This is a genomic window from Sphingomonas sp. PP-CC-1A-547 (assembly GCF_003610375.1).
GTDB lineage: Bacteria > Pseudomonadota > Alphaproteobacteria > Sphingomonadales > Sphingomonadaceae > Sphingomonas.
On record NZ_RAPZ01000012.1, the window covers coordinates 1 to 57671 of the forward strand.

The 57671-nt window shown below is 65.7% G+C and carries 47 protein-coding genes, 1 tRNA gene and 1 pseudogene (1 of these 49 running past the window's edge); 25 read left to right on the forward strand and 24 right to left on the reverse strand.

The features are described from left to right. Nucleotides 1-333: 333 nt before the first annotated feature. The 3 genes from era to lepB form a co-directional block, all read right to left on the reverse strand. Nucleotides 334-1257 carry a GTPase Era gene (gene era, locus C8J39_RS10985; protein ID WP_243650066.1) on the reverse strand — a complete coding sequence of 308 codons (924 nt, stop codon included), beginning with the start codon at nucleotides 1255-1257 and terminating at the stop codon, nucleotides 334-336. A gap of 280 nt (nucleotides 1258-1537) precedes the next feature. Continuing rightward, complete coding sequence (gene rnc / locus C8J39_RS10990; protein WP_107954640.1) at nucleotides 1538-2200, reverse strand: ribonuclease III; 663 nt, start codon at nucleotides 2198-2200, stop codon at nucleotides 1538-1540. Beyond that, nucleotides 2197-3006, reverse strand: coding sequence for a signal peptidase I (gene lepB, locus C8J39_RS10995; protein WP_120300559.1), 810 nt, complete (start codon nucleotides 3004-3006; stop codon nucleotides 2197-2199). The genes rnc and lepB overlap by 4 nt, the downstream gene beginning before the upstream one ends. A 125-nt stretch (nucleotides 3007-3131) precedes the next feature. Here lepB and pgi point away from each other — a divergent pair, with 125 nt between their 5' ends. The 3 genes from pgi to gorA all read left to right on the forward strand — a co-directional run bounded on the left by pgi (nucleotide 3132) and on the right by gorA (nucleotide 6625). After that, nucleotides 3132-4622: a glucose-6-phosphate isomerase gene (gene pgi, locus C8J39_RS11000; protein WP_120300560.1), complete on the forward strand. Its 1491-nt coding sequence runs from the start codon at nucleotides 3132-3134 to the stop codon at nucleotides 4620-4622. 143 nt (nucleotides 4623-4765) lie between these two features. After that, the gene (locus tag C8J39_RS11005) at nucleotides 4766-5143 is read left to right on the forward strand and encodes a DUF4174 domain-containing protein (RefSeq protein WP_183037985.1); all 378 of its coding nucleotides are present in this window, start codon (nucleotides 4766-4768) and stop codon (nucleotides 5141-5143) included. A gap of 108 nt (nucleotides 5144-5251) precedes the next feature. Continuing rightward, nucleotides 5252-6625 (forward strand): glutathione-disulfide reductase, encoded by a 1374-nt coding sequence (gene gorA / locus C8J39_RS11010; protein ID WP_120300561.1) that lies wholly within the window; start codon nucleotides 5252-5254, stop codon nucleotides 6623-6625. Nucleotides 6626-6707: 82 nt separating this feature from the next. On the opposite strand, the gene C8J39_RS11015 is transcribed toward gorA, so the two are convergent. After that, nucleotides 6708-7499, reverse strand: a complete 792-nt coding sequence (locus tag C8J39_RS11015) for an enoyl-CoA hydratase/isomerase family protein (protein WP_120300912.1) — start codon at nucleotides 7497-7499, stop codon at nucleotides 6708-6710. Nucleotides 7500-7823: 324 nt separating this feature from the next. Between C8J39_RS11015 and C8J39_RS11020 the strand changes: the two genes are divergently transcribed. The 4 genes from C8J39_RS11020 to C8J39_RS11035 all read left to right on the forward strand — a co-directional run bounded on the left by C8J39_RS11020 (nucleotide 7824) and on the right by C8J39_RS11035 (nucleotide 14477). After that, on the forward strand, nucleotides 7824-10769 hold the full coding sequence (locus C8J39_RS11020; RefSeq protein ID WP_243650063.1) for a carboxypeptidase regulatory-like domain-containing protein: 2946 nt from the start codon (nucleotides 7824-7826) through the stop codon (nucleotides 10767-10769). A gap of 75 nt (nucleotides 10770-10844) precedes the next feature. Next, a complete protein-coding gene (locus C8J39_RS11025; RefSeq protein WP_120300562.1) occupies nucleotides 10845-12293 on the forward strand; it encodes a glucoamylase family protein in 1449 nt (482 codons plus the stop codon). Nucleotides 12294-12358: 65 nt separating this feature from the next. Further along, on the forward strand, nucleotides 12359-13555 hold the full coding sequence (locus tag C8J39_RS11030) for an acetyl-CoA C-acyltransferase (protein WP_120300563.1): 1197 nt from the start codon (nucleotides 12359-12361) through the stop codon (nucleotides 13553-13555). A gap of 145 nt (nucleotides 13556-13700) precedes the next feature. Next, entirely contained in the window at nucleotides 13701-14477 is a 777-nt protein-coding gene (locus tag C8J39_RS11035; RefSeq protein WP_120300564.1) for an SDR family oxidoreductase, read from the forward strand. 119 nt (nucleotides 14478-14596) lie between these two features. Here the strand turns inward: C8J39_RS11035 and C8J39_RS11040 are convergent, their stop codons facing one another. From C8J39_RS11040 to C8J39_RS11060, 5 genes are all read right to left on the reverse strand, one after another. Further along, nucleotides 14597-14821: a hypothetical protein gene (locus tag C8J39_RS11040; RefSeq protein ID WP_120300565.1), complete on the reverse strand. Its 225-nt coding sequence runs from the start codon at nucleotides 14819-14821 to the stop codon at nucleotides 14597-14599. Nucleotides 14822-14827: 6 nt separating this feature from the next. Beyond that, nucleotides 14828-16228, reverse strand: coding sequence for a dihydrolipoamide acetyltransferase family protein (locus C8J39_RS11045; protein ID WP_120300566.1), 1401 nt, complete (start codon nucleotides 16226-16228; stop codon nucleotides 14828-14830). 103 nt (nucleotides 16229-16331) lie between these two features. Then, on the reverse strand, nucleotides 16332-17339 hold the full coding sequence (locus C8J39_RS11050) for an alpha-ketoacid dehydrogenase subunit beta (RefSeq protein ID WP_120300914.1): 1008 nt from the start codon (nucleotides 17337-17339) through the stop codon (nucleotides 16332-16334). A 56-nt stretch (nucleotides 17340-17395) separates the two neighbouring features. Then, nucleotides 17396-18685: a thiamine pyrophosphate-dependent enzyme gene (locus C8J39_RS11055; protein WP_056490339.1), complete on the reverse strand. Its 1290-nt coding sequence runs from the start codon at nucleotides 18683-18685 to the stop codon at nucleotides 17396-17398. A 138-nt stretch (nucleotides 18686-18823) separates the two neighbouring features. Beyond that, nucleotides 18824-19843: a fumarylacetoacetate hydrolase family protein gene (locus tag C8J39_RS11060; RefSeq protein WP_120300567.1), complete on the reverse strand. Its 1020-nt coding sequence runs from the start codon at nucleotides 19841-19843 to the stop codon at nucleotides 18824-18826. Between the two features lie 151 nt (nucleotides 19844-19994). On the opposite strand from C8J39_RS11060, the gene C8J39_RS11065 reads away from it, so the two are divergent. From C8J39_RS11065 to C8J39_RS11080, 4 genes are all read left to right on the forward strand, one after another. Further along, nucleotides 19995-20225, forward strand: coding sequence for a DUF6894 family protein (locus C8J39_RS11065; protein ID WP_120300568.1), 231 nt, complete (start codon nucleotides 19995-19997; stop codon nucleotides 20223-20225). 177 nt (nucleotides 20226-20402) lie between these two features. Continuing rightward, nucleotides 20403-21137 (forward strand): Crp/Fnr family transcriptional regulator, encoded by a 735-nt coding sequence (locus C8J39_RS11070; protein ID WP_243650061.1) that lies wholly within the window; start codon nucleotides 20403-20405, stop codon nucleotides 21135-21137. A gap of 226 nt (nucleotides 21138-21363) precedes the next feature. After that, nucleotides 21364-22797, forward strand: a complete 1434-nt coding sequence (locus tag C8J39_RS11075; RefSeq protein WP_120300570.1) for a DEAD/DEAH box helicase — start codon at nucleotides 21364-21366, stop codon at nucleotides 22795-22797. 57 nt (nucleotides 22798-22854) lie between these two features. Beyond that, on the forward strand, nucleotides 22855-23121 hold the full coding sequence (locus tag C8J39_RS11080) for a hypothetical protein (protein WP_120300571.1): 267 nt from the start codon (nucleotides 22855-22857) through the stop codon (nucleotides 23119-23121). Between the two features lie 220 nt (nucleotides 23122-23341). Here the strand turns inward: C8J39_RS11080 and C8J39_RS11085 are convergent, their stop codons facing one another. The 5 genes and pseudogenes from C8J39_RS11085 to C8J39_RS11105 all read right to left on the reverse strand — a co-directional run bounded on the left by C8J39_RS11085 (nucleotide 23342) and on the right by C8J39_RS11105 (nucleotide 27145). Next, nucleotides 23342-24007 (reverse strand): nitroreductase, encoded by a 666-nt coding sequence (locus tag C8J39_RS11085; protein WP_120300572.1) that lies wholly within the window; start codon nucleotides 24005-24007, stop codon nucleotides 23342-23344. Between the two features lie 117 nt (nucleotides 24008-24124). Next, nucleotides 24125-25420 (reverse strand): ATP-dependent protease ATPase subunit HslU, encoded by a 1296-nt coding sequence (gene hslU / locus C8J39_RS11090; protein ID WP_060526425.1) that lies wholly within the window; start codon nucleotides 25418-25420, stop codon nucleotides 24125-24127. 119 nt (nucleotides 25421-25539) lie between these two features. Next, nucleotides 25540-26082 carry an ATP-dependent protease subunit HslV gene (hslV, locus tag C8J39_RS11095; RefSeq protein ID WP_120300573.1) on the reverse strand — a complete coding sequence of 181 codons (543 nt, stop codon included), beginning with the start codon at nucleotides 26080-26082 and terminating at the stop codon, nucleotides 25540-25542. A 204-nt stretch (nucleotides 26083-26286) separates the two neighbouring features. Then, nucleotides 26287-26520 (reverse strand): annotated as a pseudogene (locus C8J39_RS11100) (3TM-type holin); the annotation flags it as partial. Between the two features lie 88 nt (nucleotides 26521-26608). Next, the gene (locus C8J39_RS11105) at nucleotides 26609-27145 is read right to left on the reverse strand and encodes a glycoside hydrolase family 108 protein (protein ID WP_120300574.1); all 537 of its coding nucleotides are present in this window, start codon (nucleotides 27143-27145) and stop codon (nucleotides 26609-26611) included. 524 nt (nucleotides 27146-27669) lie between these two features. Here C8J39_RS11105 and C8J39_RS11110 point away from each other — a divergent pair. Continuing rightward, a complete protein-coding gene (locus tag C8J39_RS11110) occupies nucleotides 27670-29952 on the forward strand; it encodes an NADP-dependent malic enzyme (RefSeq protein ID WP_120300575.1) in 2283 nt (760 codons plus the stop codon). 215 nt (nucleotides 29953-30167) lie between these two features. On the opposite strand, the gene C8J39_RS11115 is transcribed toward C8J39_RS11110, so the two are convergent. Together C8J39_RS11115 and C8J39_RS11120 are read right to left on the reverse strand one after the other, a co-directional pair. Further along, nucleotides 30168-30244, reverse strand: a tRNA-Pro gene (locus tag C8J39_RS11115). Between the two features lie 93 nt (nucleotides 30245-30337). Beyond that, a complete protein-coding gene (locus C8J39_RS11120; protein WP_120300576.1) occupies nucleotides 30338-30646 on the reverse strand; it encodes a putative quinol monooxygenase in 309 nt (102 codons plus the stop codon). Between the two features lie 170 nt (nucleotides 30647-30816). Between C8J39_RS11120 and yajC the strand changes: the two genes are divergently transcribed. Genes yajC through C8J39_RS11140 form a run of 4 tightly spaced genes read left to right on the forward strand, consistent with a single transcriptional unit; the run spans nucleotide 30817 to nucleotide 34127 of the window. Continuing rightward, nucleotides 30817-31161: a preprotein translocase subunit YajC gene (yajC, locus tag C8J39_RS11125; protein WP_056066746.1), complete on the forward strand. Its 345-nt coding sequence runs from the start codon at nucleotides 30817-30819 to the stop codon at nucleotides 31159-31161. Next, nucleotides 31161-32765 carry a protein translocase subunit SecD gene (secD, locus tag C8J39_RS11130; protein WP_056489897.1) on the forward strand — a complete coding sequence of 535 codons (1605 nt, stop codon included), beginning with the start codon at nucleotides 31161-31163 and terminating at the stop codon, nucleotides 32763-32765. The genes yajC and secD overlap by 1 nt, the downstream gene beginning before the upstream one ends. A gap of 14 nt (nucleotides 32766-32779) precedes the next feature. Beyond that, nucleotides 32780-33745: a protein translocase subunit SecF gene (gene secF / locus C8J39_RS11135; RefSeq protein ID WP_056489900.1), complete on the forward strand. Its 966-nt coding sequence runs from the start codon at nucleotides 32780-32782 to the stop codon at nucleotides 33743-33745. Nucleotides 33746-33752: 7 nt separating this feature from the next. Next, entirely contained in the window at nucleotides 33753-34127 is a 375-nt protein-coding gene (locus C8J39_RS11140; protein WP_060526420.1) for an Mth938-like domain-containing protein, read from the forward strand. Between the two features lie 139 nt (nucleotides 34128-34266). Here C8J39_RS11140 and C8J39_RS11145 read toward each other — a convergent pair whose 3' ends face one another. Beyond that, nucleotides 34267-35442: a glycosyltransferase gene (locus C8J39_RS11145; RefSeq protein ID WP_120300577.1), complete on the reverse strand. Its 1176-nt coding sequence runs from the start codon at nucleotides 35440-35442 to the stop codon at nucleotides 34267-34269. Between the two features lie 292 nt (nucleotides 35443-35734). Continuing rightward, a complete protein-coding gene (locus C8J39_RS11150) occupies nucleotides 35735-36559 on the reverse strand; it encodes a class I mannose-6-phosphate isomerase (RefSeq protein ID WP_120300578.1) in 825 nt (274 codons plus the stop codon). 169 nt (nucleotides 36560-36728) lie between these two features. On the opposite strand from C8J39_RS11150, the gene C8J39_RS11155 reads away from it, so the two are divergent. Together C8J39_RS11155 and recN are read left to right on the forward strand one after the other, a co-directional pair. Next, the gene (locus C8J39_RS11155; protein ID WP_107954618.1) at nucleotides 36729-37691 is read left to right on the forward strand and encodes an outer membrane protein assembly factor BamD; all 963 of its coding nucleotides are present in this window, start codon (nucleotides 36729-36731) and stop codon (nucleotides 37689-37691) included. A gap of 80 nt (nucleotides 37692-37771) precedes the next feature. Continuing rightward, complete coding sequence (recN, locus tag C8J39_RS11160) at nucleotides 37772-39436, forward strand: DNA repair protein RecN (RefSeq protein WP_120300579.1); 1665 nt, start codon at nucleotides 37772-37774, stop codon at nucleotides 39434-39436. Between the two features lie 122 nt (nucleotides 39437-39558). Here the strand turns inward: recN and C8J39_RS11165 are convergent, their stop codons facing one another. Then, nucleotides 39559-39903, reverse strand: a complete 345-nt coding sequence (locus tag C8J39_RS11165; protein WP_132833596.1) for a hypothetical protein — start codon at nucleotides 39901-39903, stop codon at nucleotides 39559-39561. 127 nt (nucleotides 39904-40030) lie between these two features. Beyond that, a complete protein-coding gene (locus C8J39_RS11170) occupies nucleotides 40031-41002 on the reverse strand; it encodes an SDR family oxidoreductase (protein WP_120300915.1) in 972 nt (323 codons plus the stop codon). A 113-nt stretch (nucleotides 41003-41115) separates the two neighbouring features. On the opposite strand from C8J39_RS11170, the gene ligA reads away from it, so the two are divergent. The 6 genes from ligA (at nucleotide 41116) to C8J39_RS11200 (ending at nucleotide 52531) form a co-directional block, all read left to right on the forward strand. After that, the gene (ligA, locus tag C8J39_RS11175) at nucleotides 41116-43296 is read left to right on the forward strand and encodes an NAD-dependent DNA ligase LigA (protein WP_120300581.1); all 2181 of its coding nucleotides are present in this window, start codon (nucleotides 41116-41118) and stop codon (nucleotides 43294-43296) included. A 205-nt stretch (nucleotides 43297-43501) separates the two neighbouring features. After that, complete coding sequence (locus C8J39_RS11180; protein WP_120300582.1) at nucleotides 43502-46972, forward strand: TonB-dependent receptor; 3471 nt, start codon at nucleotides 43502-43504, stop codon at nucleotides 46970-46972. A gap of 138 nt (nucleotides 46973-47110) precedes the next feature. Next, nucleotides 47111-48256 carry a sensor histidine kinase gene (locus tag C8J39_RS11185; RefSeq protein WP_120300583.1) on the forward strand — a complete coding sequence of 382 codons (1146 nt, stop codon included), beginning with the start codon at nucleotides 47111-47113 and terminating at the stop codon, nucleotides 48254-48256. Beyond that, complete coding sequence (locus tag C8J39_RS11190; protein ID WP_031393111.1) at nucleotides 48253-49050, forward strand: LytTR family DNA-binding domain-containing protein; 798 nt, start codon at nucleotides 48253-48255, stop codon at nucleotides 49048-49050. Before C8J39_RS11185 ends, C8J39_RS11190 begins: the two co-directional genes overlap by 4 nt. Before the next feature lie 287 nt (nucleotides 49051-49337). Then, nucleotides 49338-50351: a cell wall hydrolase gene (locus C8J39_RS11195; protein WP_120300584.1), complete on the forward strand. Its 1014-nt coding sequence runs from the start codon at nucleotides 49338-49340 to the stop codon at nucleotides 50349-50351. Between the two features lie 311 nt (nucleotides 50352-50662). Continuing rightward, entirely contained in the window at nucleotides 50663-52531 is a 1869-nt protein-coding gene (locus tag C8J39_RS11200; protein ID WP_056051982.1) for an ABC-F family ATP-binding cassette domain-containing protein, read from the forward strand. Nucleotides 52532-52660: 129 nt separating this feature from the next. Here C8J39_RS11200 and C8J39_RS11205 read toward each other — a convergent pair whose 3' ends face one another. After that, nucleotides 52661-53002 carry a DUF3297 family protein gene (locus C8J39_RS11205; protein WP_120300585.1) on the reverse strand — a complete coding sequence of 114 codons (342 nt, stop codon included), beginning with the start codon at nucleotides 53000-53002 and terminating at the stop codon, nucleotides 52661-52663. 108 nt (nucleotides 53003-53110) lie between these two features. Continuing rightward, nucleotides 53111-53515 carry a hypothetical protein gene (locus tag C8J39_RS11210; RefSeq protein ID WP_120300586.1) on the reverse strand — a complete coding sequence of 135 codons (405 nt, stop codon included), beginning with the start codon at nucleotides 53513-53515 and terminating at the stop codon, nucleotides 53111-53113. A 221-nt stretch (nucleotides 53516-53736) separates the two neighbouring features. Here C8J39_RS11210 and C8J39_RS11215 point away from each other — a divergent pair, with 221 nt between their 5' ends. Further along, nucleotides 53737-54396 carry a L,D-transpeptidase family protein gene (locus C8J39_RS11215; protein ID WP_310793820.1) on the forward strand — a complete coding sequence of 220 codons (660 nt, stop codon included), beginning with the start codon at nucleotides 53737-53739 and terminating at the stop codon, nucleotides 54394-54396. 430 nt (nucleotides 54397-54826) lie between these two features. Here the strand turns inward: C8J39_RS11215 and typA are convergent, their stop codons facing one another. Beyond that, a complete protein-coding gene (gene typA, locus C8J39_RS11220) occupies nucleotides 54827-56671 on the reverse strand; it encodes a translational GTPase TypA (protein ID WP_056051990.1) in 1845 nt (614 codons plus the stop codon). Between the two features lie 91 nt (nucleotides 56672-56762). Next, nucleotides 56763-57671 carry the 3' portion of a hypothetical protein gene (locus C8J39_RS11225; RefSeq protein WP_120300588.1) on the reverse strand. 69 nt of this gene lie beyond the right edge of the window, so 909 of the gene's 978 nt are visible here — the last part of the coding sequence; its start codon lies off the right edge, out of view; it ends in the stop codon at nucleotides 56763-56765.

The following is a 57671-nucleotide window of genomic DNA, read 5'->3' on the forward strand; positions in this document are numbered from 1 at the left end:
TTTGTATTTTCGTCGCCTACCAATTCCTCAAACCGGCGCACTCGCGGCGGCGGAGAGTGGTCTGCGCCTGTTGACTCAGGCCGCGATAGAGAAGCGGTCGCTACGCCACATCGCCCCCCCCGGCGAAGGCCGGGGTCCAATTGGAGAGGTCGCAGTAACTACGCACTGCCCGCCGTTATGGGCGTCCCCCAATTGGGCCCCGGCCTTCGCCGGGGTGGTGGTGGGTTGGCGACTTCTGCGCGCCTCGTGAGCGACGGAAGATTTGTTCTCCCGCGAAGGCGGGAGTCCAGTCTGGGCCCCCGCCTTTGCGGGGGAACAGTCTCTTCGGTGAGGTCAGTCGACCCAGTCGAGGCCCATGTCGCGGTAGACTTCGCGGTCTTCGTCCCAGCCGGGTTTTACCTTTACGTGCAGGTACAGGTGGACGGGCTTGCCGGTGATCGAGGAGAGTTCGATGCGCGAGCGGGCGCCGATTTCCTTGATGCGGACGCCGCCCTTGCCGAGCACGATCGCGCGCTGGGTGGGGCGTTCGACGAGGATCTGCTGGTGGATTTCCAACGAGCCGTCCTGGCGCTCGATATACTGTTCGGTCTCGATCGTGCTCGCATAGGGGAGCTCGGCGTGGAGCTGGAGATAGAGCTGCTCGCGCGTGACTTCGGACGCCAGTGCGCGCTCGGTCGAGTCGGATACCTGGTCTTCGGGATAGTGCCACGGACCTTCTGGCATCGCCTTGGCGAGCTCCGTCTTGAAGTGGGCGAGGCCGTCGCCAGTGCCGGCGCTGATGAAGAACGTCTCGGCGAACGGCAGCAGCGCGTTCAGTTTCTCGGCGTGGATCAGCAACTTGGTCTTGTCGGCGAGATCGACCTTGTTGAGGATCAGCCAGATCGGCTCGGTGCGGCCTACCAGCGACTCGACGATGGTCGTGACCTTGCCGCCGATCCCGCCCTTTGCGTCGACCACCAGCGCGATGATGTCGGAGCCTTCCGCACCGCCCCAGGCGGCGGCGACCATCGCGCGGTCGAAGCGGCGCTTGGGCTCGAAGATGCCGGGGGTGTCGACGAGCAGGATCTGCGTGTCGCCTTCGATCGAGACGCCCATGAGCTTCGCGCGCGTCGTCTGCGCCTTCGGGCTGACGATGGCGACCTTCTGGCCGACGAGCGCGTTGACGAGCGTCGACTTACCCGCATTCGGCGCGCCGACGATGGCGACTAGGCCGCAATGCTTGGGGGTGGAGATTTCAGGCGTGGTAGGTTCGGTCACTTAGGCTCTTTTCGGCATCGGGATATTCGGGGACGGTCATACAGACAAAACGCCCTCGCGTCATTCCCGCCAAACTGCGGCCTCACTCGCCAGCGCGTCGGGCGCAGTCCGAGAAGGAGAAATGGTTCACGCGGAGGCGCGGAGCCGCGGAGATGGTGTGCATGGGGCTTGCGTCATCTGCAATTATGCACCGCCGATTATCTCGGAGGCGTTCGGGGCAAGTCCGGAGTTCCAATCGCACCGCCTCCGCGGCTCCGCGTCTCCGCGTGAACCAACCTTCTTAGCCGAGCTTCTCGAGCAGCGCCTTGGCCGCGGCCGTTTCGGCTTCCTGTTTGCTGGAGCCGGTCGCGGTCGCTTCGGCTAGCTTGCCGACTGACACCAGCATCGTGAATTTCGGGGCGTGGCCGGGGCCGGTGCGTTCGACGATGGTGTATTCGGGGGGCTTGCGGTTGTGGGCGGCGGCCCATTCCTGGAGGGCGGACTTGGGGTGTTGCGGGGCTTTTGCGCCGGCTTGGACGCGATCACCCCAGGCGCCGCGGACGAAGGCGCGGGCGGCATCGAGGCCGGCTTCCTGGTACCAGGCGCCGATCAGCGCCTCCATCACGTCGCCGAGCACGTTGTCGCTGTCGCTCGCGCCGTCGTCGCGGGCCTGTTTGCCGAGCTTGAGGTGCGCGCGGACGCCGAGTTCGCGCGCGACGTCGGCGCAGACGGGGCCGGTGACGAGTGCGTTGAGGCGTTTCGACAGCGAGCCCTCGGGGTCGGTCGCGAACAGTTCATAAAGCCATTCGGCGATGATCAGGCCGAGCACGCGGTCGCCGAGGAACTCGAGACGCTCGTAGTTCGCCGCGGCCTGGCTGCCGTGCGTCAGCGCGCGCTCATAGGGGGCGAGGTTGGTCGGTGCGCGGCCGAAGAGCGTCTTCAGCCAGCCGGCGAGGTCGCTCAAAAGCCTTCCCCGATACGGCTCCAGCGCGCGGCACTGACCCACGTCCAGGGCTTCAGCCATTCGGCGTCGCCGTCGGTCGAGAAGAAGTTGACGACCGCCTTGCCCTCGACGTTCTCGAGCGGGACGTAGCCCATGCCTTGCGGTGCGGGGAACCGGCTGTCGCCGCTGTCGTCGCGGTTGTCGCCCATCACGAAAATGTGGCCGGCGGGGATCGTATAGAGCCCGGTGTCGTCGCGATCGGGGAGTTCGGCCTGGTCGAGGACTTCGTAGCTGCGGCCGCCCGGGAGCGTTTCGCGGAAGCGCGGGTAGCGGCAGATCTGGACGTTCGCGACGACGTCGACGTACGGCGCGCCGCATTTCTCGGCGTTGAAGTTCTCGGTCAGCGGGATCGTGAAGTCGGCGATGCGGAGCTTCGGGATCGCCTTGCCGTTGAGGTATACGGTGCCCTGGCGCATCTGGACGGTCTCGCCGGGGAGGCCGATGACGCGCTTGATGACGTCGTGGTCGAGCACTTCGGGTGCGCGGAAGACGACGACGTCGCCGCGGGTCGGCGTGCTGCCGAAGATGCGGCCGGGGATCAGCGGGATGCCCGCGGGGAGCGACCAGCGCGAATAGCCGTAGTTCCACTTCGAGACGAAGAGATAGTCGCCGATCAGCAGCCGGGGCAGCATCGATTCGGACGGAATGCTGAACGGCGCGAAGATGAAGCTGCGCAGGATCAGCACGACCACCGCCAGCTTCAGGAGAAAGCGGAAGGTCTCGCTCGTTTCCGAACGTACGGGTTTGGTCTTCACGTCATTTGCCATCCGCGCGGGTTTGCTCAACCTGCGCCTATCGTCAAGCGTGTGCGGGATACGTGTCACCGAAAGAGCGTTGTCGCGGTCTCGCGCTTGCAGCATGACCGGCGCGCACGTCTATTCGGAGAAGTAGCATGACCGCCGACTGGTCCAAGATCGAAGCCCTGCCCGCCACCAAGCTGACCGACCTGTTCGCAGCGGACTCGGAGCGCCTCTCGAAGCTAAGCCTCGACGTCGCGGGGATCCACTTCGACTGGTCGAAGACGCACCTGACGACGGACATGGTGACCGCGTTCGAGGAGATGGCGAAGGCGCAGGACCTGGCCGGCAAGCGTCAGGCGCTGTTCTCGGGCGAGGTCGTCAACGTCACCGAGGGCCGCGCGGTCGAACACACCGCCGAGCGCGGCGAGGGCAAGCCCGAGAGCGTCGCGATCGCGCAGGCGAGCCACCAGCGGATGCGGACGCTGATCGATGCGATCGAGGCCGAGGCGCTGGGTCCGGTGCGGCATATCCTGCACGTCGGGATCGGTGGATCGGCGCTGGGGCCGCAGTTGCTGGTCGATGCGCTGGGGCGTGACGACAAAAGGTACGACGTGGCGATCGTCGCCAATGTCGACGGCGTCGCGCTGGAGGACGTGTTCGCGAAGTTCGATCCGGCGGCGACGTTGCTGGTGGTCGCGTCGAAGACTTTTACGACGACCGAGACGCTGATGAACGCCGAAAGCGTGCTGCAGTGGATGACCGAGCATAATGTCGAGGATCCGTATGGCCGCGTGATCGCGCTGACCGCGTCGCCCGAAAAGGCGATGGAATGGGGCGTCGACGAGACGCGCATCCTGCCGTTCGCGGAGAGCGTCGGTGGGCGCTATTCGCTGTGGTCGACGATCGGGTTCCCCGCGGCGATCGCGCTGGGTTGGGACCGGTTCGAGGAGCTGCTCGAAGGTGCGGCTGAGATGGATCGGCATTTCCGGCTTTCGGCTCTGCATGAGAACGCGCCGGCGCTCGCGGCGTTCGCCGACCTGTATTACACGCAGATCCGCCATGCCGAGACGCGCGCGCCGTTCGCGTATGACGAGCGGTTGCGGTTGCTGCCGAGCTATCTCCAGCAGTTGGAGATGGAGTCGAACGGCAAGTCTGTGACGGTCGACGGTCAGCCGCTCGGGCGGCCGTCGGCGGCGATCACTTGGGGTGGCGTCGGTACGGAGGCGCAGCATGCGGTGTTCCAGTTGCTTCACCAGGGTACGCATCTCGTGCCGGTCGAGTTCATCGCGGTGATCGAGCCGGGCGATACGTTGCCCGAGGAGCATCACCGGGCGCTGTTGCTGAATGCGTTCGCGCAGGGTGCGGCGTTGATGGCGGGCAAGCAGGTCGAGGATCCGGCGCGGAGCTATTCGGGCGATCGGCCGTCTTCGACGTTGCTGCTCGACGATCTGGATGCGCGCACGCTGGGCGCGCTGATCGCGTTTTATGAGCACCGGGTGTTCGTGAATGGCGTCCTGCTGGGGATCAACTCGTTCGATCAGTTCGGGGTCGAGCTGGGGAAGGAAATGGCGAAGGCGGCTGAGAAGGGCGGGCAGACGTTCGATCCTTCGACGGACGACCTGATCAAGCGCGCGTTCGGGTAATTCCGAGAGGAAACCTCTTTCTTGTTCCCCCGCGGAGGCGGGGGCCCAGGATACCAGCCACAGCGCTTGTGACCCTGGGCTCCCGCCTTCGCGGGAGAACTAGAGGCGCGGGAGAACTGGAGAGGCTGAGGCGTTACATCCTCATGCCTCTACTCCTTGCCATCGCGCTCGCAGCCTCACCCACCGTCGCGCAGATGAAGTGGGAGCGGCGGATATTGATCGTGTCCGCCCCAGCCGCTGATGATCCCGCACTCGCCGAGCAACGCCGCGTTCTCGCCGCGTGGAAGAGCAGCGCCGCCGCCCGCGATCTCACCGTTGTCGAAATCGTTGGAGACACGGTCCGGGGCGCGGGCGACCCAGCAGCAGCGCTCCGCCGCAAATATCACCTCCCTGTCGCCTTCACCGCGATCCTGATCGGCAAGGACGGTGGCGAGAAACTGCGTAGTGCCAAGCCCTTCCCCGCCGCCGCGCTGGAGGCGACGATCGATGCGATGCCGATGCGCAAGGCTGGGCAGCGATAGGCTTAGACGATCAGCGTGATCGCCGCGCCGGGGTTGCCGCCTCGCGCCCCCTGCCCCAGATGGCATGCAAGCCGCTCACCAGCGGCACGCGACCTACGAGGACTGCCCGTGACCGAGACCAAATCCGCGACCGATACCCCATTCGACTATGACCTGTTCGTCATCGGCGCAGGCTCGGGCGGGACGCGTGCGTCGCGCGTTGCCGCGGCGCACGGTGCACGCGTTGCGGTCGCGGAGGAATACCGTGTCGGCGGCACCTGCGTGATCCGTGGCTGCGTGCCGAAGAAGCTGCTGATCTACGGCGCGCATTTTGCCGAGGATCTGAAGGACGCCAAGCGTTTCGGCTGGCAGGTGCCCGACGATTGCGCGTTCAGTTGGCCGACGCTGCGCGACAACGTGATGGAGGAGGTCGACCGGATCAACGGCGCCTACACGACCACGCTGCAGAACAATCACGTCGACATCATCCACCAGCGCGCGGTCGTCTCCGGGCCGAATGAAGTCACGCTCGCCGATGGCACCACGAAGACCGCCGCGAAGATCCTGATCGCGGTCGGCGCGCATCCGCTGGTGCCCGAATTCCCCGGTGCCGAGCACGGCATCACGTCGAACGAGGTGTTCCACCTCGACGATGTGCCGAAGCGCGTGCTGATTGCCGGTGCGGGGTATATCGCCAACGAGTTCGCTGGGATCTTCCACCAGTTCGGATCGCACGTGACGCTGGTCAACCGGACCGACGTGATCCTGCGCGGCTATGACGAATCGATCCGCGATCGCCTGCTTCAGATCTCGATGAGCAAGGGCATCGACTTCCGCTTCAACGCTGCGTTCGAGAGCATCGAGAAGGATTCGGACGGCTGCCTGACGGTCAAGATGAGCGGCCACGAGCCGATCGTCGTCGATCTCGTGATGTTCGCGACGGGACGCCTGCCCAATACCAAGGGCCTCGGGCTCGACACCGCGGGCGTCGAGATGGACGCGGCGGGCGCCGTGGTCGTCGACGAGGATAATCGGTCGAGCTGCGGCTCGATCTTCGCGGTCGGCGACGTCACCAACCGGATCCAGTTGACCCCGGTCGCGATCCGCGAGGGGCAGGCGTTTGCCGACACCTTCTATGGCAACAAGCCGACGCGGGTCGATTATGCCAACGTACCCGCCGCGGTGTTCAGCCATCCGCCGATGGCGGGCGTCGGCATGACGGAGTCGCAGGCGCGGGAAGCACTCGGCTCGGTAAGGGTGTATTCGAGCGACTTCCGGCCGATGAAGAACGTGCTGGCGGGCCGCAACGAGCGCTCGCTGTACAAGATGATCTGCGACGGCGAGACCGACCGGGTTGTGGGGATTCATATGATCGGGCCGGACTGTCCGGAGATCCTGCAATCGGCTGCGGTGGCGGTGAAGGCCGGGCTTACCAAGGCCGATTTCGACGCGACGGTCGCGCTGCATCCGACGATGGCGGAAGAGCTTGTCTTGATGAAGTGAGGGGCAGGTTGCGCTTCGAGCTTGTTCTACCGCGAAGGTGGTAGCCCAGACTGGGCCCCCGCCTTCGCGGGGGAACATGTTTTCAGGTGCCCGTGAAATTACCCGGACGGCGTTCGCTGACCGCCCGGACGCCTTCCGCAAAGTCGTTGGTTTTCTGCAACCAGGCCTGTTCGGCGAGTTCGTGATCGGTCTGTGACTGGACCAGCGCGAACAAGTCTCCGCGCATCGTCTTGCGTGTAGACCCCACGGCTAGCGGTGCTCCGGCCGCGATCTCCCTTGCGAGCGACAGCGCTTCAGCACGCAACTGGTCCGCGGGTACCACCGCGTCCGCCAGCCCCCAGGCCTCCGCCTGCTCGGCGCGGATACGACGCGCGGTCAGGGTCATGAGCAGCGCGCGCTGGCGTCCGATCACGCGCTCCAGCACCGCGGAGATCCCGAAGCCGGGGTGGAAGCCGATCTGGACGAAATTGGCGACGAACTTCGCCTCGGGCGAGGCCACGCGAAAATCGGCGACGAGCGCGAGGCCGAGCCCTGCCCCGACCGCTGCACCCTGGATCGCGGCGACGACCGGCGTCTCGACTGCGAACAGCTTGGCGGCGGCGACGTAGAACGGGTTGCGCTCGCCTTCCGTCCGGTCCGCGGCGACCGGATTGGCGTTGACGAGGTCCGCGCCCGCACAGAACACCTTGCCCTCGGATTGCAGCACGATCGCGCGCACGTCGCGGTCGGCATCCGCGGCGGCGAACGCAGCCCCGATCGCCTCGATCAGCGCGAGATCGGCAAAGTTGTGCGGCGGCCGCGCGAACGTGACGATCGCGACATGCGCGTCGCGGGTGACGTCGACGCCGGAAAAACCCAAGGGATCATTGGTCATCTTCAGCCTCATTACTGTCGAACGCGGCTAATATGGGGCGCAAACATGGATTGTGGCGATTATGACACGGACCGTCGCCGAATCCACGCCCGACGTCTTCCAGCCATTGGCAGAGTTCGAGAAGCGAGCGTAGAGCCTCGATCCCGGCAGCGCGACAAAGATCATGGCGCCGGGGCCGTCTTCATCGGGAGCGGCAACCGGAGAGGTCCAGGGCATGGGGTCGCGACCGTCGCGAGCAGCAGCATTCGGCACTGCCATCGGCAGGACAGCCCCGATTGTGCCCAGCCATTTGCCGATCCCGTCCAACACAGGGGACTATTCGACATGAAGACCATGATGGTCGCGGCGCTGCGCGCTGCGCTGGTGACGACGACGATCCTCGGTTCGGCAGTCGCCCTGCCGACCACCGCGACCGCGCAGACGACGACTGCCGCGATCCGCGGACAGGTCCGCGATGCGGCGGGCGCGGCGGTGGCCGGCGCTACCGTAGTGGCGGTGAATACCAGCACCAACCAGACCTTCCGCGCCACGAGCAGCGCGAACGGCAGCTACATCCTCAACGGCCTGCGCCCGGCGCCCTACACGATCACGGTCACCGGACCGAACGGCGACGTCTCGGTGCAACGGATCTCGGTGGGCGTCGGACAGTCGGCGACGCTCGACGCCGTCCTGGCCGCACCCGCGCCAGCGTCCACCACGCAGACGGACACGACCACCGGCGGTGCTGCCAATGACGGTGGCGACATTGTCGTCACCGCCGGACGCCTGGTCGAGACGAAGACCTCCGAAGTCGCGACCAACGTCAGCCAGAACCAGATCCGCATCCTGCCGCAGGGTGATCGCAACTTCCTGACCTTCGCCGCGCTGGCCCCCGGCGTTCGCTACAACGACAGCGAGACCAATAAGGGCATCGTCGCCGGTGCCTCGCCCGCAAGCCAAGTCAACGTGTTCATCGACGGTACCAGCCTGAAGAGCCAGACGCTCGGCGGGATCGCCGGCCAGACCGACAGCCGGGGCAATCCGTTCGGCCAGCTCGCGGTCGGGGAGTTCCGCGTGCTGACGCAGAACTACAAGGCGGAATACGAGCAGGCCGGGTCGGCCATCGTCACGGCGATCACCAAGTCGGGCACCAACGACTTCCACGGCGAGATGTTCGGCCAATATACCGATCGCAGCCTGACCGCGGCCAACATCCTCGATCAGCGTGCCGATCGCGGCAAGCCGAAGTTCGAACGCAAGCAATACGGCATCTCGCTGGGTGGCCCGATCATCAAGGACAAGCTGTTCTTCTTCGGCGCGTACGAAGGCAACGACCAGAACCGTGCATCGAGCGTGACGGTCGGCCAGCGCACACCGGAAAACCTTGCCCGGTTCGGCCAGTATGAAGGCACCTATGTCAGCCCGTATCGCGGCGATTTCTACTTCGGCAAGCTGACCTTCACCCCCGACGAGCGCCAGGTGTTCGACCTGTCGTTCAGCCGCCGCCAGGAGACCGACGTCTCGGGCTTCGGCGCCAATTTCGGCTCCGCCAACATCGCGTATTCGGCGGCGGTCAACAAGATCAACAAGACCGACACCTATACCTATAAATGGACGTACACCGGCGACAGCTTTGTCAACGAAGCTAACCTGACGTATCTCGATGCGGTATATAATCCTTCCTCGCTGAACCCCGACGATCCAAGCTTCGAATATCAGGGCGTCATCACCTTTGGCGGCAAGGATTCGACGCAGCGGATCAGCCAGCAGAGCTATGTCCTGCGCGACGACCTGACGTATAACGGATTGCAGAACCACGCGATCAAGGGTGGCCTGCGGTTCGCATTCCAGGATTACGATTTCACCAAGAACTTCTTCGTCCAGCCGCGCTACTTCTTCCAGAACGACGCGACCAAGGGACTCGATTTCAGCTTCCCGGCGCAGGCGCAGCTTGGTGTCGGCAACCCGCGGATCATCGCCTCCAATTCGCAGCTGGGCGCGTACATTCAGGACGATTGGGACGTCACCGACAAGCTACAGATCAACATCGGCCTGCGCTGGGACTACGAGAGCAACCTGTTCAACAACAAATATCGCACCCCCGCAGCGGCGGTCGCGACGTTGAACGCCCTTCCGAGGACCGAGTATTTCGACCCGGCGAACTACATCACCGACGGCAGCGACCGCCCGACCCGCAAGGACATGTTCCAGCCGCGCATCGGCTTCAGCTACGACGTGAACGACGACCAGCGCACCGTGATCTTCGGCGGATATGGCAAATATTACGATCGCAACGTGTTCAACAACACGCTCGACGAGCAATTCCGCCTGCAATACGCGACCGGCGTCTTCAATTTCTCGCGCGATGGGCAGCCGCGCGACGGGAACCCGACCGTCCGGTGGGATCCACAGTATCTGACCCGCGACGGCCTGCTGGCCTTACGCGCTACCGCACAGACCGGCCTGCCCGACCTGTTCGCGGTCAAGAACAACGCCAAGGCGCCGTCCACCGATCAGTTCAGCTTCGGCGTGCGCCAGAAGTTCGGCGTGTTCCGCGCGTCGGTGACCGGCTCGTACGTTCGCGGCCAGAACGGCTACACGCACCTGTTCGCGACGCGCAACGCAGATGGATCATGCTGCGACACGACGATCCCGCGGGCGAACGGCTTCGGCAACGTCCTGATTGGTTATGATGGCCTGCGGACGCGCTACAAGGCGCTGCTCGTGACGATCGACAAGGATTATACCGTCGCGTCGGGCTGGGGCTTCAATCTCGCCTATACGCTGTCGAAGGCCGAGCAGGACGGCGGAGACCTGTTCAGCCTCGATAAGCCGACGCCGGACCAATATGGCTGGCGGCCGATCGCCGACCAAGACGAGCGCCACCGGATCGTCCTGTCGGGCATCGCCGACCTGCCGCTGGGCTTCCAGTTCTCGACATTGACGACGCTCGGCACCGGCACCGCGTTCCAGTTGCAGGACCAGTCGGCCGGGACCAGCGTCAACCAGCAGGTCATCCGGTCGCTGTACCGGCCGAAGAACTGCCTGGGCAGCGTGTTCGCGTTCTGCGAGGTCAATTTGACGCTGCAGAACAACATCAAGGTGTTCAACACGCATAATATCAACGTCGCGGTCGACCTGCTCAACGCGTTCAACAACAAGAACTACGGCGGCTATTCCGGGTATCTGGGCGTCGGGCAGGCCTATTCGTTCGACCGCACCACCAACGCGCCAACCAACCTCCTGACCCTCCCGCGGCGGATCCAGTTCAGGGTTGGTTACAGGTTCTGATGCGTTAAGGACGGGCGACCCTTCCAGTCGCCCGCCTGACCTCATGGTCGTGGCGTACCCTGATCAGGAGTTCGGATGCTCGATCGACGGCAGTTTCTCGGCACCGGGGCAATCTCGCTCGGTGGACTTACCGCGGGATGCACATCGGTCGGGCGGCCGCTGGTCAAGGCGATCGAGAGCGTTACAGGCACGGCGCCGCCTGCACCGCCGCCGTCCGCCAACCCGCTGATCGACAATCTGCAGGAGCGTGCGTTCCTGTATTTCTGGGACACGACCGATCCGGTCACCGGGCTCGCGCTCGATCGCTGGCCGACGCCGTCCTTCTCGTCGATCGCGGCGGTCGGTTTCGCGCTAACGGCGTATCCGATCGGCGTCGTCAACGGCTGGATCACGCGCGAACAGGCGCGCAAGCGGACGCTGGCGACGATGGAGTTCTTCGCGATCGCACCGATGGGCCCCGAGTCGACCGGTAACAGCGGGTACAAGGGATTCTTCTACCACTTTCTCGGCATCACCAAGGGCCAGCGGTTCGCGCGCGCGGAACTGTCGACGATCGATACCGCGTTGCTGCTCGGCGGGATGCTGTTCGCGCAGAGCTGGTTCGACGGCGATCACCCCGAGGAGCAGCGGATCCGCGCGCTGGCCGACCAGATCTACGGCGCGGTCGACTGGACGTGGATCACGCCGCGTGCGCCGTTCCTGTCGATGGGCTGGCATCCCGAAAGCGGCTTCATCCCGAGCGACTGGAATATCTACAACGAGGGGATGCTGATGTATCTGCTCGCGCTGGGATCGCCGACGCATCCGCTGCCGCCATCGACCTGGGGGGCGCTGACCGAAAAGTTCGAGCCGTCGTGGCGCGGCGATCATCTCCATTATCCGCCGATGTTCGTGCACCAGTACAGCCACGTCTGGGTCGATTTCCGCGGCATCCGCGACGCGTATATCGCGACCAAGGGCATCGATTATTTCGAGAACAGCAAGCGCGCGACGATCGCACAGCGCGACTATGCGATCGCCAATGCGGGCGGATTCGCCGGCTACGGCCCCGACATCTGGGGACTGACCGCGTGCGACGGTCCCGGCGACTTCAAGGCGACGATTGGCGGGCGCGTGCGGGAGTTCTTCAGTTACTCCGAACGCGGGCCCGGCGCGCGCGACGACGGTACGCTCGCACCTACCGCTGCGGTCGGGTCGATCGTGTTTGCGCCGGATCTCGTCATCCCCACGATCACCGCGATGCACGATCGATACGGCAGGGGGATCTACGGCAAATACGGGTTCTTCGACGCCTTCAACCCGACGCTGACCGAGATGGGCGAACCGCTCAAGCATGGTCGGATCGTGCCCGGCGTGGGCTGGGTCGACAACGACTACCTCGGGATCGACCAGGGCCCGATCGTCGCGATGATCGAGAATTGGCGAACCGGCATGGTCTGGAACACGATGCGGCGGAACCCGCATATCCGACGCGGGCTGGACCGTGCCGGATTTACCGGGGGATGGCTCGCGCGCGTTCCTTAAGGGGTTTCGCCGCCGCGCCGGAAAGCCTAGGTCGAGTGCATACCCGATCCTCGAAAGGTTCCAGCATGCGTGAAGCCGCCATCGTCTCGACCGCCCGTACCGCTATCGGCAAGGCGTATCGTGGTGCGTTCAATGCGACCGAGGCGCCGGTGCTGGCGGGGCATGTGATGAATGCCGTCGTCGAGCGCGCGGGGATCGATCCGGCGCGGATCGACGAGGTGTTCTGGGGGGTCGGCAATCAATGGGGTACGCAGGGCGGGAACGCCGGGCGGATGGCGATCTTCGCGGGCGGGCTGCCCGAGTCGGTGCCGGCGTTCACGCTCGACCGGAAGTGCGGGTCGGGGCTGACCGCGGTGGCGCTCGCGGCGCGGACGATCATGTGCGACGAGGCGGATGTCGCGCTGGCGGGCGGGATGGAGTCGATCAGCTATACCGTGACGAAGGACGCGCCGCGGTTCGTCAATGCGAGCGTCGTGGCGAAGGAGCCCGCGGCGTATATCCCGATGATCGAGACCGCGGAGATCGTCGCGGAGAAATACGGGATCAGCCGTGAAGCGCAGGACGAGTATGCCGCGATGAGCCAGCAGCGTGCTGCCGCCGGGCTGGCGAGCGGAGCGTTCGCCGAGGAGATCGTGCCGATCACGGTGGAGAAGGCGCTGTACGACAAGCAGGGCGCGCATGCCGGGATCGAGAGCGTCACCTTGTCGCAGGACGAGGGCATTCGCGCCGGCACCACGCTGGAGGGATTGCGCGGGCTGAAGACGGTGTGGCCAGGCGGCGAGTTCTCGGGGCCGGGATCGAGCGTGACTGCGGGCAATGCGAGCCAGCTGTCGGACGGGGCATCTGCGCAACTGCTGATGGATCGCAAGACGGCCGAGGCCGAGGGCAAGGATATCCTCGGCATCTATCGCGGGTTCCAGGCGGCGGGGTGCAGCCCGGCGGAAATGGGGATCGGGCCGATTTTCGCGATTCCGAAACTGCTCGAGCGGGCAGGGTTGTCGGTTTGTGACATCGGGCTGTGGGAGCTGAACGAGGCGTTCGCGTCGCAGTGCCTGTATTGTCGCGATTTCCTCGGGATCGATCCGGAGAAGTACAACGTCAACGGCGGCGCGATCGCGGTCGGGCACCCGTTCGGGATGACGGGGTCGCGGCTGGTCGGGCATGCGCTGATCGAGGGACGCAAGCGTGGCGTGCGTTATGTCGTGGTGTCGATGTGCACCGCGGGGGGCATGGGCGCGGCGGGGTTGTTCGAGATCGTTTGACGCCGGCGCCGATGGAGGCGTGCCCTCACCCTTCCCACGGCGAAGACGTCGCGGGCCCCTTCCCTCTCCCCGATGGGAGAGGGTGTAGTTGCCAAGACATCGGCGGCGGCGCAGGTTCGCGTCTTCTCGGATAGGGATGCGGGCTATGACGACGGCATTGATCACCGGCGCATCGGCGGGGTTGGGCGAAGGTTTTGCGCGCGCGCTTGCGGCCCAGGGCAATGCGCTGATCCTGACCGCGCGTCGGGTCGATCGGTTGGAGGCACTGGCGGCCGAACTGCGTGCGGCGCACGGGGTTACGGTGCATGTCTTCGCCGCCGATCTTGCGGATCAGGCTGGTCCGGACACGCTCATTGCTGCCATCGCAGCCGCCGCGTTGCCGATCGACGTGCTGATCAACAATGCCGGGTTCGGTGCGCGGGGTGATTTCGCGGAGCTGGATAGCGCGCTGCAACTGGGCATGATCGACCTGAATTGCCGTGCGCTGGTGGCGCTGACGCATGCCGTGCTGCCGCAGATGATCGCGCGTGGATCGGGTGGAATCCTCAACCTCGCCTCGGTCGCGTCGTTCCAGCCGGGGCCGTGGATGGCGGTCTATTATGCGAGCAAGGCGTTCGTGCTGAGCTTTTCCGAGGCGCTGCACGAGGAGGTGAAGGGCAAGGGCGTGCGCGTGGCGGCGCTATGCCCCGGGCCTACGCGGACCGAGTTCGCCGATGTCGCGGGGCTCGGCGATACCGCGCTGTTCGAGCGTTTGGCGAGCGATCCGGCGGTGGTGGTGCGTGACGGGTTGGCGGCGCTGGCGGCAAACCGGGCAGTGAAGGTGTCCGGTGCGCTGAACTTCGCGATGGCCGAGGGGATACGGTTTACGCCGCGGAGTCTCGCGCGGCGGATCGCGGGGTCTTTGCAGAAGGCGCGTGGGTAAGGCGTAACCTAAACAGCGGCTCCGCTTGCCGCCCCCTCCGTCAGGCTTTGCCTGCCACCTCCCCCTGGCGGGGGAGGATTGTTTTAGCACTTCACGTGTAAGGCGTGGGCGGCCGGCGGTTAGCGGCTGACCATGCCGGTTACGGTGATCTGCCCGCCGCGATCGACGATCTCGCCTTCGATCATGCCGCTGACGAGCACGGTCGCGCCGGGTTCGACGATCAGCGTGCCGTCGATCATCCCGGCGATCTCGGCGGTGACGCCGGCCGGGACGATCGCGGTGCCCTCGAGCATGCCCTCGAATTTACCCTCGATCGTCAGGTCGCCGCGGTGCATGCCCTTCATGCTCGCTCAGTCGGCGAACAGCAGGACGGGGGTTTCGAGGTACTTCTTGAGACCCTGGACGAAGCTTGCCGCGTCCCAGCCGTCGACGACGCGGTGGTCGCAGCTGATCGACAGGTTCATGAGTTTCGCGCGGACTACCTCGTCGCCCTTGAAGATCGGGCGTTCGACGATCTTGTTGGGGCCGATGATCGCAACTTCGGGGCGGTTGATGACCGGGGTCGTGGCGATGCCGCCGAGCGGGCCGAGCGAGGTTACCGTGATCGTGCCGCCGCCCATTTCGCTGGGGGCGAGCTTGCCGGCGCGCGCGGCTTCGGCGAGGCGGGTGATCTCGGTCGCGAGTTGCCAGACGTTGCGGTCCTGTGCGTCGCGGATCACGGGGACGGTGAGCCCGGCGTCGGTCTGTGCGGCCATGCCGAGATGGATGGCGCCGTGCCGCGTGACCACGCCGGCCTCGTCGTCATAGCGCGCGTTGAGCATCGGGAAGTCGGGGATCGTCTTGCAGATCGCGACGATCATCAGCGGCAGCATGGTAAGCTTGGGCCGGCCGCCGCGGTTGGCGTTGAGGTCGGCGCGCATCGCTTCGAGCGCGGTGACGTCGATCTCGTCGACATAGGTGAAGTGCGGGATCGCGCGCTTCGACGCGGCCATGTTTTCGGCGATGCGGCGACGCATGCCGATGACCTTGATGGGCTGGTCTTCGCGGGCGCGTGAGGCGTGCGGGGGGTGGTAGCCTTCGCCGGCGCCGTAGCGGAGGTAGGCGTCGAGGTCGGCGTGGCGGACGCGGTCGGAGTCGGATTTGACCGAGGCGAGGTCGATACCGAGGTCGCGGGCGCGGGCTCGGACTGCGGGGGATGCGAGCGCGTGGGCCTTTTGCTCCGCCTCAGCAGCAGGAACGGGTTGCGCCTTCTGCTCCCTCTCCCCGGCGGGGAGAACACGTGCTTGCTGTTCCCTCTCCCCGTTGGGGAGAGGGCTGGGGTGAGGGGTCGGGGCAGTTGCCGGCGTTTCCGCCTGGGGCTGACCCTCACCCCGACCCTCTCCCCGGAGGGGAGAGGGAGTTGCCTCGACCACCTCTCCGACGCCGGGGTTCTCGGCTTCGTATTGTTCGGCGGTCTCGGCCTGTGCCGACGTCAGCGGCGCAGCGACGACCTCGTCCGCGGCGTCGACCGCGTCCGTCTCGATCACCACCAGCGCAGCGCCGATCGACACCTGGTCGCCGACTTCGCCCGCGAGTTCGACGACCACGCCGGTCACCGGCGATTCCATCTCGACGGTGGCCTTGTCGGTCATCATGTCGGCGATCGGCGAATCCTCCTCGACGCGGTCGCCGATGGCGACGTGCCATGCGACGATCTCGGCCTCGGAGATGCCTTCGCCGATGTCCGGCAGCTTGAAGGTGAAGCGGGCCATCAAAAAATTCCGTTCGTTTCGAGCGAAGTCGAGAAACTTGCGTGAGGGGTACTGGAGGCTTCTCGACTGCGCTCGAAGCGAACGGGGGTGGGTGAAGGTACCATTATGCGTCCTTCATGATCTTTTTCAGGGCTTCGCCGATGCGAACCGGCCCCGGGAAATAGGCCCATTCGAGGCTGTGCGGGTACGGCGTGTCGAACCCGGTCACGCGCTCGATCGGCGCCTCGAGATGGTAGAAACAGCGTTCCTGGACGATCGCCGAAAGCTCCGCGCCGAAGCCGCTGGTGCGAGTCGCCTCGTGGACGATCATGCAGCGACCGGTCTTCTTCACCGACGCCTCGATCGTCTCGATGTCGAGCGGGACGAGCGTGCGCAGGTCGACGATCTCGGCGTCGATCCCGGCTTCGGCGACCACGGCCGCGCAGACATGGACCATCGTGCCGTAGGCGAGGATGGTGAGCGCCTCGCCCGCGCGGATGATCTTCGCCTTGCCGAGTTCGATCTTGTAATAGCCGGTCGGGACTTCGCCGGCCGGATGCTTCGACCAGTTCTGCGACGGGCGATCCCAATAGCCGTCGAACGGGCCGTTATAGATTCGCTTGGGCTCGAAGAAGAGCGTCGGATCATTGTCCTCGATCGCGGCGATCAGCAGGCCCTTGGCGTCATACGGCGTCGACGGGATCACCGTCTTGATGCCGGACATATGGGTGAAGAGCCCCTCCGGCGACTGGCTGTGCGTCTGCCCGCCGAAGATGCCGCCGCCGAACGGGGAGCGGACCGTGATCGGCGAGGTGAACTCGCCGGCCGAGCGGTAGCGCAGGCGCGCGGCTTCGGAGACGAGCTGGTCGAGCGCGGGGTAGATGTAATCGGCGAACTGGATCTCGGGGACGGGACGCAGGCCGTACGCGCCCATGCCGACCGCGACGCCGATGATGCCGCATTCGGTGATCGGGGTGTCGAACACGCGCGTCTTGCCGTGCTTGGCCTGGAGCCCGGCGGTCGCGCGGAAGACGCCGCCGAAATAGCCGACGTCCTCGCCCATGACGATCACGTCCGGGTCGCGCTCCATCATGATGTCCATGGCGGAGTTGATCGCCTGGATCATGTTCATGCGGGTGGTGGGTTCGGCGTCCGTTGCCTCGGACTCGGGTGCTTGCGTCATGTCGCTCATGCCTTGCGATCCCATGGACGGCCGCTGGCCGTTTCCTCGTCGAGCATCTGCTGACGCTGCTCCTTCAGATGCCACGGCAGTTCCTCGAACACGCCGTCGAACAACGATTCGAGCGGCTGATGCAGGCCGTGGCCGAGGATGCCGTTCTTCTCGGCCTCCTTCTGCGCGGCCTTGACCTGCTCGGCGAGTTCCTTGTCCTGCGCGGCGTGGCGCTCCTCGTCCCATTCACCGATCGCGATGAGGTGATCCTTGAGGCGCTTGATCGGGTCGCCGAGCGGCCAGGCGTTGGGCTCGCCTTCGCTGCGATACTGGCCGGGATCGTCGGAGGTCGAATGGCCTTCCGCGCGGTAGGTGAAATGCTCGATCAGCGTCGGGCCCTGGTTGGTCCGCGCGCGTTCGGCGGCCCATTCCGTCGCTGCGTACACCGCCAGCGCGTCATTGCCGTCGACGCGGAGCCCGGCAATGCCGTAGCCGACCGCGCGCGCCGCGAACGTCGTCGCCTCCGCGCCGGCGAACCCTGAGAAGCTCGAGATCGCCCACTGGTTGTTGACGACGTTGAAGATCACCGGCGCGCGGTAGACCGCGGCGAAGGTGCACGCCGAGTGGAAGTCGCCCTCCGCGGTCGAGCCCTCACCGCACCAGGTCGCGGCGATCCGCGTGTCGCCCTTGGCGGCGGACGCCATCGCCCAGCCGACTGCCTGCGGGTATTGCGTGGTGAGGTTGCCTGAGATCGAGAAGAACCCGGCTTCCTTGACCGAATACATGATTGGCAACTGCTTACCGCCGAGCCTGTCCGCGGTGTTCGAATAGATCTGGTTCATCATGTCGACGAGGCTCCAGCCCCGTGCGATCAGCAGGCCCTGCTGGCGATACGAGGGGAAGCACATGTCCTCGTAGTCGAGCGCATAGGCCGCCGCGACTGCGACCGCCTCCTCGCCGAGCGCCTTCATGTAGAAGCTGGTCTTGCCCTGCCGCTGCGCGCGGAACATGCGCTCGTCGAACGCGCGGAGCAGCGCCATGCTGCGCAACATGCGGCGCATCACGTCAGGCGAAAGCTTGGGGTCCCAGGGGCCGACCGCGTTGCCGTCGTCATCGAGCACGCGGACCAACGTATAGGCGAGATCGATGAAGTCGGACGCCTTGTCCGCGGTGTCGGGGCGGCGTGCCTCGCCGGCGGGCGGCACGTCGACTTCGGCGAAGTCCACCGCGTCGCCGGGGCGGAACTTCGGCTCGGGGATATGCAGCGTAAGTGGCTGCAAATTGGCGCGCGGATGCTCGCTTGCCATCGTCATTCCATCTCCATGAGGCCGCTGTGACCGCGGAACACTCTTACCGAGGCTTGTTATTAAATTTCAACGCAGATTGCGAGGGGGAGTTGCGCATTCACGATGTGCCGCGCGGATTTTTCTCCCCCTCCGCAGAATTCAGCCGCCGACGGTCTGTTCGATCACGCCGAAGATCGGATGGCGCTTGTCGTCCTCCGCCCAAATCCGGACGACGTCGCCCTGCTTGAGGAACGGCGTGACGGGCTTGCCGCCCTGGATCGTTTCGATCGTCCGCACTTCGGCGAGACAGGAATAGCCGACGCCGCCCTCGGCAACCGACTTGCCGGGACCACCATCGGGGCCGCGGTTCGAGACAGTGCCCGAACCGACGATCGTTCCCGCGCCAAGCTTCCGCGTCTTGGCGGCGTGCGCGACCAGCGTACCGAAGTCGAACGTCATGTCCTCGCCGGCCTCGGCGCGACCGAGCGGCTGGCCGTTGAGGTCGACCATCAGCTTGCGGTGGAGCTTGCCGTCCTTCCACCAGTCGCCCAGCGAGTCGGGGGTGACGAAGACGGGCGAGAACGCGCTCGCCGGCTTCGACTGGAAGAAGCCGAAGCCCTTGCCGAGCTCGCCGGGGATCAGGTTGCGCAAGGACACGTCGTTGGTGAGCCCGACCAGCAGGATCGCCGCCAGCGCCTTGTCGCGACTCGCGCCGAGCGGCACGTCGCCGGTGACGACGACGACCTCGGCCTCCATGTCGCAGCCCCAGGACTCGTCAGCGAGCGGGATCGGATCGCGGGGTCCGAGGAACCCGTCCGAGCCGCCCTGGTACATCAGCGGGTCGTGCCAGAAGCTGTCGGGCATCTCCGCCGCGCGCGCCTGTCGCACGAGCGCAACATGATTCACGTAGGCCGAGCCATCCGCCCATTGATACGCCCGTGGCAGCGGCGACTCGGCATCATGCTCGTGGAAGCGGCGCATCGGGATCATCTCGTGCTCGAGATCGGTCGACAGGTTCTTCAGGTCGATGGACAGGCGATCCCAGTCGTCGAGCGCGGCCTGCAGCGTCGGCGCGATGTGGCTGGCATCGGCGTACCAGGCGAGGTCGTTGGAGACGACCACGAGCTTGCCGTCTCGTCCTCGAGTGGCGTCGGGATGCTTCAGGCTGGCCAGTTTCATGGGGCGGATCCTCTATATGTTTGTACGCATCCTACGCCCGTGACGGAGTTCAAGTCGAGCATCCAGCGTGCAGCAAACCTGATTTTGGTAAGAGCGGAGCCAATGTCGACCTGATAGGTTCGAACTTGCGTAACGGTCGAGGAAGGTGAGCATGCCCAGATACTTCTTCGATATCGACAACCATAAACACGTGAACGACGACGACGGCACGAACCTGGCGGACGACGAGGAAGCGCGCGTCCAGGCGGTAATCTTCGCGGGTGATTATCTCAGCGATCATCCGGCAATCGCGCGCGACGGCGCTCGGTTCAGCGTAGCTGTCCGGAACGAGGCGGGCAGCGTACTGCTGACGGTCACGGTGACGATCGACGAAACGAGCTAGCCGAACGGCTGGCCTCGTTTTTCGCCACGGTCCCGGCAATCGGGCGCATAAATGTCATAACATGGGTTTTGTCGGCCCGGTCAATCCTGGGATAAGGTGCGTATTGTTGCAACGCGCTATTCCAGAGAGGGTGACAGCGAGAAACGAGTGCTCCTGCACTGGATGCGGAGAGTGCACGTGGATATCTCCACCGTGACTGAGAAGGTGTTACGGAAGTTCGAATCGCGGATGGCGATGGGTGCGGACGATCGTGCGCAGATCGCAGCCTTGCCGTTCAAGGTCCGGACGATCGATGCGTCGACCTATATGCTGCGCGAGGGCCAGCGTCCGACGCGCTGCGCGTTCATTCTGGACGGCCTAGCCTATCGACAAAAGCTGACGCCCAACGGCGAACGCGAGATCGTGTCGATCCTGATGCCGGGCGAGTTCGTCGATCTGCAGAACCTGTTCCTCGATGAGTCCGATCACGACATCCAGGCGCTGACGCGGCTGACGCTGGCCGAAGTGCCGATCGCGGCATTGCGCCTTTTCATCGAGGCGTGCCCGGCGGCGGGCCAGGCGTTGTGGATCGACGCGCTGATCGAGTCGTCGATCCACCGCGAGTGGCTGTTGAATGTCGGGCGGCGCAATGCGCGGAGCCGGCTGGCGCATCTGCTATGTGAATTTTCGGTGCGGTTCCAGAAATCGACGCTCGCCGATGCGATGGCGTATGAGTTGCCGATGACGCAGGAGCAGTTGGGCGATGCGCTCGGCCTCACCCCCGTCCACGTCAATCGCGTGCTGAAATCGCTCGAGACCGACGGCCTGATCGCGCGCAAGAAGCGCCAGGTGAGCGTGATCGACTGGCCCCGCCTGCGCGATGCCGCAGAGTTCAACGAACGCTATCTGCACCTCGGTCAGATTCGGCGCTGACCCCGCCACAGTTGCAAAAAGGGACCGAAGGTTGACTTTTCGACCGTGATACGCCAAATGGCCGCTATCGAGGCGTAATGCAGCGTGATTGGACCCTAGCCGGTCTTAGCTCCGCCTCGGTCGTTTCCAACGGGCTTCCCTTTTCACGCGGGGTGTCAAAACACCACCGCCCCTCGCGCGTCCTTGTGTGGATTCGCGAGCCCGGCATCTATTTGAGAGACTATTCATGTCATTTGCAAACCTCGGCCTTGCCGAGCCGCTCGTCCGTGCGCTCGAAGCCAAGGGCTATACCGAGCCGACGCCGATCCAGGCCCAGTCGATCCCGATCCTGCTCGAAGGCGGCGATCTGCTCGGCATCGCGCAGACCGGCACCGGCAAGACCGCGGCGTTCGTGCTGCCGTCGATCCAGCGCCTGACCGAAAACCAGAAGCGCGTCCTGCCGACGCATTGCCGCATGCTGGTGCTCGCGCCGACGCGCGAACTCGCCAGCCAGATCGCCGACAGCGCCCGCGCCTACGGTCAGTTCAGCAAGATGTCGGTGACGACCGTGTTCGGCGGCACCAGCATCAACAAGAACCGCCAGGACATGAGCCGCGGCGTCGACATCCTCGTCGCCACGCCGGGCCGCCTGATCGATCTGATCGAGCAGGGCTTCGTGAACCTGTCGATGATCGAGATCCTAGTGCTCGACGAAGCCGACCAGATGATGGACCTCGGCTTCATCCATGCGCTGAAGAAGATCGTTCGCATGCTGCCGAAGAAGCGCCAGACGCTGTTCTTCTCGGCGACGATGCCGGTCGCGATCCGCGAGTTGGCCAGCCAGTTCCTGCTCGATCCGAAGACGGTGTCGGTGAAGCCTGCCGCGACGACCGCCGAGCGCGTCGACCAGTATGTCACCTTCTGCAACCAGTCGGAGAAGCAGGCGCTGCTGACGATCACGCTGGCCGATCCGGCGATCGACCGTGCGCTCGTGTTCACGCGCACCAAGCATGGCGCCGACCGCGTCGTGAAGCTGCTGGCCGGCAACGGCATCGCCTCGAACGCGATCCACGGCAACAAGAGCCAGGGCCAGCGTGAGCGCGCACTCGGCGAGTTCAAGCAGGGCAAGGTCAAGGTCCTGATCGCGACCGACATCGCCGCACGCGGCATCGACGTCTCGGGCGTCTCGCACGTCATCAACTTCGAGCTGCCGAACGTCGCCGAGCAGTATGTCCACCGCATCGGCCGTACCGCGCGTGCGGGCGCGAGCGGCATCGCCGTCGCGTTCTGCGCGGATGACGAGAAGGCGTACCTGCGCGACATCGAGCGGATCACCCGCCAGAAGGTCCAGGTCAGGTCACTGCCGGACGATTTCGTCAACCTGTCGAACCAGATCAAGCAGACGCGCGTGAAGACGATGGGTGCGGACCCCGAGGTCCGGATCGACCGTCCGCGCGATCCGGCACGTCCGCGCGCGACGCATTCGCCGCGGGCGACCGGGACGACTGGTCGCAACTATGCGGGTGCTAGCCGTGGTGGCCAGGGTGGCGGCGGTCAGGGTGGCGGCGGTCGTCCGCAGGGCGGTGGTCGTCCCGGTGGTCAGGGCGGCGGTGGCCGTCCGGCCGGCGGCGGTGGTGGCCGTGGTCCGAGCCGCGGCGCGGGTCCGAGCTCGGCACGCTAAGGAGCATTCGTTCGCCTCGCGGGTTTGGTGTAGACCGGTCCCGCGAGGAGAATACTCATGGACGTTTCCACTACACCTGTCGCCGAACGCGTCGCACGCGTGCTGGCGGGACAGCGGATCAGCGCGAACGCCGGCGGCGATGCCGAGTCGGCGTCGCGGTTGATCGATGCGGCGTGGGCGGATTATCTGCCCGACGCGCTGGCGGTGCTGAAGACGTTACGCGAGCCTGACAAGGCGATGGCGGCGGCGGGCGATCTTGCGGTCTGGGAGGCTATGATCCTTGCGGGGATCAAGGGCGCCAAGCCGGTGACGGTGGTCCTCTAAACTTGTTTCCCCGCGAAGGCGGGGACCCAGTCTGGGCACCCGCCTTCGCGGGTGAACAAAATGGGGGCGACGTACCCGGCCCATATACACCACCCCGGCGAAGGCCGGGGCCCAGTTGGCAAGGCCGGTGTAACGAAGCGCTTCGCTCCGTTACCATCGTTACCCAATTGGCCCCCGGCCTTCGCCGGGGTGGTGTTTTGGTTAGCGTCGATGGCTTAAATCAGCTGATCGTCGTCAGCCATTCCGCTTCGTCCGCGCGCTCCGTGCGCAACGCATTGGCAGGTGCCCTCTTGTCCTCGTAGCCGATCGCCATGCCGCAAAAGAGCATGCGGTCTTCGGGCAGATCCAAGACCCTCCCGACCGTTTCCGGATACATCGCCCAGCATTCTTGCGGGCAGGTGGCGAGGCCGGCGTCTACCGCGAGCAGCATCAGGTTTTGTAGGTACATGCCGAGGTCCGACCATTGCGGCGGGCCCATGCGGCGATCGACCGTGCAGAAATACGCGGCGGGTGCGCCGAAAAACTGAAAGTTTTGGGCGAACCACTCTCGGCGGGCGGGCTTGTCGTCGCGGGGGATGCCGAGGTGGGCGTACATCGCTTCGCCGACGGCGTAGCGGCGGTCTCGGTAGGGGGCAACGAGGTCGCGAGGGTAGACGTCGTAGGCTGGGGTTTCGGCTTCGCCGGTGGCGAGTTTTTCGGCCATCGTCGCCTTGAGGCGGGTCATCGAGTCGCCTTGGACGATGGCGATGTGCCAGGGTTGGAGGTTGCCGCCGGTTGCGGCTCGGGATGCTTTTACGGCTAGGTCGTGGAGCAGGGTCGGGTCGACGGGGGCGTCAAGGAAGCCTCGGACGGAGCGGCGAGCGGCGATGGCTTCGGTCACGTCCATGGTGTTCTCCTAAACACCCCCCACTCCGTTCGCCCTGAGCGAAGTCGAAGGGCATGAGACTCAGGTGCTTCGACTTCGCTCAGCACGAACGGGGGGTGGCGCCCCCCCCGCCTTACCTCAGAGCACGAACCGGCTGAGGTCGGTGTTGCGGGCGATTTCCTTGAGCTGGCTGTCGACGTACGCGCCGTCGATGACGAGGTTCGAGCCGCCGCGGTCTTCGGCGTTGTAGCTCACCTCCTCCAGCAGCTTTTCCATCACCGTCTGCAGACGCCGCGCGCCGATGTTTTCGATCTCGGAGTTCACCTCGGCGGCGATGCGCGCGATTGCGGCGATGCCGTCTTCGGTGAACTCGATGCCGACGCCTTCTGTGGCGATCAGCGCCTTGTATTGCAGCGGCAGCGACGCCTTCGTGTCGGACAGGATCGCGACGAAATCAGCTTCGGTGAGGCCCTTCAGTTCGACGCGGATCGGCAGGCGGCCCTGGAGTTCGGGGAGCAGGTCGCTCGGCTTGGCGACGTGGAACGCGCCCGAGGCGATGAAGAGGATGTGGTCGGTCTTCATAGGCCCGTACTTGGTCGCGACGGTGGTACCTTCGATCAACGGCAGCAGGTCGCGCTGGACGCCTTCGCGGCTGATCGAGCCGCCGCGACCGTCCGAGACTGCGATCTTGTCGATTTCGTCGAGGAAGACGATGCCGTTGGCTTCCGCGTCGGCCAAGGCTGCACGGCTGACCTCGTCCTGGTCGAGGCGCTTGTCGGCCTCTTCCTCGACGAGCTTATCCCATGCCGCATGGACGGTGAGCTTGCGACGCTTGAGCTGCTGCCCGCCGCCGAACGACTTCATCATCTCGCCGAGATTGATCATCTGCGGCGCGCCGCCGGGGATCTCGAACGGCGTGGTCGGCGCCTGCTCGACTTCGATCTCGACTTCGGCGGAGTTCAGATGACCGTCGAGGAAGCGCTGCTTGAAGCTTTCGCGCGTCGCGGTGCTCGAATCCTTGCCGACAAGTGCGTCGAGCAAACGCCCCATCGCTGCCTCTTCGGCCTTGTCCTTGACGGCTATACGACGCCGTTCCTTTTCGAGGCGGATGGCTTCCTCGACGAGGTCGCGGGCGATCTGCTCGACGTCGCGGCCGACATAGCCGACTTCGGTAAACTTGGTCGCCTCGACCTTCACGAACGGCGCGTCGGCGAGCTTGGCCAGACGGCGGCTGATCTCGGTCTTGCCGCAGCCGGTCGGTCCGATCATCAGGATGTTCTTGGGCGTGACCTCGTCGCGAAGATCTTCGCTGAGCTGCTGACGGCGCCAGCGGTTGCGCATCGCGACCGCGACCGCGCGTTTCGCGGCGGCCTGGCCGATGATGTGGGCGTCGAGCGCGGCGACGATGGCCTTGGGGGTGAGCTGGTCGTTCATTTGTTTACCTTCTCCCCTCCCGCTCGGGAGGGGTCGGGGGAGGGCGTGGCCGCAGCGAAAGGCGTGGGTGGGGTGTATTTCAGCCCCTCCCCTAACCCCTCCCGCAAGCGGGAGGGGGATTACGTAGTCGAGTCCATCGTTTCGACCGTGAGGCGGTCGTTGGTGTAGACGCAGAGCTCGGACGCGATGCCCATTGCCTTGCGGCAGAGGACTTCGGCGTCGGTCTCGTATTCTACCAGCGCTCGGGCGGCGGCGAGCGCGTAGTTGCCGCCGGAGCCGATCGCGGCGACGCCGTTTTCCGGCTCCAACACGTCGCCGTTGCCGGTGAGGATCAGCGTCACGTCCTCGTCGGCGACGATCATCATCGCTTCGAGGTTGCGGAGGAACTTGTCGGTGCGCCAGTCCTTGGCGAGTTCGACCGCGGCGCGCAGCAGCTGGCCCTGGTGTGCTTCGAGCTTGCGTTCGAGGCGTTCGAACAAGGTGAACGCGTCCGCGGTGGCGCCGGCGAATCCGCCGATGACGCTGCCGTCGCCTAGGCGGCGGACCTTGCGCGCGTTGGGTTTCATGACGGTCTGGCCCATCGAGACCTGGCCGTCGCCGATCACGACGACCTTGCCGCCGCGGCGGACCGAGAGGATCGTGGTGCCGTGCCATGTCGGCATGGCGTGGGGGTCGTTGCTCATAGGCGCGATGTAGGGTTTGGTTTTGGGGGTGCAACGCCCCTGCCGCCTCCCATCCCCCCTCTCCCATCATCCGTCATCCCCGCGCAGGCGGGGATCCAGACCCTCGGACCTCACCCGTTCATCACTGAAGTCAGCCAGTATGGGTTCCCGCCTCCGCGGGAATGACGAAGGAGGCTTGGGTGGTTACCGCCCCTTCCCCCATTCCCGCGCCACCGTGTAGCCGAGATAGCCGGTGCCGAAGAGCGCGTAGAGGGGTTCGGGGATCGCGTTGAGATACGCTGCCATGCCGGCCGCTATTGCCTGCGCCGTCTGCGGGCGGACGGCGGCGATCAGGCCTGCGGGGATCGCGCCGAGCAGCAATGTGTACATCACGTAGAGGAACGTCGGGCGGGCTCGGGTAATCCAGGGGTCTGGTGCTGGATCAAGGGGTTGCGGGGTCATTGGCTGTCTCCGGGAATTTGGAAGTGCACAAAGTTCACACGCTGGGAGCGTTTTCGCAGGGGCCTCAGACGCGGTTCGCGAGCCAGCCGTAGAGGAAGGCTTCGTTCGCCGGGCGCGTCTCGGCGAGGGCGACGTAGCGTTCGCCCTGGAGCGCCTCGATCGCCTTCAGGAGCACGGTTTCGCCGCCGGGTTTGCGGCGGGCTAGGAAGGCGTCGAGTGCGGTCAGGGTCGCGGGGCCGATGCGGCCGTCGAGGATCATGTCGGGGTAGTCGGTGGCGCCGCGGTTGAGCGCGTTGAGGGCGCGCTGGAGGAAGGTGGCGGCGACCGCGGGGCCCATGTTGATGCCGGTGTCGAAGAGTTCTTCGGCGATTTTCGGGGCTCGGGGGGCGATCTGGTCGAAGGCCGGGCGGGTCCAGTAGAGGCGGTGGTAGATGGTTTCCGCCTGGTCGCGGGGGAAATTGCGCATGTCTCCGGGGTAGCCGTTGGTGCGGGCTACGCTTTCCGTGATGCCGTAGCGGGTGGGGCCGCCTCGGTCTGCGGGGTGGTTGGAGTAGCCGCCTTCGCGGTCGATGACGGCGTCGATTAGGTGGTCGATGGTCATGGCTGACTCCCGGTTTTGTTGGGGGCGAGCGAACCATATTGGTTCGTTGTAGGACAGGGGAATTTGGCTCGTCGCACTCGGCCTTTCTTTCTCCCCTCCCTGGAAGGGAGGGGTTGGGGGTGGGTTGGCCTGCTTGGGTTGCGACAGGTTTGTATGCGGAAGCCGACCCACCCCCGGCCCCTCCCTTCCAGGGAGGGGGGCGAGAAGTGCTTTTCATCCTCTGCACCACCCCGGCGGAGGCCGGGGTCCAATTGGGGGACGGTGCTGACGGAGGACGGCGCTTCGTTATGTCCGACGTTCCAATTGGGCCCCGGCCTTCGCCGGGGTGGTGCTGTGCTGGGATGGTGCTGTGGTGTGGGGTACCGGGTCGCGACCTTGCCCCCCGCCCCACCCAAACCGACGCTACGTCCGCGCGGGGTTGGCGGATCGGTGCGCCTAAGGCTATGCGCTGCCTTGAACATTCGCCGCGGGCTCTGTCTGCGCGCCCACCCGGTCGCCGCCGCGGCCGACAGGTTAGGAAGACCATGGAAGACGATTTCCGCAAAGCCGCGCTCGATTATCACCGCTATCCCAAGCCCGGTAAGCTCTCGGTCGAGGCGACCAAGCGGATGGCGACGCAGCGCGATCTCGCGCTCGCTTACTCGCCGGGCGTGGCCGCTGCGTGCGAGGAAATCGCCGCGGATCCGGACAAGGCGCGGGATTACACCGCGCGGGGCAACCTGGTTGCGGTCATCACCAACGGCACCGCGGTGCTCGGGCTCGGCGCGATCGGTGCGCTGGCGTCGAAGCCGGTGATGGAGGGCAAGGCGGTGCTCTTCAAGAAGTTCGCCGGGATCGACTGCTTCGATATCGAGATCGACCAGCTCGATCCGCAGGCGTTCATCGAGGCGGTCCGCGTGCTCGAGCCGACGTTCGGCGGGATCAATCTCGAGGACATCAAGGCGCCGGAATGCTTCGAGATCGAGACGAAGCTGCGCGAGCTGATGAACATCCCGGTGTTCCATGACGACCAGCACGGTACCGCGATCGTGTGTGCCGCCGCGGTGCGCAACGTGCTGGAACTGCGCGGCAAGCGGCTCGACCAGATGAAGCTGGTGACGTCGGGCGCAGGCGCGGCGGCGCTGGCGACGGTCGACCTGCTGGTGTCGATGGGGCTCAATCCCGAGAACGTCACGCTGACCGATATCGCGGGCGTGGTGCATAAGGATCGCGGCGACGTGATGCCGCCGAACATGGCGCGGTACGCCCGCACGACCAACGCGCGGACCCTGCCGGACGTGCTGGAGGGGGCGGACATCTTCCTCGGGCTGTCGGCGCCGCGCGTGCTGAAGCAGGAATGGCTGCATCTGCTCGCGCCCGATCCGCTGATCCTCGCGCTGGCGAATCCGGAGCCCGAGATCCAGCCGGCGCTGGTCCACGCGACCCGGCCCGACGCGATCATCGCCACTGGCCGCTCGGATTTTCCGAACCAGGTCAACAACGTGCTGTGCTTCCCGTTCATCTTCCGCGGGGCGCTCGACGTCGGCGCGACCGAGATCAACGAGGCGATGAAGGTCGCGGCGGTCGATGCGATCGCAGCCCTGGCGCGTGCGACGGCTTCGGACGTGGTCGTCACCGCTTACGGCGGCGCAACGCCGGTGTTCGGGCCGACCTACATCATCCCCAAGCCGTTCGATCCGCGGCTGATCCTTCACGTCGCGCCGGCAGTGGCGAAGGCGGCGATGGACTCGGGCGTGGCGACGCGGCCGATCGAGGATTTCGACGCGTACCTGCGTGACCTCGAAGTGTTCGTGTATCGTTCGGGCCAGCTGATGCGGCCGATCTTCGCGCGCGCCAAGCAGGCGGGGCGCTCGATCGCCTATGGCGAGGGCGAGGACGACCGCACGCTGCGCGCGGTGCAGACGGTGATCGACGAGGGGATAGGGCGGCCGGTGCTGATCGGGCGGCGCGAGGTGATCGCCGAGAAGATCCAGTCGAGCGGATTGCGGATGGCGATCGGCACCGATGTCGAGGTGCTCGATCCGGGTACGGACCGCGAAGTGTTCGATCCTCTGCTCGCCGGGTACAATGCGCTGGTCGGCCGTCGCGGATCGCCGCCCGACAGTGCCGAGCGCGCGCTGCGGACTCGGCCGAGCGTGGCGGCGGCGATGCTGCTGCGCGAGGGGCGCGTCGATGCGGCCTTGTGTGGTGGCATCGGCGACTGGTGGACGCAGATGACCTACGTCATGCCGCTGATCCCGCGGATGCCCGGCGTTTCGCGCCTATATGCGATGTCGGCGGTGATCCTGCGCACCGGCAGTCTTTTCTTCTGCGATACGCATGTGACGGTCGATCCGACTGCCGAGCAGATCGCCGAGATGACGTTGCTGGCGGCCGAGGCGGTGCGCGCGTTCGCGATCGAACCGAAGGCGGCGTTGCTGTCGCATTCGAGCTTCGGTGCGTCGCGGTCGCCGTCGGCGCAGAAGATGCGCGCGGGGCATGCATTGCTGAAGGCGGCGGCGCCCGAGTTCGAGTTCGATGGCGAGATGCACGGCGATGCGGCGCTGTCGGAGGCGCTGCGGCGGCGGTTGGTCGCGGACAGCCCGCTTACGGGCTCGGCGAACTTGCTGGTGATGCCGAACATCGATGCGGCGAACATCGCGGTGTCGCTGCTGTCGGCGTCGACCGAGTCGCTGCCGCTGGGGCCGATGCTGCTGGGGCTCGCCAAGCCGTTGCAGATGATGGTGCCTAGCGTGACCGCGCGGGGGATCGTTAACTTGAGCGCGGTAGCCGTGGGTCATGCGGCGACGGTGAGCGAGACGGCGTAAACCTTCTCCTTCTGCCCCCCTCCCTGGCAGGGAGGGGTTGGGGGTGGGTCGGTTTCCGCATGTTCGGACCGGTGGGGCTCAAACCGGCCTACCCACCCCCAGCCCCTCCCTTTCAGGGAGGGGAGCGCGGTTGTGGGAGGGGCGAGCGTCGCGCAAGAACCAACGGCAAGACTGCTCCCTGAGCAGCGCCGCGTCTTTTCATCGATGTAAGAAAATGGTCGGAGCGACAGGATTCGAACCTGCGACCCCCACACCCCCAGTGTGGTGCGCTACCAGGCTGCGCTACGCTCCGACCGAACGGGCCGCATAGCAGCCCGAGCCGCGCGCTCTACGCAGGGTCGGCGTGCGATGCAAGTCGCAACGCCGCTTGCCCGCAAGAATTGCCTCAGTCCCCCATTAGCGTGCGCCAGAAGCTGCCGTCATACGACTTCACGCTGACCTGCTCGATGGTGTACGCGCGCAGGGCGCGACCGAAGGCCTTCTGGTGTTCGGCCTGGCCGTGCGCGGCGATCGCCTCGGGACTCGCCCAGCGTTCGGAGATCCGGATCAGGTCGGGATCGACCAGGTCGAGTGCGAGATTGTAGAACTCGCAGCCGTCTTCCTTGGCGCAGGCGGCCATGTGCGCGATCAGCGTGTCGGCGATCTTCGCGCCTTCGCCTGCGGCCAGCTTGATATGTCCCATCACCAGAATCATCGCATCTCTCCTGTTTCGCGCCGGTTTCGTCGCAACTTCATCGTGGTCTCTACACGAACCGTCCGCGCCTGCGTCAGTTGCACGGGACACCAAGCGATGATAGCGGGCGGACCAATGCGACCGGCCGCGCGGCGCGCGAACCGAGCCACCCTTCACAGATACGGAACTCCATGTTCATCTCACCAGCATACGCCCAGGCCGCAGACGGCGCCGCCACGACGGCGGGAGGCGGGATCGCCTCGTTCCTGAGCCTCGCGCCGCTCTTCCTCGTGTTCGTCGTGTTCTATTTCCTGATGATCCGTCCGCAGCAAAAGCGCATGAAGGCGCTGCAGGCTTCGGTCGCGGCGGTGAAGAAGAACGACAGCGTCGTGACCTCGGGCGGGATCCTGGGCAAGGTGACCAAGGTCGAGGATAATGTCGTCGAGGTCGAGATCGCGCCGAATGTCCGCGTGCGCGTCGTCAAGGCGACGTTGACCGACATCACCAGCCCCAACACGAAGCCGGCGAACGACTGATGCTCGACTTCCCGCGCTGGAAAATCGGGTCGATCATCGGGTTGCTGGCGGCATTGTGCCTGCTGGCGATCCCGAGCTTCCTCCCCGAGAGCACCACGAGCCAATGGGGGCGGATTCCGCATCCGCACATCAACCTCGGGCTCGATCTCGCCGGCGGCAGCTATCTGCTGCTCGAGGCGGATACCGCCGACCTCGCCGCGACGCGGATCGAGGCGATGCGCGACAGCGTCGCGGGGACGATGCGCAACGGGACGCCGCGGATCGAGATCGGCGACATTTCGACGCGGGGCGGCCAGCTGACGTTTCTGCTGCGTGATCCGAGCCAGGTCGACGCGGCGCGCGAGCGCCTGCTGGCGATCACCGGCGGCGGCGCCGGGATGAGCGGCCAGCGCGAATGGGACATCAACGTCGTCGACACGAGCCGGTTCGTGCTCAAGCCGACCCAGGCCGGACTGACCCAGGCGGTCGACACCGCGATGAAGGACGCGACCGAAGTCGTCCGTCGTCGTATCGACGCGCTCGGCACCAAGGAGCCGACGATCGTTCGCCAGGGCGCGACGCGGATCGTGGTGCAGGTGCCGGGGCTGAAGAACCCGCAGGCGCTGAAGGAGCTGATCGGCAAGACCGCCAAGCTCGAGTTCAAGCTGGTCGACGAGACTGCGAACCCGGCCGATCTGGTCAAGGGGATCGCCCCGGTCGGCAGCCAGGTGCTGCCGTATCCGGGCAATCCGCGCGGCGTGCCGTTCATCGCGGTCAAGCGATCGGTGATCATCTCGGGCGACCAACTCGCCGATGCACGCCAGGAGTTCGAGTCGCAGACCAACGCAGCCCAGGTGGCGATCACGTTCGACGCAGTCGGCGGCCGTCGCTTCGCCAAGGTGACGACCGAGAACACCAACAAGCCGTTCGCGATCATCCTCGACAATTCGGTGATCTCCGCACCCAACATCAACGAGCCGATCCTCGGCGGTCGTGCGTCGATCTCGGGCAACTTCACCGTCGAGTCGGCGAACGCGCTGGCGATCTCGCTGCGGTCGGGCAAGCTCCCGGTCAATTTGAAGACGATCGCCGAGAGCACCGTCAGCCCCGATCTCGGCAAGGACTCGATCCGCGCCGGCGTGCTGGCGTCGATCGTCGCCGCGCTGCTCGTGATCGTGTTCATGTTCGTCACCTATGGCCGGTTCGGCCTGTATGCGAACCTCGCGGTGGTCATCAACATCCTGGTCATCGTCGCCGTCATGGCGATGTTGAACGCGACGCTGACGCTGCCCGGTATCGCCGGGTTCGTGCTGACGATCGGTACCGCGGTGGATGCCAACGTGCTGATCAACGAGCGTATTCGCGAGGAGCGGCGACGCGGGCGTAGCGTCGTCCAGTCGGTCGAGCTCGGCTACAAGGAAGCATCGCGGACGATCTTCGAGGCCAACGTGACGCACGCCATCACCGGCGTGATCATGCTGCTGCTCGGCTCGGGCCCGGTGAAGGGCTTCGCGGTCGTGCTGCTGATCGGGATCTGCACGTCGGTGTTCACCGCCGTCACGTTCACGCGGATGATGGTCGCGCTGTGGCTGCGGAAGAACCGCCCCACCACGATCAATATTTGAGGCGGGAGATAACCATGCGCCTGCTGAAACTCGTACCCGACAACACGAACCTCAAGTTCGTCTCGCTCCGCAAATGGGCGTTCGGGCTGACCCTGCTGCTGTCCCTGCTCGCGGTCGGGCTGGTCGTGACGAAGGGCCTCAACATGGGCGTCGACTTCGTCGGCGGCGTCCTGATCGAGGAAAAGTTCGCGACCCCGCCGTCGATCGACGCGGTCCGCACCGAAGTCGACCGGCTCGGCGTCGGCGAAGCCTCGATCCAGTCGTTCAGCGATCCCAAGACGCTGTCGATCCGCCTGCCCGTCCCCGCCGGTGACGAAGGCGCGACCAACCGCCTCGTCAAGAAGGTGTCGGACGACCTCGCCGTGAAGTTCCCCGGCGCGACGTTCTCGAAGTACGACACGATCTCGGGCAAGGTCTCGGACGAGCTGATCAGCAAGGGTTTACTCGCGGTCGGCCTCGCGATCCTCGGCATCGCGCTGTTCGCGGTGGTCCGGTTCGAGTGGCAGTTCGGCGTGTCGACCGTCGTCGCGATCGTCCACGATCTGTTGATGACGCTAGGCTTCTTCGCGCTGACGCAATTCGAGTTCGACCTGAACATCGTCGCGGCGGTGCTGACGATCATCTCGTACTCGATCAACGACAAGATCGTGATCGACGACCGTATCCGCGAGAATATGCGCCGGTACCGGAAGATGGACATGCGCGAGATCATCGACCTGTCGGTGAACGAGACGCTGCCGCGTACCGTGATGACGTCGGTGACGATCCTGCTCGCACTGGTCGCGATGCTGGTGCTCGGCGGCCACGTGCTGCGCGGGTTCACCGCGGCGATGATCCTGGGTATCGTCGTGGGCACGTATTCGTCGATCTACGTGTCGTCGTCGCTGCTGATCACGCTGGGGCTGCGGGCCGATCCTGCGCCGCGCAAGGGCGGCGTGCAGGACGGTGCCGAGCGGGTTGGTCCGAAGGTCGAGCGTTGATCACGTCATGAGAATGGACCGCGAGAAGACCGATGGGCCGATGATCTCGGCGATCGGTCGGGCTGGGTTCAAGGTCGATGACGGCTATTACACGGCGCTGTCTATCAGTCCCGAACGTGCGGATGGCTGGGAGCCGCCGGCGTTCGAGGCGCTGGGCGAGGCGGACGTGGCGGCGTTGCTGGCGCTCGATCCGCCGCCGGAGTTCCTGTTGTTGGGGACCGGTTCCGCGCTGCGTCAGCCGCCGCTTGCGTTCAAGCGGGCGGTCGAGGCACGGGGGTTCGGGATCGAGGCTATGGATAGCCGAGCTGCCGCTCGGGCTTGGGCGGTTCTGCGCGGTGAGGGTCGCTGGATCGTGGCAGCGCTGTACCCGCTCGAGGGGTGATCTGAGACTGCTGATCCTCCCCCGCCAGGGGGAGGTGGCTGGCGCTTGCCAGACGGAGGGGGAGGAAAGGGCAACAGTCGTTGCGAGTTCCTCCCCCTCCGTCACCTTCGGTGCCACCTCCCCCTGGCGGGGGAGGATTCTAGATTCGGTGATTCGCGGCTAGCGTCGCCAAATGCTCGTAGAGCGCGGCGGTGTTGGCTTCCCAGGTGAAGCTGGCGACTGTGGCGCGCGTCGCTTGGGGCGGCGGCGGATCGGCCAGTAGGGCGCCGATCGCGGCGGCGAAGGCGAGCGGGTCGCCGATCGTGACGCGGCCTGCTTCTGGCGATGTCACCACGTCATGTGCGCCGCCGGCGTCGGTGATGACGATCGGGGTACCGCAGGCGAGCGACTCGACCCAGGCGTTGGCGAGGCCTTCGGACTCGGAGGCAAGCGCGCTGACATCGGCAGCGGCAATCAGCTTCGGGATTTCGGCGTGCGGTACGGCGCTCAGCATGCGAACGCGGTTGGCTATGCCGAGTCGTGAGATCTGCGCTTCCAGTGTCGATCGCGCGGGGCCCTGCCCTGCGATCAGGAGCGTGACGCCGGGGAGCGCGGCGACCGCGTCGATGACGATGTCGTGGCCCTTGCGCGAGATCAGCGCGCCAACCGAGACGACTAGCGGGCCCGCTACGCCGAGGGCTGCCTTGGCGGCCGCGCGGTCGACGGGGTGAAAGCGGTCCTGGTCGACGCCGGTATGGTGGACGCGGATGCGGTCGGCGGGCAAGCCCATCGCGACCATGTCGGCCTTCATCGCGGCACTGACCGCGAGCATGCCCGTTGCGTTGCGGCCCGCGTCGCGGACCTGGGCGGCGGTGGCGGGCGCGTTGCCCCAGATGTGGATGTCGGACCCGCGCGCCTTGATCGAGACGGGGACGCCGTAGCGCTTGCCGAGCGCGACCGCGGCGGGGCCGTCGGGGAAGAAGAACGAGGCGTCGATGACATCGAACGCGAAGTCTTCGCGGATCGTGTCGAGGACGGGGATGAGCGCGCGCTGCAACGCTGCGACGTGGTGGCGGCCCTGGAGGAACGGGCGGACGGTGAAGCGCGGGCGGTGGAGGTCGATGCCCTTCCACTGCTCGTGCGTTGGGAGCGTGGCGAGGGTTGCGTAGTGACCGAGGTGGCGGAGCGGGCCGGGGGGGAGGCCTATCGGTGCTACCGCTTGCAGCGAGACGTCGGGATGCGCGGCGAGGCCGAGCGTCTGGCGTTCGACGAAGACGCCGAAATTGGGGCGGGTCGCATCCGGGAACAGGGTGGAGAGGGTTAGGATGCGGAGCATGGTCTGGGGGTTACAGGGGGCGGGTTAATGTGGGGTGAGTTTGGGGGGTGTATCCTCAATTGCCACCCCGGCGGAGGCCGGGGCCCAATTGGGGGGCGTTGCTAACGAAGGACAGCCCGCCGTTATTGCCACCTTTCCAATTGGGCCCAGGCCTTCGCCGGGGTGGTGGTGGTTGGGGTGGCGTTTGCCCTTGATTACCTTGTTTCCCCGCGAAGGCGGGGACCCAGACTGGGCTCCCGCCTTCGCGGGAGAACAAGGAGGTGCGAGCAACTAAGGCAGCGGCGTCGTGCCCTCAGATCCGCTTTGCGAGCGGATACGCAAACAGCACATCGGCATCCGCACTCGTCGAGACCGTCTCGCTGCCGGTCATCGTCGCGCATTCGCCGGCCTTGAACGCGACGCCGGCGACATCGCCCGAGCCGGTGATCGGGATCACCCAGCCGGTCGTGCCTTCGGGCAGGTTGACGACGTGGTCGCCGCCCTTCCAGCGCTCGAGCACGAACTTGGGGCCCTCGACCATGATCGTGCGGCCGGTCTCGACTTCGATCGGCGGCGCGACGGGGACGTAGGGCGTGGGGTCGGCGACCTCGATGCCGTCCTTGAGGTGAAGCTCGCGGTCGCTGCCGTAATCGTAGAGGCGGTAGGTGGTCTCGGAGTTCTGCTGGACCTCGATCACCGTCAGGCCGCCGCCGATCGCGTGGATCGTGTCCGACGCGCAATACATGAAGTCGCCCGGCTTGACCGGCTTCCAGTCGAGCTTGTCCTCGATCGTGCCGTCGATCGCCGACTGCCGGAGGTCGTCCTTCGAGATCGGCTGCTTCGTGCCGACCGCGATCGTCGAGGTCGGCTCGGCGGCGAGGACCGTCCAGCACTCGTCCTTGCCGCGTGGCAGGCCGCGGGCGTGCGCCTGTTCGTCGTTGGGATGAACCTGGACCGAGAGTTTCTCGCTGGTGAACAGGTATTTGATCAGCAGGTCGGGGGTGGTGTTGCCGGGCTCCTGGAACCAGACTTCGCCGATCGGCGGCGTACCGGGGGCGGCATCCTCGAACCCGGGCCAGAGCGTGTCGCGACCCCAGGGCTTCTCGACGCGGTGGGTGTGCAGCAGGGTGGCAGGCATGGGATATCCTCGACTGGAATGACGGGTCGGCAACGCACGACTATTGCCGTGTGATCCGGGCCGCGAAAAGCCCTTCATTGCCCGGCCCATCGACGCCGTGAATTGGGCTTGGAGCGGGGTGGCGAAAGGGATTGTTCGCAAAGCCCCGCATACGCTAAGGACAACGCCGATGCGTATCACCCAGTCTCGTGCCCTCGCGGTCACGCTCATCGCCGCGCTTGCGCTCCCCATTGCCGGTTGTGCGGGTGGCCGCGCCGCCAAGGGCGACCTGCCCTATGTCGCGCGCGACGTGGGGACGCTGTACTCGACCGCCAAGGCGCGGCTCGACCAGGGGCGCTACAAGGAGGCGGCACAGCTGTTCGACGAGGTCGAGCGCCAGCACCCCTATTCGATCTGGGCGCGTCGTGCGCAGATCATGTCGGCGTTCAGCTATTACCTCGCCAAGGACTACACTGCGTCGATCAGCTCGGCGCAGCGCTTCCTGGCGGTGCATCCGGGTAACCGCGACGCGCCCTACGCCTATTACCTGATCGCGCTCGGCTATTACGAGCAGATCACCGACGTGACGCGCGACCAGAAGATCACGCGGCAGGCGCTCGATTCGCTCGGCGAGCTGATGCGCCGCTATCCGAACACGCGCTATGCGTCGGATGCGCGGCTGAAGATCGACCTGGTCAACGACCATCTCGCCGGCAAGGAGATGGAGATCGGGCGTTTCTACGAGACGCGCGGCCAGTGGCTCGCAGCGAACGGCCGGTTCCGCACCGTGATCGACAAGTTCCAGCAGACCACGCACACGCCAGAGGCGCTGATGCGGCTGACCGAGACGTATCTGCAGCTCGGCGTGCCGATCGAGGCCGAGAAGGCCGCCGCGGTGCTGGGTCGCAACTATCCGGGCACCGACTGGTATGATCACGCCTACAAGCTGATGCAGGACCATCCGGTGAAGCCGATCGCACCGCTGGCACCGGGCGAGCCAGTCGTGCCGACGGGAACCGCAGGCACGCCGGGTACCGGGGCGCTGGAGCTTCCCAAGGCGAACGGCAACACCGGTGGTACGGGCGCGGGTAGCGTTTCCAGCCCCGCACCCGTCGGTCCGGGCAGCGCGACGCGGACCGGTCCCGGCAACTGATCGCGGAATACGCCGTGAGAACCCGGGCGTGAGAACAATGGGGGATCAACTTCGCGTGCGAATCGTCTAAGACGCGCGGGATGCTGACCGATCTTTCCATTCGCGACGTGGTGCTCATCGAGGCGCTGGATCTGGGATTCGGCGAAGGGTTAGGCGTGCTGACCGGTGAGACCGGCGCGGGCAAGTCGATCCTGCTGGATGCGCTGGGGCTGGCGCTGGGCGGACGTGGCGACAGCGGGCTGGTCCGGCACGGCGCGGCGCAGGCGGTGGTGACCGCGACGTTCGATGCCCCTGCGCCCGAATCGCCGCTGGCGATTTTGTTCGACGAGAACGGGCTGGAGATCGAGCACGGCGAGCCGTTGATCGTGAAGCGGATCGTCAAGGCGGACGGCGGCAGTCGCGGCTTCGTCAACGACCAGCCAGCGTCGGCGGGGCTGCTGCGCGAGATGGCGCCGCATCTGGTCGAGATCCACGGGCAGCATGACGAGCGCGGGCTGCTGAATGCGCGCGGGCATCGGGCGCTGCTCGACATCTTCGGGCGGACCGAGCCGGGAGCTACGGGCAAGGCTTATGCTGGGTTTCGTACAGCGGAGGCTGAACTGGCTGCCGCCCGTGCGGATATCGAGACGGCGGCGCGCGATCGCGAGTGGCTGGAGCATACGGTTGCCGAACTGACCGCGCTGGCGCCAGTCGCGGGCGAAGAAGAGACGCTGGCGGATACGCGACGGTCGATGCAGCGTGCGGAGAAGATCGCGGACGATCTCGCGGCGATCGACGATTTTCTCGAGGGCAAGGACGGCGGGATGGCGAAGCTGCGCCAGGCCGCGCGTGTGCTCGAGCGGATCGCGGAGGATCATGTTGCACTGGGCAATGCGCTGGCGGCGGTCGATCGCGCGGTGATCGAGGCATCGGTGGCGGAGGAAAGCCTGCGCGATGCGCGGGCCGAGATGGCGTATGATCCGCGCGCGCTGGAAGATGACGAGGCGCGGTTGTTCGAGCTTCGGGCGATGGCGCGCAAGCACCGCGTGCAGCCGGATGATCTGGCGGCGCTGGCGGACGAGATGCGCGCGCGACTGGAGCGGCTCGATGCGGGCGAGGGCGGGATCGCGAAGATCGAGGCGCGCGTAGCGGCGGCGCGGAAGGCGTTCGATACGACTTCGGATGCTTTGACGAAGCGGCGGCTGGCGGCGGCGAAGCGCCTCGACGTGGCGGTTGCTGGCGAGTTGGCGCCGTTGAAGCTGGACGCGGCGCGGTTCCAGACGGTGGTGGCGCCGCTGGGTGAAGAGGGCTGGTCGGCGGCGGGCAAGGACCGCGTCGAGTTCGAGATCTCGACCAACCCGGGGGCGCCGTTCGCGGCGCTCACCAAGATCGCATCTGGCGGCGAGTTGTCGCGCTTCATCCTTGCGCTGAAGGTCGCGTTGGCGGAAGAGGGCGGCGCGTCGACGATGGTGTTCGACGAGATCGATCGCGGCGTCGGCGGCGCGGTGGCGAGCGCGATCGGCGAGCGACTCGCGCGACTGGCGCTGAGCACGCAGCTGCTGGTGGTGACGCACAGCCCGCAGGTCGCGGCGCGGGGGGCGAAGCATCTGTTGATCGCCAAGAGCAGTGACGGCACGGTCACGCGGACGGGGGTGCGGGCCTTGAGCGAGGACGAGCGTCGGGAAGAGATCGCACGGATGCTGTCGGGTGCGCAGATTACCGATGAAGCGCGGGCTCAGGCGGAGCGATTGCTCGAGCGGGCTTAACGCGCTCAGGTTCAGATGGATTTACCACCGGTCCTGTTCCCCCGCGAAGGCGGGGGCCCAGGATACCACCCACAGCGTCCTTGACCCTGGGCTCCCGCGTTCGCGGGAGAACAAGTTCGGGGTTATGGCATCGCCTGCCGCGGGTGACCCAAGTGGATCTTCAGCACTGGCACGACGATGTAATCACCGCCGACTTTGCGCAGGCCGTGCAGCGCCCGGCTGCCGAAATCGCCGTCTTCGTGAATCACCGCGCGGACCGGCGCCTGTTCGGTGTGGATCATGTCGTCGAGCCCGGCGGCACTCGCGTCGGATCGCGGCCATAGCGGTTGCTGCACGCGGTCGTCCGCGGACGAATCGTCGTTCCAGTCGTATCCGATCGCCGGGGCCGGCTTAGGGGAGACGTGAGCCTGCTGGGCGGCGATGGGGGCGGCGAAGACGATGGCGATCATCATAGCTGGTATTTTCATCGCACCCCCGATTCTAACCCCGACGAAGGCCGGGACCGAGTTGGCAAAGTTTAGTTCGTGAACATGTTGCTCCCTTACAACGACCTTGCCAACTGGGCCCCGGCCTTCGCCGGGGTGATGGGCGAATTCAGGACGCGCCGGTGCCGCCGTTCGCGCCGAAGAAGCTGCCGGTGGTGTAGCTATCGCTCGGGTCCGCCAGCGCAACGTAGAGACCCGCCAGTTCGGCCGGCTGGCCGGCGCGACCGAGCGGCGTATCCTGGCCGAACTCACCCATCTTGCCCGGCAATTGCCCGCCCGCGACCTGCAACGGCGTCCAGATCGGGCCCGGCCCTACCGCGTTGACGCGGATGCCCTGCTTGGCGAGTTGCTTCGCCAGCGCCTTGGTGAAGATCAGGATCGCGCCCTTGGTCGAGGCATAGTCGAGCAGCTCCTTCTCCGGGCTGACCGAATTGACCGACGCGGTGTTGATGATCGAGGCGCCTGGCTTCATCAGCGGGATCGCCGCCTTGCACAGGTGGAACATCGCGTAGACGTTGGTCTTCATGGTGCGATCGAACTGCTCGAAACTGATCTCGGCGATCGAGTCCTTCGACTGCTGGTAGGCCGCGTTGTTGACGAGGATGTCGAGCCCGCCGAGTTCGCGATTGGCGCGCGCGATCAGGTCGTTGCAGAATTTCGCATCGGTCAGGTCGCCGGGAATGAGGACGACTTTACGGCCTTCCGCGCGGAGCAGCTTGGCGACGTCCTGTGCGTCGGGTTCCTCGGTCGGGTAATAGTTGATCGCGACGTCGGCGCCTTCGCGCGAGAACGCGATCACCGCCGCGCGGCCGATCCCCGAATCTCCGCCGGTGACGAGTGCCTTGTGACCGGCCAGTCGCCCGGACCCGCGGTAGCTGGCCTCGCCGCAATCGGGGACAGGGTGCATGTTGCGCTGGAGTGCGGGCCATTTCTGGCGCTGTTCGGGGAAGGGTTGCGAGGGATATCTGGTCTTCGGATCGGCGAGTGGCGCGGCACCTTGCGCGAAGGCGGGTGCGGCGGCGGCGGCGAGGCCGGTGACGGCGGCGCCCTTGAAGAGGTCTCGACGGCTGGTGTCTGTCATGATCATGTTTCCCTGAAAATGCCTTGGGATGTCAGCGCGCAAGTCGGGCGAATGTTCACGCCATGTTGATCGAGGTCTTGTCGAAAGGTGGCACCCTCCCCTAACCCGGCACGATGCCCGACCTTCCCGCGACCGAGACCGAAGCCGCCGCCGAGCTGGAGACGCTCGCCGCGCAGATCGCGTATCATAACGCGCGCTATCACACCGACGACGCGCCCGAGATCAGCGATGCCGAGTATGATGCGCTGGTGCGGCGCAATGCCGTGATCGAGGCGGCGTTTCCGGCGGCGGTGCGGAGCGATTCGCCGAGCCGGACGGTGGGTGCGGCACCGGCCGGGCATCTGGCGAAGGTCGCGCATGCCAAGGCGATGATGAGCCTCGACAATGCGTTCGCGGACGAGGAGGTCGAGGAGTTCGTCGCGCGCGTGCGCCGGTTCCTGAAGCTGGCGGACGACGCGCCGGTGGCGCTGACCGCGGAGCCGAAGATCGACGGGTTGTCGTGTTCGCTGCGGTATGAGGATGGGCGGCTGGTCCAGGCCCTTACGCGCGGCGATGGCCAGGTCGGCGAGGACGTGACGGCCAACGTCCGCACGATAAGCGACATCCCCCAGACCTTGTTCCCCCGCGAAGGCGGGGGCCCAGACTGGGCCCCCGCCTTCGCGGGGGAACATAGTGAGGAAGGCATCCCCGCGATTTTCGAGGTGCGCGGAGAAGTGTATATGGCGAAGGACGACTTCGCCGCCTTGAACGCGCGCCTGCTCGCCGAGGCCGAGGAGAGCGGCAAGGACGCGCGGCAGTTCGCCAATCCGCGCAACGCCGCCGCCGGATCGCTGCGCCAGAAGGATGCAAGCGTCACCGCGAGCCGGACGCTCCGGTTCCTCGCACACGGTTGGGGCGAGGCAAGCGTCGTGCCCGGCGAGACACAGGCCGAGGTCGTCGACACATTGCGCGGCTGGGGCTTCCCGATCGCCGACGGGTTCGCGCGGGTCGAAGGAACGGCCGCGGCGCTCGACGTATATCGAAAGATCGAAGCCGGGCGCGCCGACCTGCCGTTCGACATCGACGGCGTGGTCTACAAGGTCGACCGGCTCGATTGGCAGGCGCGGCTGGGTCAGGTCGCGAAGGCACCGCGCTGGGCGATCGCGCACAAATTCCCCGCCGAGCGCGCGCAGACATTGCTCGAAAAGATCGACATCCAGGTCGGGCGGACCGGCGCGATGACCCCGGTCGCGCGGCTCTCGCCCGTTACCGTCGGCGGCGTCGTCGTGACCAACGCGACGCTGCACAATGCCGACGAGATCGAGCGACTCGGCGTGCGGCCCGGCGACCGCGTGCTTGTCCAGCGCGCCGGCGACGTGATCCCGCAGATCGTCGAGAACCTGACCCCCGACGCCGAGCGCGAGGCGTATGTCTTCCCGCATGTTTGCCCCGAATGCGGGTCCGCCGCCGAGCGCGAGGAAGGCGAGGTCGTCTATCGCTGCACCGGCGGGCTGATCTGCCCGGCGCAGCGTGTCGAGCGGCTGATCCACTTCGCGTCGCGCCACGCGTTCGACATCGGCGGGCTCGGCCAGACGCTGATCGAGGCGTTCTTCCGCGACGGGCTGATCGAGTCGCCCGCCGACATCTTCCGCCTAACCGAGGAGCAGCTCGCCGCGCGCAAGAAGGACGGGCGCGTGTGGGCGGCCAAGGTCATCGCGGCGATCGAGACCAAGCGGACGATCCCGCTCGACCGGTTCCTGTTCTCGCTCGGCATCCGCCACGTCGGCGAGATTACCGCGCGCGACCTTGCGCGACGCTACGTGTCGGCGCGCGCGCTTGGGTCCGTGCTGCGGCATGCGGTCTTCCTGCGCGGCCAGATCGAACCGGTGATCGGCGAACCCGAGCGGAAATTCGTGCTCCGCCGCGACAAGCTGCTGGTCGGCGCGATCGAGACTGCGGGGATCGGGCCAGAGGTGGCGAGCGCACTCGTCGGCTTCTGCGCCGAGCCGCATAATCGCCGGGTCGTGTTCGACCTGTTGCGCGAGGTGAAACCCGCTGACGTCGTCCACGAGACCCGCGAGTCGCCGGTGACGGGCCAGATCTTGGTGTTCACCGGCAGCCTCGAAACGCTGAGCCGCGACGAGGCGAAGGCGCAGGCGGAAGCGCTCGGCGCCCGCGTCGCCGCGTCGGTGTCGAGCAAGACGGGTCTCGTCATCGCCGGCCCCGGCGCAGGATCGAAGCTCAAGAAAGCCACCGACCTCGGCATCCGCGTGATCACCGAAGCCGAATGGGCGGAGATCGTCGCCGCCAGCTGAGGCACGGACCACACTCTCCGCATTGGTTCCAACTGCCCCGAAAGGGTTCGATTCCGTTGCTTTTTTGCAACGCACCATGACCGAGTGTGTCTGTGACACTTCCCGACTCGCCAATGTCACAGAACCGAAATATCCGGCGTGCAGGGGCGCGGCAGGCCGAACGAAAAGTCGCGGATCTCGAGCAGAAGCTCAAAGGGGAACTTCAATGCGTAACAACCTATTCCTGGGTGCGGCAGCGATTGCGCTGATCGCCCCGATGACTGCGTCCGCGCAGGAAACCACCTCCTCGATCCGCGGCACTGTGACCGCGAATGGCGCGCCGGTTAACGGCGCGACTGTCGAGATCACCAGCCCCTCGACCGGATCGCGCTCGACCGCGACCACCGACACATCGGGCACGTTCAACGTCAACGGCCTGCGTCCCGGCGGCCCCTACACCGTCGCCGTCGCAGCAGCCGGCTATGGCAGCAAGCAGGTCACCGACGTCAACATCACCGTCGCACAGGCGTTCGATCTGCCGATCGATCTGGCCACCGACGCTGCTGGTGGCGCCGACGAGATCGTCGTGACCGCCGCCAGCCTGCCCAATGCGCGGTCTATCTCGCAGGGGCCGACGACCGTCCTCAACGCGCGCCAGATCGCCAACATCGCTTCGGTCAACCGCGACATCCGCGATCTCGAGCGTCGCGATCCGTTCGCCCGCCTCGACGACAGCCCCTCGGGCGGCCGTTCGGTGTCGTTCGCCGGCCAGAACGCGCGCTATAACCGCTTCACCGTCGACGGCGTGTCGGTCAGCGACAATTTCGGCCTGAACAGCGATGGCTTGCCCAGCCGCCGTTCGCCGATCCCGCTCGACGCGATCGGCCAGTTCCAGGCACAGGTCGCACCGTATGACGTGCGACAGGGCAACTTCCAGGGCGGCGCGATCAACATCGTGCTGAAGTCGGGCACCAACGACTTCCACGGCACCGGCTTCTACTCGCAGTCGCGCGACGAGTTCGTCGGCAAGCGCACCAAGGACCTGCGCGTCAGCGTCCCCAACTTCAAGACCGAGAACTACGGCGCCGAGCTGTCGGGCCCGATCATCAAGGACAAGCTGTTCTTCATGGTCGCCGGCGAGCGCCTTCGCGGCGGCCGTCCGATCGCCGAGGGTCCGACCGACAACAACGCCGGCACCAGCATTCTGGGCATCAGCCAGGCGCAGGTCGACCAGATCAGCGCGATCGCGAAGTCGGTCTACAATTACGACACCGGCGGCGTGCTGCGTAACCTCGGCGACAAGGACGACCGCGTCGTCGCCAAGATCGACGCGAACATCACCGACAAGCAGCGTCTGTCGCTGACCTACACCTACGCCAACGACGCCATCAACCTGCTGCAGAACACCTTCCCGACCGCACCGACCGGTCTGGGCCTGGCGTCGAACGCCTATATCCAGGGCAACCGCCTGCACACCGGCGTCGCGCAGCTGAACTCGGAATGGTCGGACAGCTTCTCGACCGAAGTCCGCGGCTTCTACAAGAACTACACGCGTATCCAGGATCCGTTGCTCGGCCGTGGTTTCGCGCAGTTCCGTGTTTGCACCAACCCGACGAGCACGGCCGCGACAGCGGGCCTGACCGTCTCGCCGACCGCCTGCGAGAACAACGCCGGCACCGTGTCGTTCGGTCCTGACAGCTCGCGCCAGACCAACGAACTGCGCACCGAGACATGGGGCGGCCTGGTCCAGGCGCGCCTGACCATGAACGACCATGACGTTCGCGTTTTCACGGAAGTATCGAGCGTATCGATCTTCAACTCGTTCCTGCAGAACAGCGCGGGCAGCTATTATTTCGACTCGATCGCGGACCTCCAGAACCGCAATGCGGGGTCGTTTGCGTACGGCAACGCGATCGTGGGCAATAACGGCCTGGCCGCACTCGATCCCAATGCCGCCGCAGCACAGTTCGGCTACCAGAGCTACACGTTCGGCGTGATGGACTCGTGGAAGGTTACGCCAACGCTGAACGTCAGCTTCGGCGCACGCTACGACCTGTATGCGATGGACGACAATCCGCCGCTCAGCGCTGCCTTCGCCAGCCGTTATGCGAACGGTGCGATCGTCAACGGCCAGCGCATCAACATCAACAACAACAGCGCGAACATCTCCGGGTTCGACCTGTTCCAGCCGCGCGCCGGCTTCGACTGGAAGCCATCGCAGCGTATCAGCATCCGCGGCGGCGGCGGCGTCTTCGGCGGCGGCACCCCCGACGTCTATGTGTCGAACAGCTTCTCGAACACCGGCGTGCTGACCAACTCGTTCAACGTCAGCCGCACGGCGACCGGGTTCAACGGCTTCCCAGCCGGCACCCCGGCTGCCACGCAGGCAGCTACCGCCTCGGCCCTTCTGACCGGCGTTACCGGTACGTCGGTTCCAGCCGCGGCCAACACGTTCCTGACGGGTGGTTCGGTTCCGGCCAACTCGACGGTCAATGCGCTCGACCCGAACTTCAAGATCCCGTCGCAGTGGCGCGCCACGCTGACGGGCGAGTATAGTGCAAACCTCGGCCCGCTCGGCGACAACTGGGTATTCGGTGCCGATCTGCTGTACTCGAAGGTTCGCAACCAGGTGTATTTCACCGACATCCGTTCGGTGCCGATCGCCGGTTCGCTCACCCCAGACGGCCGCCAGCGCTACCAGAACCTGATCGATGGCGGTGCGACGAGCACCAACACCAACACCGACATCCTACTGACCAACACGAACAAGGGCCGCGCCTACATCGCGGTCGCGCGTCTCGACAAGGCATGGGATTCGGGGCTGAGCATCAATGGCAGCTTCACGTACCAGGACGTCAAGGACGCAGCGCCGGCCACGTCGTCGACCGCGGGTTCGAACTATTCGAACGGTGCGTTCGTCGATCCCAACAACGTTGCCTATGGCATCTCGAACGACCAGGTTAAGTACTTCTTCAAGTACGGCGTGAACTACGACCACGCCTTCTTCGGGGACTACAAGACCACGTTCGCGCTGTTCGGCGAATCGCGGATCGGTCATCCGTTCAGTTACACGTTCCAGGATTTCGGCAACAACGGCAGCGGCCGCGCGTCGGTATTCGGTACCACGGGCGTCAGCTCGAACTCGACCACAGGCGGCAACCGTTACCTGATGTACGTGCCGACACTGGACGATGCGAAGGTTTCGTACAGCAGCGCCGCAGTCCGCGATGCGGTCAACGCGTTCATCGACTCGTCGGGTCTCGGCAAGTATCGTGGCAAGACTGCGCCGCGCAACGGCTTCAACTCGAAGTGGTTCACGCGTCTCGACCTTCATGTCGCGCAGGAAATTCCGACCTTCGTCGGCGGCTCGCGCGTCACGCTGTTCGCGGACATCGAGAACTTCACGAACTTCCTCAACAAGAACTGGGGCCAGCAGCGCGAGTACGTCTTCCCGTACAACACGCCGGTTGTCCGCGTGCAGTGCCTGCAGACCGCGGTGCCGACCGGTATCGCGCCAGGTGCGGCCAATCCTGCCGGTGGCACCTATGGCGCCGTGGCGACCAATGCCGGACAGGCTTGCGCACAGTATCGCTACTCGCCAGTCGGCGGCAGCGCGAACTTCACGCCGCAGCCTGACCAGGTGTACGTGAACCAGTCGCTCTACTCGATCCGTATCGGTGCGCGCTTCACGTTCTAAAGCGCGTCCGACCTGATCGGTCGAATTGGCCGCCGCTTCCCTCGGGATGCGGCGGTCTTTTTCGTTTTGCGGCCTCGCGCTCGGCCAGACCGTTCGGCTTTTGCGTGTGCCTTGCGCGGCGTGTAAGACGGTGGGCCAATGGCTAATTCTTCCGTCCCGCCCCCCGGCTCGTCCGCCTTGAACTCCACGCGGCGCCTGCCCTTTACCGCGCGACCGTTTTTCGAGAACAAGGCGCGGGCGTTCTGGATCCTGCAGGCGGTCGGGTGGAGCGGGTACCTGCTGCTGCGCGGGGTGGTGTCGATCTCGAACGGGCTGTCGCTCGACGGGGTGATCCCGGTGATCGTCGAGGCGATCGTCGGTTACTGCATCACGCTGCTGCTCTCGACGATGTACGGGCAGTATCGCCAGATGAACCGGCTGGTCGGCATCTTCCTGACGATCGCGACGCTCGCCGCCGCGACGTTCCTGTACGCGGTGCTCGACGCGTTCACCTTCTCGTTCATCGCGACCGCGACGCCGGGGGTGACTCTCACGCGGCTGCTGGGGTCGGTGTACGTCACGTTCACGGTGCTGTTTGGGTGGTCGGCGCTGTATTTCGGGATCAATTTCTACCTGATCGTCGAGCAGCAGATCGACCAGATGGAGCATCTCGAGAACCAGGCGTCGTCGGCGCAGCTGGCGATGCTGCGGTACCAGCTCAACCCGCATTTCCTGTTCAACACGTTGAACTCGATCTCGACTTTGGTGCTGCTCAAGCAGACCGAGCGGGCGAACGCGATGCTCAGCCGGCTGTCGTCGTTCCTGCGCTATACGCTGGCGAACGAGCCGACCGCGCACGTCACCGTCGCGCAGGAGGTGGACCAGCTGAAGCTGTATCTGGAGATCGAGAAGATGCGCTTCGAGGATCGGATGCGGCCCAAGTTCGACATCGATCCGCGTGCCGAACGGGCACGACTGCCGTCGCTGCTGCTGCAACCGCTCGTCGAAAACGCGATCAAATACGCCGTCACGCCGCAGGAGGAAGGCGCCGAAATCTGCGTCGAAGTGCGGCTCGCCGGGGAACGCGTGCAGATCGCCGTATCCGATACCGGTCCGGGCTTGATCGAGGGCCGGATCGGTTCAAGCCAATCCACAGGCGTGGGGCTCGCTAATATTAGAGACAGGTTGGCTCAGGCATATGGGCCCGACCACCGTTTCGAAACCCGCTCCACGCCCGCTGGCGGCTTCTCGGTCGAGATCGAGATTCCGTATCAGCTTGAAGACGTGAACAGAGAGGCCGCATGACCATCCGTACCATTCTCGTCGACGACGAGCCGCTGGCGATCCAGGGGCTGGAACTCCGACTCCAGGCCCATGAAGACGTCGAGATCATCGAAAAATGCTCGAACGGCCGCGAGGCGATTCGCGCGATCAAGACGCACAAGCCCGACCTGGTCTTCCTCGACATCCAGATGCCGGGGTTCGACGGGTTCTCCGTCGTGCAGGGCCTGATGGAGGTCGAGCCGCCGCTGTTCGTGTTCGTCACCGCCTATTCGGACCATGCTCTGCGCGCGTTCGAGGCGCAGGCGGTCGATTACCTGATGAAGCCGGTCGAGGAATCGCGGCTGGCCGATACGATCGAGCGGGTTCGGCAGCGTCTGTCCGAAAAGCGCGGGGTCGAGGAAGTCGATCGGTTGCGCGAAGTGCTGGCCGATGTTGCGCCGGATGCGGCGGCGGACATGCCGGATGGGGACGCCGTGTCGGCGAACCGGTTCGAGAAGCTCATCAACATCAAGGATCGCGGGCAGATCTTCCGCGTCGATGTCGATACGATCGAGCGGATCGATGCGGCCGGCGATTACATGTGCATCTATACCGGCGATAATACGCTGATCTTGCGCGAGACTATGAAGGATCTGGAGAAGCGGCTCGATCCCCGGCGGTTCCAGCGGGTGCATCGGTCAACGATCGTGAACCTCGATTTGGTGAAGCAGGTTAAGCCGCATACCAATGGCGAGTGTTTCCTGGTGTTGAATTCTGGTGCGAGCGTGAAGGTTTCGCGGTCTTATCGTGATGTGGTGGCGCGGTTCGTTCATTGAGTTCGAGCCGGTCGTCCTAGCCGCGTCCCCGTCATCCTGACGAACGTCAGGATCCAGAGTCATTGAGGGCAACGCTTGTTACCCTGGATCCCGACTTTCGTCAGGATGACGGACGCGGGGGGTGTGGTCGGGGCGAGCTTTCGGGAGCGTGCTCTTCCACGTCCGTCCTTGCCGATCGAGGTCCCGACTTTCGTCGGGATGACGGGGGTGCGTTCCCTTAGCGGGCGCTTCCCCCGTTTCTCGTGGCCATTAACCAGTCCCTAAACCCCGCGGCCTAGAGCGGGGGGATGAAGACGTCGGGTTACGGCCTTTATCCGCATGTGCTGATCAGCCTGCCCGCTTTGGTGATGGCGACGTCGTGCGTGCCGGCGGATCGGCCGGCGACGATCGCTCGGGTGCAGCCGGAGCGGAACTCGCGCGCCTTGCTGAGCCGGATGGCGTTGCATGTGCCCGACGACATTTCGGCGAAGATCGCGACGGCCGCGCCTGATGCGCCGTTTGCGGCTGCGGCGCCGTTCGTTGCTCCGCCGTTTCTGACTTCGAACTCCGTTGATGATGCTAGCCGTGCAGCCGACTGCCTGACTGCGGCGGTGTATTACGAGGCGCGGTCGCAGTCGGAGGATGGGCAGCGGGCGGTGGCGCAGGTTGTCTTGAACCGGGTGCGCGACCGGGCCTTTCCAAACAGTGTTTGCGGAGTCGTGTACCAGGGGGCCGAGCGGCGGACCGGGTGCCAGTTCAGCTTTACGTGCGACGGCTCGATGAGCCGGGCGCGCGAGCCGGGGGCTTGGGATCGCGCGCGCGCGGTGGCGAGCGCGGCGCTGGGTGGGAGCGTGTACGCGCCGGTTGGGGCGGCGACGTCGTTTCACACGACGAGCATCCTGCCTTGGTGGGCGTCGAGCCTGGCGCGGATTACGACCGTTGGGGCGCATGTGTTCTATCGTTGGCAGGGGGCGTTGGAGCGGGCTCTGACGTTTCGGCAGGCTTATGCTGGGGTCGAGCCTGGGGTTCGGGGTGGTGGTTTCGCGAGCGGTGGTGGCGTGGCGGCGGTTGCGGCGCAGGTTGCTGGGGTTTCGGTGCATTATGGTAATCGGGACGACGTTGCGGACTCGGATGCGGAGCCGGCCGATGCGCTGCATGGGGTGACGGTGCACCGGGGGGTACCGCGCTCTGGCTCGACGATGGCGGGTGCGGCGGTTGTGCAGACGCGGTTGGTTTCGGGGGTGCGGGTTCACGTTGGTGGGAGCGCAGCGTTACTTGGCGGCGGCGCGAGTTCGGACGCGGTCGTCTCGGACGAGACCTAGCCTCGACGTTGCACCACCCCGGCGGAGGCCGGGGCCCAATTGGAAAGGTGGTCGTAACGGAGCACCGTCCATCGTTACCGACGTTCCCCAATTGGGCCCCGGCCTTCGCCGGGGTGGTAGTACATTGCGCGAACTGCCTCTTCTTATTCCCCCGCGGAGGCGGGGATCAAGGGTCTCGGGCGGTGGCGTTTGTGATCCTGGGCCCCCGCCTTCGCGGGGGAACTAGCCCCGCTCGATCGAAGGCTTCAGCTCCCGGAACGCCCAAACCCCAACCCTCGCAAAACCATGCTGCATCTGCTAACGGGACGCGCATGCTGAACCTGAACAATATCACGGTGCGCCTGGGCGGACGCGTTATCCTCGATGGCGCCACGGCCGCGTTGCCGCCGGGCTCGCGCGTCGGGCTGATCGGGCGCAATGGCGCGGGCAAGTCGACGATGGTGCGCGTGATCGCAGGGCAGCTCGAGCCCGACGACGGGTCGGCCGACATGCCCAAGGGCGCGCGGATCGGGTATCTCGCGCAGGAAGCGCCGCACGGCGTGAAAACTCCGTTCGAGACCGTACTCGAAGCCGATCTGGAACGCGCCGCGCTGATGATCGAAAGCGAGACGAGCGAGGATCCCGACCGGCTGGGCGACGTGTATGAGCGGCTGATCGCGATCGACGCCTACACCGCGCCCGCGCGCGCCGCGCAGATCCTGCTCGGCCTCGGGTTCGACGAGGACATGCAGGCGCGCACGCTCGACAGCTTCTCGGGCGGCTGGAAGATGCGCGTCGCGCTCGCCGCTTTGCTGTTCTCGCAGCCGGACCTGCTGCTGCTCGACGAGCCTTCGAACCATCTCGATCTCGAGGCGGTGATGTGGCTCGAGGACTTCCTCAAGGGCTACAAGGCGACGATCGTGGTGGTCAGCCACGAGCGCGATTTTCTCAATAACGTGGTCGATCACATCCTGCATCTGCAGGGCGGCAAGATCACGCTGTATCCGGGCGGCTATGACGCGTTCGAGCGGCAGCGTGCCGAGCGGCTCGCGCAGATCGAAGCGGCGCGCGCCAACCAGGCGGTGCAGCGCGAGAAGCTGCAGGAATATATCGCCAAGAATTCGGCTCGCGCTTCTACGGCCAAGCAGGCGCAGTCGCGGCAGAAGATGCTGTCGAAGATGCAGCCGATCGCCGAGAGCTACAACGATCCGACGCTGTCGTTCGGCTTCCCCAACCCGACCGAACTGCGGCCGCCGTTGATCACGCTCGACATGGCGACGGTGGGCTATGCCGATGTGCCGATCCTGAAGCGGCTCAACATGCGGCTCGATCCCGATGACCGGGTCGCGCTGCTCGGGCGCAACGGCAACGGCAAGACCACGCTCGCGCGGCTGCTGGCGGCGCAGCTGACGCCGATGGACGGCGAGATGTCGTCGTCGGGCAAGATGAAGGTGGGGTATTTCACCCAGTATCAGGTCGAGGAACTCGATCCGACCGACTCGCCGATCGAGCATATGTCGCATCTGATGAAGGGCGCGACGCCGGCCGCGGTGCGCGCGCAATTGGGGCGGTTCGGCTTCTCGGGCGACAAGGCGACGACTCGGGTCGGCAAGCTGTCGGGTGGTGAGCGCGCTCGTCTGGCGCTGGCGCTGATCACGCGCGATGCGCCGCATCTGCTGATCCTCGATGAGCCTACCAACCATCTGGACGTCGATGCGCGCGAGGCTCTGGTCCAGGCGCTCAACGCCTATACCGGCGCGGTGGTGCTGGTCAGCCATGACCGGCATATGCTGGAACTGACCGCGGACCGGCTGGTGCTGGTCGACGACGGGACGGCGAAGGAATTCGATGGCAGCCTCGACGACTACATCGCGTTCGTCCTGAAGGGCGATGGCGGCAAGGGCGACGCTGCGTCGAAGGCGGACAAGAAGGCGGGGAAGAAGGCTGCGGCCGAGGCGAAGAGCAACGACGCGGCGTTGCGGAAGGCTTTGCGCGAGATCGAGGAGCAGACCGCGAAGTTCACCAAGGAGCGGAATGCTCTGGACCGCGCGATGGTCGATCCGGCGAACGCGGAGCCGCGGTTCTCGCGGATGTCGATGGGGGATCTGAGCAAGCGTCGCGCGGAAGTGCATGCGAAGCTCGAGGCTAGCGAAGCGAAGTGGCTCGAGGCTAGCGAGGCACTGGAGGGCGTGGAGGCTTAGCCCTCTCCTTACGCCCCTCCCTGGAAGGGAGGGGTTGGGGGTGGGTCGGCCTGTTGGCGGGCTCGGGTGGATCCCAAGCAGCCTACCCACCCCCGGCCCCTCCCTTTCAGGGAGGGGGGAAGATTACGATCAGCCCTCGTCGGTGTCCGCGCCGGCTGCCGGCCGCTCGAACCAAGCCTCGACCGGCCCGACCAGCTTCAGTGTCAGAGCGTTGCCGTTGCGGTCGACCTTCTTGCCGAGCGCGACTCGGATCCAGCCTTCCGAGATGCAATATTCCTCGACGTCGTGGCGGACCTTGTCCTTGAAGCGGATGCCGATGCCGCGTTCGAGCAGGTCCTGCTGGAAGAACGGGCTGCGCTGATTGATCGACAGGCGATCAGGCGGCGTGTCGCCGGTGGCGGGGGGCGTGTCGCCGGTTGCGGCCGGGGTGGCGGCGGCTTCGGTCTCGGGGGTGTTGGGCGTATCGGTCATGGTCGCGCGTCTAGCGGCAAGCACCGGGCGCGCGCCAGAAAAAAGGCACTGGACGCGAAAGAGGCGCCGGCATTGCTCCCGACGCCTCTCCGCGACCTCATTATCGGATCAGCTGCAGACCTGCACCGATACCCGGTCACCGTAATAGGGATCGACGCGCCACTCGTTCCAGCACCGCGGGCGGTAATCCTCGCGGTAGTAGGTGCGGACCGGCGGGCTGTAATACGCCACCGGTGGCTGCGCGTAATAGCCGCCATTGTAGTAACCGCGGTCGTAGTAGCGGTTGCGGTTGTTGCTGCTGGCGATCGCCGCGCCCACGCCGAGGCCGAGGATGCCACCGAGTACCGCTGCGCCGGCTGCATTGCCACCGCCACGATGGCCGTGCCAGCCGCCGCCGTAGCCGCGCCCATAACCGCCGCGTCCCCAACGCTGCGCGTCGGCTGGAGCTACTGCCGTCAGAGCCGTTGCGGCGAGTGCTACGCCGAGGCCTGCTTTCTTGAAAAATCCGTTCATCTCTTCCGAACTCCGTTACTAGTTACGCCCGGTCCGCTTGGGACAAACGCATAAGTGTCCGACCGTGTTTCAGGATTTAGGCGATTCGGTCTGAACTGTGTCGGAACGGGCTGTTAACCCACGGTATAGCTGGCGGATGTGGTCCCGTGCAGGGACACGGGCGGCGGTGCGCTTGCTGGGCATTGTTTACGAATATCGGATAGTGTGCGGCGATGCGCAGGATGATGACGACGCGAGCGATCGCCTTTGCCGTGCTCGGCGGGAGTGCGGTGCTGATCGGTGGGCTGGCCTTGTCCGGGTCGCCGGTGAAGGTGCGGGCGGTCGAGGCTGCACGCGTGGCCAAGGCTCCCGTTGCTACGCCGGTTGCTAAGGTGCCGCCGAAGCCGGTTGCCGTCGCTGCCGAGGAACCGGTCGACGCGTATGTCGTGAAGCGGGTGCTGAACGTGCCGGAGCCTTTGCGGCACGGGGCGTATTATTGGGATACCGAGGGCGTACCCGAGGGGCCGATCGTGATCACGGTCGACCTGATGGCACAGACCTTGTCGATCTTTCGCAGCGGGTACGAGATCGGGACGGCGGCGGTGATCTATGGCGCGGACGAGAAGCCTACTCCGCTTGGCGTGTTCAAGATCACGCAGAAGGACGCGCATCATGTGTCGAACCTGTACGGGGCGCCGATGCCGTACATGATGCGGCTGACTAACGATGGGGTTTCGATCCACGGCAGCGCGCTGATGGATGGCAAGTACGCGACGCATGGGTGCGTTGGGGTGCCGACTGCTTTTGCGAAGCTGATCTTCGAGCAGGTTAAGCTGGGGGATCGGGTTATCGTTACGAGTGGGGAGATGTTGGCGCGAGGTGGGCGGATTACTGCTGCTTGAGGGTGGGGCGGTAGTGGGCGGTAGCGCTACGTGCCCTCACCTTTCGCCGCCTTTGGCGTCTCTTCCTCTCCCCGCGGGAGAGGAATTTGGGAACGCCTTCATATCCTGAAAATAGCCACCACCCCGGCGAAGGCCGGGGTCTAGTTGGGGGACGTCGCTAACGAAGGTCAGCGCCGCGTTACTGCGACCTTTCCACCTGGGCCCCGGCCTTCGCCGGGGAGGTGTACCGTTTTGAGTCCTTAACGCTCGCGTTGCCGTCAGCGTGAATCCCGCCCCCGGGCTTTCTCGCACAAAGAAAAAGGCCGGAGGTTTCCCCCCGGCCCTTCTTCATTTCCTAGCCAGCGCGACACGGCAAAGCCGCGTCGTCGGACCTCGCTTGAGCGAGGCCGGCCGAGCGCCTGAGGCTTAGCCGGCTTCGCCTTTGCTGGCCTCAGGCGCTCTGCTTAGCGCGGCTAGCGCGCTTGCGCTCGTTCGCATCCAGGAAGCGCTTGCGCAGGCGGATCGACTTTGGCGTGACTTCGACCATCTCGTCGTCGTCGATGTACGCGATCGCCTGCTCCAGCGTCGCGCGCTTCGGCGGGGACAGGCGGACTTGGTCGTCCTTGCCGCCGCTCGCGCGGAAGTTGGTCAGCGCCTTGGTCTTCATCGGGTTGACCTCGAGGTCGTCCGGCTTGGCGTTCTCGCCGACGATCATGCCCTCATAGAGTGCCTCGCCGTGGCCCACGAACAAGATGCCGCGCTCTTCGAGCGGACCCAGTGCGTAGTTGTTCGCTTCGCCCGAACCGTTCGAGATCAGCACGCCGTTCTTACGGCCTTCGATCGCGCCCTTGTGCGGACCGTACTTCTCGAACAGCCGGTTCATGATCCCCGTGCCGCGCGTGTCGGACAGGAATTCGCCATGATAGCCGATCATCCCGCGCGACGGCGCCGAGAAGGTGATGCGGGTCTTGCCGCCGGTCGACGGACGCATGTCGGTCAGCTCGGCCTTACGCGTGTTCATCTTCTCGACGACGGTACCCGAATGCTCCTCGTCGACGTCGATGATGACGGTCTCGTACGGCTCGGTCTTCTTGCCGTTCTCGTCCTCGCCGAACAGCACGCGCGGACGCGAGATGCCCAGCTCGAAGCCCTCACGGCGCATCGTCTCGATCAGCACGCCCAGCTGAAGCTCGCCGCGACCGGCGACTTCGAAGCTGTCCTTGTCGGCCGCCTCGGTCACCTTAACGGCGACGTTCGACTCGGCTTCGCGGAACAGGCGCTCGCGGATCATGCGCGACGTCACCTTGCTGCCCTCGCGGCCCGCCATCGGCGAATCGTTCACGGCAAAACGCATCGACAGCGTGGGGGGATCGATCGGCTGCGCGTGCAGCGGCTCGGTCACCGTGATGTCGGCGATCGTGTCGGCAACCGTGGCGACCGAGAGACCTGCCAGCGAGATGATGTCGCCGGCCTTGGCTTCGTCGACGGGAACCCGCTCGAGACCACGGAACGACATGATCTTCGACGCACGGCCGGTCTCGATGATCTTGCCGTCGTTATCGAGCGCGTGGATCGCCTGGTTGGTCTTCACGGTACCCGAATTGACGCGGCCCGTGAGGACGCGACCGAGGAACGGATCGCGGTCGAGCAGCGTGACGAGGAAGGTGAACGGCACGCCGGCGACTTCCACGGCGGGCGGCGGCACGTGCTTCACGATCGTCTCGAACATCGGGATCAGCGTGCCTTCGCGCGCGTCCATGTCGGTCGAGGCATAGCCGTTGCGGCCCGATGCGTAGAGCACGGGGAAGTCGAGCTGGTCGTCGTTCGCATCGAGCGACACGAACAGGTCGAACACTTCGTCGAGCACTTCCTGGATGCGCGCGTCGTTGCGATCGACCTTGTTGACGACGACGATCGGCTTCAGGCCAAGCGCGAGCGCCTTGCCGGTGACGAACTTGGTCTGCGGCATCGCGCCTTCCGACGAATCGACCAGCAGGACGACGCCGTCGACCATCGACAGGATGCGCTCGACTTCGCCGCCGAAATCGGCGTGGCCGGGCGTGTCGACGATGTTGATGCGGATGCTCTCGGACTCGCCGGGAGGGGTCCAGTCGACCGAGGTCGGCTTGGCGAGAATGGTGATGCCACGCTCTTTTTCGAGGTCGTTCGAATCCATTGCGCGCTCTTCGACGCGCTGGTTGTCGCGGAAGGTGCCGGACTGGCGGAAGAGCTGGTCGACCAGCGTCGTCTTGCCGTGATCGACGTGCGCAATGATCGCCACGTTGCGGAGGCTCATGAATGTATTCTCTTGAAACGAGGAACGGGGTTGGCGCGCGCCATAGCGTAATTGTTGCGCCGCGGGAAGATGCAGCGGGATTTCGTCGCCTTTAGAGGGAACCTCCGCGGAGCTTGTATGTTCCGGCGGCGAGAATAGCACGAGGATCGCGGACCGCCAGCATTGCCCTCAGCGCGGCGTGCTTGTCGGGCGCGGCGGCGTAGTAGCGCTGCCAGATCCGCAGGCCCATCCAATAGCCGAGTTCGGGTGGCCAGCCGGCGGGCGGCGTGGAGTAGTTGCCGATCCAGCGCGCATAGGCCTTGGCTTCGGGCGAGCCTTCCTCGGGGTCGTCCTTGTCGGTGAGGCGGCGGGTGAGCGCGATGTCAGCCTGCATCTGGTGCCAGAGTTCGGCCTCGCGCGGGGTGGCCCAGGCGGCGCGGGCGGCGTCGGGCTCCTCGCCGGTGACGAGTTGCGCGATGAAGTCCGCCGCGCCTTCGACCAGGATCGCGGTGAGCAGGGGGTCGCGGGCGAGCGTCATGCCGGCGTCCTGCTGGAACGAATGCACCGTCTCGTGGGCGAAGAAATGGCGGAGCGTCTGGCGGAGTTTCTCGGGCGTCGGCGACAGGCGGCACAGCACTTCGAGCCCGAGCACCTGTGCGCCGGGCTTGGCGGTGCCGCCGGACGTGTTCGCGCCGAAGACTATATAGACTTGTGGGAGCTTCACGTCGGGGAGTGCGCCGTGGAGACCGAGATAGATCGCGCGGAGATCGGCGGTGGCGGCCTTGGCGGCGGGGAGGCAGGTCTTGATCGCCTGCGCGTAGCGGGTGGGGTTGGTGGCGATGGCGCGCGCTAGCGTATCCGCGTCGACGATCCGGCCGGGGGTGAAGACGCCAATCCCGAAACTGCCCTTGTCGAGATACTCGCGTTTGAGTTGCGCGGCGGTGGGTTTGCCCTTGGTCTTGGCGAAGAGCGCGGCGAAGCGGTCGGCGTCTTCGGTGTGGATCGTTGCGGTGAGTGGGTC

Bases quoted from the DNA above. Each gene is read 5' to 3' on its own strand.
- lepB (WP_120300559.1), bottom strand. From the start codon at position 3,006: ATGGCAAATGACGTGAAGACCAAACCCGTACGTTCGGAAACGAGCGAG.
- pgi (WP_120300560.1), top strand. From the start codon at position 3,132: ATGACCGCCGACTGGTCCAAGATCGAAGCCCTGCCCGCCACCAAGCTG.
- C8J39_RS11005 (WP_183037985.1), top strand. From the start codon at position 4,766: ATGCCTCTACTCCTTGCCATCGCGCTCGCAGCCTCACCCACCGTCGCG.
- C8J39_RS11015 (WP_120300912.1), bottom strand. From the start codon at position 7,499: ATGACCAATGATCCCTTGGGTTTTTCCGGCGTCGACGTCACCCGCGAC.
- C8J39_RS11020 (WP_243650063.1), top strand. From the start codon at position 7,824: ATGAAGACCATGATGGTCGCGGCGCTGCGCGCTGCGCTGGTGACGACG.
- C8J39_RS11025 (WP_120300562.1), top strand. From the start codon at position 10,845: ATGCTCGATCGACGGCAGTTTCTCGGCACCGGGGCAATCTCGCTCGGT.
- C8J39_RS11030 (WP_120300563.1), top strand. From the start codon at position 12,359: ATGCGTGAAGCCGCCATCGTCTCGACCGCCCGTACCGCTATCGGCAAG.
- C8J39_RS11035 (WP_120300564.1), top strand. From the start codon at position 13,701: ATGACGACGGCATTGATCACCGGCGCATCGGCGGGGTTGGGCGAAGGT.
- C8J39_RS11040 (WP_120300565.1), bottom strand. From the start codon at position 14,821: ATGAAGGGCATGCACCGCGGCGACCTGACGATCGAGGGTAAATTCGAG.
- C8J39_RS11045 (WP_120300566.1), bottom strand. From the start codon at position 16,228: ATGGCCCGCTTCACCTTCAAGCTGCCGGACATCGGCGAAGGCATCTCC.
- C8J39_RS11050 (WP_120300914.1), bottom strand. From the start codon at position 17,339: ATGAACATGATCCAGGCGATCAACTCCGCCATGGACATCATGATGGAG.
- C8J39_RS11055 (WP_056490339.1), bottom strand. From the start codon at position 18,685: ATGGCAAGCGAGCATCCGCGCGCCAATTTGCAGCCACTTACGCTGCAT.
- C8J39_RS11060 (WP_120300567.1), bottom strand. From the start codon at position 19,843: ATGAAACTGGCCAGCCTGAAGCATCCCGACGCCACTCGAGGACGAGAC.
- C8J39_RS11065 (WP_120300568.1), top strand. From the start codon at position 19,995: ATGCCCAGATACTTCTTCGATATCGACAACCATAAACACGTGAACGAC.
- C8J39_RS11075 (WP_120300570.1), top strand. From the start codon at position 21,364: ATGTCATTTGCAAACCTCGGCCTTGCCGAGCCGCTCGTCCGTGCGCTC.
- C8J39_RS11080 (WP_120300571.1), top strand. From the start codon at position 22,855: ATGGACGTTTCCACTACACCTGTCGCCGAACGCGTCGCACGCGTGCTG.
- C8J39_RS11085 (WP_120300572.1), bottom strand. From the start codon at position 24,007: ATGGACGTGACCGAAGCCATCGCCGCTCGCCGCTCCGTCCGAGGCTTC.
- hslU (WP_060526425.1), bottom strand. From the start codon at position 25,420: ATGAACGACCAGCTCACCCCCAAGGCCATCGTCGCCGCGCTCGACGCC.
- hslV (WP_120300573.1), bottom strand. From the start codon at position 26,082: ATGCCGACATGGCACGGCACCACGATCCTCTCGGTCCGCCGCGGCGGC.
- C8J39_RS11105 (WP_120300574.1), bottom strand. From the start codon at position 27,145: ATGACCATCGACCACCTAATCGACGCCGTCATCGACCGCGAAGGCGGC.
- C8J39_RS11110 (WP_120300575.1), top strand. From the start codon at position 27,670: ATGGAAGACGATTTCCGCAAAGCCGCGCTCGATTATCACCGCTATCCC.
- C8J39_RS11120 (WP_120300576.1), bottom strand. From the start codon at position 30,646: ATGATTCTGGTGATGGGACATATCAAGCTGGCCGCAGGCGAAGGCGCG.
- yajC (WP_056066746.1), top strand. From the start codon at position 30,817: ATGTTCATCTCACCAGCATACGCCCAGGCCGCAGACGGCGCCGCCACG.
- secD (WP_056489897.1), top strand. From the start codon at position 31,161: ATGCTCGACTTCCCGCGCTGGAAAATCGGGTCGATCATCGGGTTGCTG.
- secF (WP_056489900.1), top strand. From the start codon at position 32,780: ATGCGCCTGCTGAAACTCGTACCCGACAACACGAACCTCAAGTTCGTC.
- C8J39_RS11140 (WP_060526420.1), top strand. From the start codon at position 33,753: ATGAGAATGGACCGCGAGAAGACCGATGGGCCGATGATCTCGGCGATC.
- C8J39_RS11145 (WP_120300577.1), bottom strand. From the start codon at position 35,442: ATGCTCCGCATCCTAACCCTCTCCACCCTGTTCCCGGATGCGACCCGC.
- C8J39_RS11150 (WP_120300578.1), bottom strand. From the start codon at position 36,559: ATGCCTGCCACCCTGCTGCACACCCACCGCGTCGAGAAGCCCTGGGGT.
- C8J39_RS11155 (WP_107954618.1), top strand. From the start codon at position 36,729: ATGCGTATCACCCAGTCTCGTGCCCTCGCGGTCACGCTCATCGCCGCG.
- recN (WP_120300579.1), top strand. From the start codon at position 37,772: ATGCTGACCGATCTTTCCATTCGCGACGTGGTGCTCATCGAGGCGCTG.
- C8J39_RS11165 (WP_132833596.1), bottom strand. From the start codon at position 39,903: ATGAAAATACCAGCTATGATGATCGCCATCGTCTTCGCCGCCCCCATC.
- C8J39_RS11170 (WP_120300915.1), bottom strand. From the start codon at position 41,002: ATGACAGACACCAGCCGTCGAGACCTCTTCAAGGGCGCCGCCGTCACC.
- ligA (WP_120300581.1), top strand. From the start codon at position 41,116: ATGCCCGACCTTCCCGCGACCGAGACCGAAGCCGCCGCCGAGCTGGAG.
- C8J39_RS11180 (WP_120300582.1), top strand. From the start codon at position 43,502: ATGCGTAACAACCTATTCCTGGGTGCGGCAGCGATTGCGCTGATCGCC.
- C8J39_RS11185 (WP_120300583.1), top strand. From the start codon at position 47,111: ATGGCTAATTCTTCCGTCCCGCCCCCCGGCTCGTCCGCCTTGAACTCC.
- C8J39_RS11190 (WP_031393111.1), top strand. From the start codon at position 48,253: ATGACCATCCGTACCATTCTCGTCGACGACGAGCCGCTGGCGATCCAG.
- C8J39_RS11195 (WP_120300584.1), top strand. From the start codon at position 49,338: ATGAAGACGTCGGGTTACGGCCTTTATCCGCATGTGCTGATCAGCCTG.
- C8J39_RS11200 (WP_056051982.1), top strand. From the start codon at position 50,663: ATGCTGAACCTGAACAATATCACGGTGCGCCTGGGCGGACGCGTTATC.
- C8J39_RS11205 (WP_120300585.1), bottom strand. From the start codon at position 53,002: ATGACCGATACGCCCAACACCCCCGAGACCGAAGCCGCCGCCACCCCG.
- C8J39_RS11210 (WP_120300586.1), bottom strand. From the start codon at position 53,515: ATGAACGGATTTTTCAAGAAAGCAGGCCTCGGCGTAGCACTCGCCGCA.
- C8J39_RS11215 (WP_310793820.1), top strand. From the start codon at position 53,737: ATGATGACGACGCGAGCGATCGCCTTTGCCGTGCTCGGCGGGAGTGCG.
- typA (WP_056051990.1), bottom strand. From the start codon at position 56,671: ATGAGCCTCCGCAACGTGGCGATCATTGCGCACGTCGATCACGGCAAG.